Here is a 56,927-nt window from a genome sequence, read left to right on the forward strand (position 1 = left end):
ACCGTCGTGGAATCCGAATTCGGGCCCGACGACCTGACGTCCGCGTTTGCGAGCAAGCGGCGCGTCACGACGTCAGGGGCGACGTCGCAGGAACTCGCAACGGTCTACCGGGACGCGCTGGATTCCGGCGCGGACGGTGTCGTGTCGGTGCATCTGTCCCGTCAGCTCTCCGCCACGTGGGACGCGGCACGCCTCGCCGCGTCCGATGTCGACCCGGACCGGGTCCATGTCGTGGATTCCCGATCCACCGGAATGGGGCTCGGCTTCGCGGTGTTGGCCGCTGCCGAACGCGCCCTCGCCGGTGCCGGGCTCGCGGAGGTCGAGGCGAGCGCGGTGGCCACCGCCGAACGCACGACCACGATGTTCTCGGTGCCGACGTTGGATTACCTGCGTCGGGGCGGGCGCATCGGCACCGCCGCGGCCGTGCTCGGGACAGCACTGGCCATCAAACCGCTCCTGCACGTCCACGACGGCAAGATCGAAGCGCTCGAGAAGGTGCGCACGACCGGACGCGCGATGTCGCGACTGTTGGAGATCTCGGTGCGGTCGGTCGGCTCGGAACCGGTGTCGATCGCAGTACATCACCTCGCCGCCCCGGAACGCGCCGAGCAACTCGGGGAGCAGATCCGGCGCCGGTTGCCGGACTGCCGGGACTGTGTGATCTCCGAGGTCGGAGCGGTCATCGGCGCCCACATCGGGCCGGGGGCGGTCGGTGTCGTCCTGCTTTCCGGTGGTTGGCGACCGGACGCGTGAGTCGCCGTGGCGAATAATCGGTGGGGCGACCGTCGCGGGGGCGCTAGTGTGTCGCGCATGGGTGCTTGTTTCTTCGTTGCCGTGAGGCTGCGCCGCGTCTGACGGCGGGCTGACTTCTTTCGGACAGCTTCAGCTTCGCCGTGTCGGGTCCTGTGCCGGTGCGGCGATGCATGCCGCCCGGCTCCCTTCGAATGTCGCGGAGCTCACCCATGCCTGCCTCGATGCCGGGCGGTCGAGAAGAACTCGGCCAGAACTTCCTCGTTTCCTCCCGCGTGATCGGCACGATCGTTGATCTCGTGGCGCGCACGGCCGGTCCTGTCGTCGAACTCGGTGCCGGCGACGGCGCGGTCACGCTACCGTTGAGCAGGGGCGGACGCTCGGTCACCGCGGTCGAGATCGATCCGCGCCGCGTGCGACGCCTCCGGCGTACCGTCCCTGAGCACGTCGCGATCGTGCAGCAGGACATGCTGCGGTACCGCCCACCTCGACACCCGCACGTGCTCGTGGCGAACCTGCCGTTCCACCTGACCACCTCAGTGTTGCGCCGCGTGTTGGCCCAGGAGCACTGGACCGACGCGGTGCTGCTCGTGCAGTGGGAAGTCGCCCGTCGGCGAGCGGGAGTGGGCGGGGCGAGCCTGATGACCGCGAGCTGGTGGCCCTGGTACGAGTTCGCGGTGGTCACCCGCGTGCCTGCCGAAGCGTTTCGGCCGGTCCCGTCGGTCGACGGCGGCCTGCTCACGGTCACGCGCAGGAAGACGCCGCTGGTCGTGGACCGGGTGGGCTACCAACGGTTCGTCCGGGACGTGTTCACCGGTCGGGGTAGGGGTGTCTCCGAGGTCGTGACGAGAACCGGGTGGGTGTCACGACCGTCGATGCGGGCATGGATGGGAGCTCGTGGGCTGCGGTCGACGATGCTCCCGAAAGACCTCACCGCCGAGCACTGGGCGTCTCTGTGGGCACTCGCGACCGAAGATGCGTTATCGGTTCGTCACCTTCGGTTCGAACAGCATCCGGATTCGCACGTGAATTCACCCCGAAAGCGTGGACGTTCGCGCTGAACTGTCCACAGCATCGCGAGTTGTCCACAGATGACGAAATCGGTGCTGCGTCGCGAGATCGGACGTGGCTAGCGTCGACGTCATGTCTCCGACGACCGAATTTCCCACTGTGACGGCGAATTCACGTTCTCGAGGTGCGTCGCCGGACCCGCGGGTGGCGGAGGGTGATTCGCCGTACGAGCGTCTTCGTGCGTTGATGAAGGACCCACCGACACGGTCGGAATCCACGGCAGCGCCGACATCAGGACGCATGGCGCGCTGGGCCGAACGGTGGGTGCCGTCGTCACTCCGGGAGTCCAGAATGGACGTTGGCCGTACCGGTGCGGTGGGTCTGGTGCTCGCGGCACTGCTGATCGTGGGGTTCGTGGCCTTCGGGGTGTGGCGTGAACAGCCTCGTGCCGTTCCTCCACCACCGCCTCCACCGAGCCCGTCGCCTGTCGCCGCCGCCCCACCACCGGATCTCGTCGTCAGTGTGGTCGGCAAGGTCAACGAGCCCGGGCTCGTCACGGTCCGACCCGGCGAGCGGGTCGCCGACGTGCTGGAAGCGGCCGGTGGGGCGAAGGCAGGGACCGATGTCTCTGCCTTGAACCTCGCTCGGAAAGTGGCGGACGGTGAGCAGATCTACGTCGCGGTGCCAGTACCGCCCGGCGCGGCGGAACCACCGACGAGCCAGGGCAGCGATGCGAGCGAGGACGAGGACGTCATCGACCTCAACACCGCCGGCACCGGCGAGTTGGAAGAGTTGCCTGGAGTCGGAGAGGTGACGGCCGAGCGGATCGTGCAGTGGCGTGACGAGAACGGCCCGTTCACCTCCGTTGAGCAGTTACGGGAAGTCGACGGGATCGGGGAGGCGAGGTTCGGCCGATTACGTGATCTGGTCCGGGTATGACACCGGTGTCCACGGCGTCGTGGGTCAGCGGGCCCGGCCGCGAACGGATTCTCGACCTCAGGCTCGCTCCTGCCGCCGTCGCGGTGTGGGCGACCACGGTGGTGGGAGTCCACAGTGGTTCCGGACCGCTCGCGGTGGTCGCTTCGGTAGCGGCACTGGCAGCGGCGATCGTCGCGGTGACAGGACCGAAGCGGTGGAGGATCATCGGAACCACCGTGTTCGCCCTCGTGGCGGTCGCAGCCGCCGGATTGGGGATTCGCGCCCACTACGTCGAACAACACCCGTTGCACGAGGTCGCCCAGCGCGGTGGGGCCGCGACGGTTCACGTGGAGTTGTCCGACCGGCCGAGACAGCTGTCCGGCCCCTCGTACGGCGGCAGACGGCCCGGACAGACGGCGCTGGTGCGAGCGGATCTGCTGTCGCTGAGTAGCGGTGCACGAGATGTCCGGCTCGGCGGCGAGGTACTGCTACTCGTTCCGACCGAGCATTGGGGCGAGTTGATCATCGGGAACCGTGCGACGACGACCGCGAAGGTCCTCCCGTCGCGAAGTGGCGACACCGTGGTGGCAGTGCTGCGGGCGTCCGGCGCGCCACGCGAACTCGGCGAACCGACGGCGGTGCCCCGTGCGGCCGAGAACCTCCGTGCGGGACTGCGGCAAGCATCGGTCGCGGTACTCGGTGAGCGCGCAGCGGGACTTCTGCCCGGACTGGTCGTCGGCGACACGTCACTGATCCCGGCGCGCGTGGTCGAGGAGTTCCGGACCGCCGGACTGGCTCACCTCACGGCCGTCTCCGGAGCGAACCTCGCCATCGTGAGTGGAGCTGTTCTCCTGCTGCTGCGGGGAATTGGGGCGGGCCCGGTGCTCGCGGCGTTCGGCGCCGGTGTCGCGTTGGCCGGGTTCGTGGTTCTCGCCGGGCCGGAACCGAGCGTGCAGCGGGCGGCCGCTATGGGGGCGATCGCGCTGTACGCGCTCGCTGCCGGGCGCCCGCGCGCAGCACTGCCCGCGCTGTCGGCGGCCGTGATCGGCCTTCTGTTGTGGGAGCCGGAACTGGCCACTTCCGCTGGGTTCGCCCTGTCCGTTGCGGCCACGGCAGGACTTGTCGTCCTGGCGCCACAGTGGGCGGCGGCGTTGCACCGGCGCGGCGTGCCGATCGGGCTTGCCGAGGCGTTGGCGGTGCCGACGGCCGCGCACCTCGTGACCGCTCCGATCGTCGCGGCGATCTCCGGTGAGGTCAGCGCCGTCGCGATCATCGCCAACCTGCTGGTCGGCCCCGTCGTCGCACCGGCGACCGTTTTCGGCGTGATGGCGACTGTCGTCGCACCTGTGTGGGAAGGAGGCGCTCAGTTCCTGATCGTGCTCGCCATGCCCGAGCTGCAGTGGTTACTCGGGGTCGCGAGTACTGCGGCGAGCGTTCCGGGAGCGTCGTGGGAGTGGCCGTCCGGCGTCGGGGGCGGGCTCGCGTTGGCCGGTCTCGTGTTCGTGGCGGCAGTGATGCTGCGGTGGCCCCGGTTCCGGTGGACCGTGGTGGCGCTGGTCCTGGTGGCCGTGGTCGTGATGCTACCGGTGCGCACCATAGCACCGGGCTGGCCGCCCGCGGAGTGGAGCGTCGTCGCCTGCGACGTCGGCCAGGGTGACGGGCTGGTCCTCGCAACGGGCACGCCCGGTGAGGCCGTCGTCGTCGACACCGGTCCGGCCCCGGAACCGATGAGGGATTGTCTGCACCGGCTCGGCGTGAAGTCGGTGCCCTTGGTGGTGCTGACGCACTTGCACGCCGACCACGTGGGCGGGCTCAGCGGGGTCTTCGAGCACGCGGCGGTGGCGGCAGTCGGCGTCGGGCCGCTGCGCGAACCCCGCTGGGCGATGACCGAGGTCGACCGCGAGGTTGCCGCGACAGGCGCACACGTACTCGACCTCACAGCCGGACACCGGATGCGCTGGAACGCGTTGACGCTGGACGTGATCGGTCCGGTCGGTGCTGCGGCTCGGTCGGCTGGCGAGGAAGAAGCCAACGACTCCTCGCTCGTGCTCATGGCCACGACGCCCGCCGGCCGAATACTGCTGACCGGAGACGTCGAACTTCCCGCGCAGTCGAGCCTTCTGTCCTCCACAGTGGACCTGCGGGCCGATGTTCTCAAGGTTCCGCACCACGGATCTCGGTACACATCCCCGGATTTCCTCGAGGCGGTGGGAGCGCGGATCGGACTGGTCAGCGTCGGGGACGACAACAGCTACGGACACCCGAGCCCGATCGTGACCGGGGCGCTGACCCGGTCGGGAAGCCGCGTGCTGCGCACCGACCAGGAAGGAGACATCGCGATACTGCCCGGTCCGCGACACGTGAGCCGAGGTGATCCGATACGTGCCGAAGACTGACCGGACGACACCAGGGGCTCACCGTCCCGCGCCGCCCGGTCAGTGACGAGTCACTTGCCGAGCGCCTCGCTGACCGCGTCCGTCGTCGGCTTGACGGTGGCCTTCGGGCCGACGTGGTCCTGCACCGCGTCCAGAGTCTTGAGCCCATCGCCGGTGATCATGAGCACGGTCTCGGCGTCCGGGTCGAGCTGGCCGGTGTCGATGAGCTTCTTGGCGTTCGCCACCGTCACACCGCCCGCCGTCTCGGCGAAGATCCCCTCGGTGCGCGCCAACAGCCGGATGCCGTCGACGACCTCCTCGTCGGTCACGTCCTCGATCGCGCCGCCCGTGCGGCGCACGGTGTCGAGCACGTAGGGCCCGTCGGCGGGAGCGCCGATCGCCAGCGACCGGGCGATGGTGTCCGGGCGGACCGGCTGGATCATGTCGCGGCCGTTCTTGAACGCCTCCGCGACGGGGGAGCAGCCGTTCGCCTGCGCACCGAAGATCTTGTACGGGCTGCCCTCGACGAGGCCGGTCCGGGTGAGCTCGTTGAACCCCTTGTCGATCTTGGTGAGCTGGGAGCCGGAGGCGATCGGCACGACCACCTGCTCGGGCAGCCGCCAGCCCAGCTGTTCGGCCGTCTCGAACGCGAGCGTCTTCGAGCCCTCCGAATAGTACGGGCGCACGTTGACGTTCACGAATGCCCAGTCCTCGTGCTCTCCGGCGAGTTCGGTGGCGAGACGGTTGACGTCGTCGTAGTTGCCGTCGACCGCGAGCAGCGATCCGTCGTAGACCGCGCTCATGAGCACCTTCGCCCGCTCCAGGCTCGACGGGACCAGCACGACAGAGTCCCAGCCCGCGCGGGCGGCGGCAGCGGCGACGGCGTTTGCCAGGTTGCCGGTCGAAGGGCAGGCGAGGACCTTGAACCCGAACTCACGGGCCGCCGCCAGCGCGACCGCCACGACCCGGTCCTTGAAGGAGTGGGTGGGGTTGCCGGTGTCGTCCTTCAACCAGATCCGCTTGACGCCGAGCGCCTTCGCGAGGTTGTCGGCACGCACCAGCCTCGTACAGCCGGGGTCGGTGTTCGGGTGCTGCTCGACGTTCGACGGCACTGGCAGCAGGTGCTTGTAGCGCCAGATGGAGCGCGGGCCCGCCTCGATGTCCTCACGGCGAATCTTGCCGAAGTCGTAAGCGACTTCCAGCGGAGAGAAGTCCTCGAGCGAGACGAACTCCGGAGCCAGCGGCTGGCGGTGCCCTTCTTCCTTCGACACCAGTTCGACGGCCGGTCCGAGATCATAGGGCGCCGTCGTGGTCGTGGTCTGGGCGGCAGCGGTCATCGCGAGGTTCCTTTCCCTCATCTGTCCCGCGGACGGGTCGGACTTGGCACCTGCGTGGCCGGTCGACCTCGCGAAAGTGATCGCGACGGACCGACACCGGTTGCCGGGGCTTCAACGGGCCGTTCCCTCTGCCCCTCTGGATGAGCTTTTCTGCTGTGCCCGTGACGCTACGGGATGAGCGCGCGCTGATTCCACTGGGCTTCCAGCATCCGGGAGTGCACCGCGCTGTCACAGGCGCGTGGGAGCATCGGAGCATGAGCGCACCGTCCGTCGTTCCCGATCCAGTTCACCTGGTCGTGGGAGACGAGGAACTGCTGGTCGAGCGGGCAGTGTGGAATGCCGTCGGCGAGGCTCGTGCCGCGGACCCGGCCGCGGAACTGCGACGCGTGAAGGTGAGTGACCTCACCCCGCCGGAACTCGACGAAATGCTCAGCCCGTCGCTGTTCGCCGAGGGTCGGGTCGTCGCGCTCGACGCCGCGCAGGACGCGGGCAAGGAGATCGCAGAGGCAGTGCTCGCGCACGCGAAGCACCCGGCGGACGGAGTCGTTCTCGTCGTCGTCCACAGCGGTGGAGGACGCGGCAAGAACGCGAAGGAGCTACCCGACGCGCTCCGCACACTCGGCGCGCGGGTCACCGAGTGCAAGAAGATCACCAAACCGGCCGACCGGGAAGCGTTCGTGCGCTCCGAGGTCAAGCGCGCCGGTGGCCGTATCGACGCGGCCGGCGTGGCGGCGTTGCTCGAGACCGTCGGCTCCGACCTGCGGGAACTGTCGTCGTCGGCGTCCCAGCTGGTCGCCGACACCGGTGGCGCCGTCGACGCCGAAGCGGTCCGTCGCTATCACCGTGGTCGCGCCGAAGTGACCGGCTTCGTCGTCGCAGAGAAGGCCGCCACAGGCGACCGTGCGGGCGCGCTGGAGGCACTGCGCTGGGCGCTGCAGCTCGGGGTGCCGCACGTGTTGATCGCCGACGCACTCGCCGACTCGGTGCGCACCATCGGTCGGGTCGCAGCGCATGGCCGCGCAGACCCGTTCCGGCTGGCCAGTGAGCTGAGCATGCCGCCGTGGAAGGTGAAGAAAGCCCTGGCCCAGTCGCGCGGGTGGAACAGCGCCGCGATCGCGGACGCGTTGCAGCTCGTCGCGAGTGTCAACGCCGACGTCAAAGGCGTGGCGGCCGACGCCGACTACGCGTTGGAACGGACGGTGCTGCAACTCGTGGCGCTGCACGGCTCACAGCGCTGACCGTCCGGGCCAGACACACGAAGGCCCGGTCCGCTCGGACCGGGCCTTCGAACGATCACGCGGATCAGAGGCTGTTGGCGCGCTTGGCCATGGCCGACTTCTTGTTGGCGGCCTGGTTGGCGTGGATGACGCCCTTGCTGGCGGCCTTGTCGAGCGCGCGGCCTGCGGCGCGCTGCAGCTCGAAGGCCTTGTCCTTCTCGCCGGCGGCAGCGGCCTCGCGGAACTTGCGGATGGCGGTCTTCACAGCCGACTTGACCGACTGGTTGCGCTGCCGGTTCTGCTCGTTGGTCTTGATCCGCTTCATCTGGGACTTGATGTTGGCCACTGGGTGCCTCTCTTCCGGTTCGAAGGGTCGTGCCGCGCTGATGTGGCTCCGCGTCCCGGTTCCTGTGGTCCGCGGACTTCCTCCTGTGCGGAATGCCGCACGGCACGAGGCACGATGCTAGCAGCGAACAGAGGTTGTCCGAGGCGGTGGGGCGAGTGCGAGCTCGGCCACCGCCCCCGGGCAGGAGCTCGGGCGCGATCTAGGGTCCGGGTGTGCTCACCGCGTTGAACTGGCCCGGTTTCGCCGACGTGTCCCTCGCCGCGCTGCTCTTCCTTTGCGCCGCGGCGTTCTGCGCAGGCGCCGTCGACGCGATCGTCGGCGGCGGCGGTCTGGTCCAGCTTCCCGCGATGTTGTTGGTGTTGCCGGGCGGTGAGGCGATCTTCTCGCTGGCGACGAACAAGATCGCGTCGATCGCGGGGACGAGCGCGGCCGCGCGCACCTACGCGCGAAGGACGCCGATCGACTGGCACAGCGCATTGTCGATGGCCGCGGTGGCCCTGCTCGGGTCGTTGGGTGGCGCCGTGGTGGCCGACCGGCTCTCGTCACGGACGTTGAGCGTGATCGTGTTGGTCGCGCTGCTGGCCGTGGGCTACTACACGCTCCGCACACCGGACCTCGGCTCGATTCACACACCACGCTTCGGAAAGCGGCATCAGATCCTGGTCATGTGTGTCGGGGGTGTGGTGCTCGGCTTCTACGACGGCATCGCAGGCCCGGGCACCGGGTCGTTCCTCGTGTTCCTGCTCGTCGGGCTCGTCGGCTTCTCGTTCGTGGCCGCGTCCGGGACCTCGAAGGTCGTCAACGTCGCCACCAACGTGGGCGCGCTGGTGTTCTTCATCCCCGCGGGCAAGGTGCTGTGGGGGCTCGGACTGGCGATGGCCGTCTGCAACGTCGCGGGCAGTGTGCTGGGCGCCGCGACGGCGACGAAGCGCGGGTCACGCTGGATCCGCAAGGTGTTCCTGTTCGTCGTGGCCGCGCTGGTTGTCAGCCTCGCAGTCCGCCTCGTGGCCGGCTGAGTCGTCTATTCGGCGTCGTGGCGTGGCCGCCCACGTGACGGCGGGCCTTTCGCGTCCTTCGGAAGGCGTCCGGCGTCGGCGAGGGCGCGTCGGAGTACGAACTCCACCTGGGCGTTGGTGCTGCGCAACTCGTCGTTGGCCCACCTCACGAGAGCGTCGTGCGTGCTGGGGTCCAGGCGCAGCAGGACACTTTTGCGTGGCGCCACTACCGCCTCACTGGTAAAGCGAACCGGTGTTGACCACCGGTTGGGTCTGCTTGTCTCCGCAGAGGACGACGAGCAGGTTGCTCACCATCGTCGCCTTGCGTTCTTCGTCGAGGTCGACGACGTCCTTCTCGGCAAGTCGGGTCAACGCCAGGTCCACCATGCCGACCGCTCCCTCGACGATGCGCTGCCGTGCGGCCACGACCGCCCCCGCCTGCTGACGCTGCAGCATCGCCTGGGCGATCTCCGGCGCGTAGGCGAGGTGGGTGAGCCGGGACTCGATCACCTCCACGCCGGCCGCCTGCACGCGGGCGGCGATCTCGGCGGAGAGCTTGCCGGTGATCTCGTCGGCGTTCTCGCGTAGGGACAGGCCGCGCTGGCCCTGGTTGTCGTACGGGTAGCTGGTCGCGATGTGGCGCACCGCGGTCTCGGTCTGGGTCTCGACGAACTCCACGAAACTGTCGACCTCGAAGGACGCCTGCGCGGTGTCGGCGACCTGCCAGACCACGACCGAGGCGATCTCGATCGGATTGCCGTCGGCGTCGTTGACCTTCATCACGGCAGTCTCGTGGTTCCGGATCCGGGTGGAGATCTTCTCCTTCGTGCTCAGCGGGTTCACCCACTGCAAGCCGGTGGGGCGCAGGGTGCCGATGTAGCGGCCGAGGAACTGCAGGACCCGTGCCTCACCCGGCGCGACCGCGGCGAACCCCAGCATCAGCGTGACGGCGGCGAGCAGCGCGACGATCGCGGGCACGATCAGCGCCGGCCTCGCGAGTCCCGCGCCGATGATGAGTCCGCCGAGTCCGCACAGGAACAGCAGGAGTGTCAGCGCCAGCATCGGCATGCCCGAGACGTGTCGCGCCGGCCGCTCGCGGATACCGGGTTCCGGCATCGCGATGTCGGTCTGCGGTGTTCCGGTGCGAGTCGTGTCGGGCGGAGCGAGGTCGGTGGAATTCATCGGTGTGCCCTCGTGGTTACGCGGTTGATGTCATCAGCTTAGCAAAGTGATATCACTTTTTCGAATCTCGTGTCGTGCGCCAGGGCGTGAACCGGTAGAAGTCGGGTATGGAGGTGCTGCACAGCAGGTTGATCATCCGCCCGCGCGACCGGGAGCGATCGCTGGCGTTCTACCGGGATGTGCTGGGGCTCGCGATCCAGCGCGAGTTCCCCGGCGGCACCGTCTTCCACCTCGGGCAGGGTGCGCTGGAACTTTCCGGCGACGGCGGCGCCGGCCCGAGTCCCGACCAGGTGCTCTGGCTCCAGGTGCGCGATCTCGAGACGACGTTCGGGCAGCTGCGCGAACGGGTCACGGTGCTCACCGAGCCGGAACGGCGACCCTGGGGGCTCGACGAGGCCTGGATCACCGACCCCGACGGCGTGCGGATAGTGCTCGTCGAGATTCCCGCCGACCACCCCCTCCGTCGCGACCACCGCAGCCCCTGACCTCAGCGGTTGCGGTCGAGCGGGCCGAGCCGTCCGTCCCGGACGCGAGGGTCGGAAATCGGGCATGGGCGACGGCGCGCGGTGCGAGCATGGGACCATGGGGTGAACCCGTGCCCTCCGTCCCCAGCCGGGACACGCCGCGCCGGAGTCCCGACAACCCCGAGGAACACTTCTGTGAGCTTCGCCGACACGACCTTCACCTCACCGGAGCGGATCCGGAACTTCTGCATCATCGCGCACATCGACCACGGGAAGTCGACGTTGGCGGACCGGATGCTGCAGCTCACGGGCGTTCTCGGCGAGCGGGCGTACCGGGCGCAGTACCTCGACCGGATGGACATCGAGCGGGAACGCGGCATCACGATCAAGGCCCAGAACGTGCGCCTGCCGTGGGCGGTGGCCGACACCGACCACGTTCTGCACATGATCGACACTCCGGGGCACGTCGACTTCACCTACGAGGTGAGCCGGTCGCTCGCGGCGTGCGAGGGGGCGATCCTGCTGGTCGACGCGGCCCAGGGGATCGAGGCGCAGACGCTGGCGAACCTGTACCTGGCGATGGAGCACGACCTCGAGATCATCCCGGTACTGAACAAGATCGACCTGCCCGCAGCCGAACCGGACCGCTACGCCGCCGAGTTGGCACACATCATCGGCTGCGAACAGGACGAGGTACTACGCGTGTCGGCCAAGACCGGTGACGGTGTGGAGGCGGTTCTCGACGCCGTCGTCACGCAGGTGCCGTCCCCGGTCGGCGTGCACGACAGCCCGCCCCGTGCGATGATCTTCGACTCCGTCTACGACACCTATCGCGGCGTGGTCACCTACATCCGGGTCGTGGACGGCAAGATCACACCGCGCCAGCGCATCCGGATGATGTCCACGGGCGCCACCCACGAACTGCTCGAGGTCGGCATCATCTCGCCCGAACCGAAGCCGTGCGACGGGTTGGGTGTCGGCGAGGTCGGCTATCTCATCACCGGGGTGAAGGACGTCCGGCAGTCCAAGGTCGGCGACACCGTCACCGCGGAGCGCAAGGGAGCGGCCGAGCCGCTCGCCGGCTATCGGGAACCGCAGCCGATGGTGTACTCGGGTCTCTACCCGATCGACGGTTCCGAGTACCCGCTGTTGCGCGAGGCGCTGGACAAACTGCTGCTCAACGACGCGGCGTTGAGCTACGAGCCGGAGACCTCCGGTGCCCTCGGATTCGGGTTCCGCTGCGGGTTCCTGGGCCTGCTGCACCTGGAGATCACCCGAGCGCGGCTGGAGCGCGAGTTCGGCCTCAACCTCATCTCGACGGCGCCGAACGTGGTCTACGAGGTGACGCTGGAGGACGGCACCGAGCAGGAGGTCACCAACCCCTCCGACTGGCCCGAGGCCAAGACGAAGGAAGTTCGCGAGCCGATCGCGAAGTGCACCGTCATCGCGCCGTCGGAGTTCGTGGGCGCGATCATGGAACTGTGCCAGAGCAGGCGCGGCCAACTGTCCGGAATGGACTACCTGTCGGAGTCGCGGGTCGAGCTGCGCTACACCATGCCGCTCGGTGAGATCGTGTTCGACTTCTTCGACCACCTCAAGTCCCGCACCAAGGGCTACGCCTCGATGGACTACGAGGAAGCGGGCATGCAGTCCTCCGACCTGGTGAAGGTGGACATTCTCCTGCAGGGCGAGCCCGTCGACGCGTTCAGCGCGATCGTGCACAAGGATTCGGCGTACGGCTACGGCACGAAGATGACCTCGAAGCTGCGGGAGCTCATTCCACGGCAGCAGTTCGAGGTCCCGATTCAGGCGGCGGTCGGTTCCCGCATCATCGCCCGCGAGACGATCCGGGCGATCCGCAAGGACGTGCTCGCCAAGTGCTACGGCGGCGACATCAGCCGCAAGCGCAAGCTGCTGGAGAAGCAGAAGGAAGGCAAGAAGCGGATGAAGACCATCGGCCGTGTCGAGGTCCCGCAGGAAGCCTTCGTCGCCGCCCTGTCCACCGACGAGGCCACAAAGGACGACAAGAAGAAGTAGCGCGTAGCCGGCCGGCCACGCTGGTGCGGCCGGGTCCCGGCGACGGTTGCGATGCGTGAGCCTTTTTGGTGGTTATAGGCACCAAAAAGGCTCACGCCTGAATCTTTCCGCGAGGGGCGCGCCTCTTGTGGGAATGACCCTGTCTTTCACCGACGCCCGCACTCGGAGCGAGTGGGACCTTATCCGGCGCTCCCAACACGACATCGTGACGACGCGGCAACTCCGCGCGTTCGGCCTCAGCTGGAACGCGATTCGAGCGAAGCTGGACGGGCGCCGATGGCAACGAGTTCACCGCGGCGTGATCGCCCTGTTCACCGGACCACTGACGCGTCAAGCTCGCCTCAGTGCCGCGTTACTCTACGGCGGTGGCCGCTCGTGCCTGAGCCACGAGTCCGCGGCCGAGGCGTGGGGCTGGTTGCGCCAACGAGATGACGAACCCATCCACATCACCGTGCCGTACACACACTCGGTACGAGCTCAGCCCGGACTGGTGATACATCGAAGCCGCGCGTTCCAGCACGTGCTCGCTCCGCTGGTGCCACCGAGAACGAATCGTGAAGACACCGTTCTCGATCTCGCGACAGCTCAGCCCGACCGCGCCTCCGCGCAACGGAACTTGATGAATCGTGCTACCGCACACCGGGTTTCGGCCACCGCGTTGTTCGAGCTGATGCAAGCGCGACCCGCGTACCGATATCACGCCGCGTTGGAACGTGCGGTGCGTTTCCTCGCGGAGGGAACGACGTCCGTACTGGAGGTTCGCTACCTTCTCGATGTCGAGGCAGCCCATGGAATTCCCCAGGCACGGCGCCAAGTTCCGGTCCGTGCGGACGGGCGAAAGTTGCTCGAGGACTGCGATTACAGCCCCGTCGGGGTTCCCCTCATCGTTCGGCTGGACGGGCGTGCCTACCACGGTGACGTCGAGACGGCGTTCCGCGATCGGCGTCGGGACAACGCGGCGGAGCTGGCGGGGCGGCCACGACTCGTCTACGGCTGGAACGACGTTCGCCACGACCCCTGCGGTGTCGCGGCCGAGGTGCTGACGGTGCTGCGGCGTGACGGCTGGAACGGTCCCGCCCGGCCGTGCGATCAGTGCGGGGACGTGAGCAAGACGTGAGTCTCATCGGCGGCTGAGGCCATCGAACAGCTCAGCGGGCGTGAGCCTTTTTAGTTGCCATAGGCACCGAAAAGGCTCACGCATCGCCACCGGCGGCGGGATCGAGCTGCGCGAGCATGACTCGGCCGGTGTCAGTGGCTCGTCTTCCAGACGTAGGCGGCCGAGATGGGGAGGTTGCGGTGCTTCGCCCACTTGGGCTTCGCGGCGATCCAACGGTCGTCGATGACGCCTTCCCGCATTTCCTCCAGTGCCCACCCGGCCTCCAGAGCGGCCGTCACGTGGTCGCTGACGAGGTGAAGGTGCGTCGCGATGGTGAACGACTCGCCGCTGTCGTCGGTGAAGTGCGTGGGCATGCCGGTCGAGATGATGAACTGCGGGTGGTACGAGACGACGACGAAGCGCGCGTCCTGTGTCGCGAGCCGAGACGCTTCGGAGTAAAAGGCGCCGAGATCCGGGAGATGCTCGTCGACGAGCGAGGCGATCACAAGCTGATAGGTGTCGCCCTCGAGCCCGGTGGAGGTGGCCTCCCCTTCGACGAGCCGATCGTGGACACCGCGTTCCCGGGCGACGGTCAGCATCTCGGGCGTGAGGTCGACCCCGTCGACGTGCGGGACGCCGTGCTCGCGTAGCCACACGCCGGTGCGTCCGGTGCCGCAACCAAGGTCGGCCGCACGGTGGACCGCACTCCAGTCCGGTGCGGTGAGCGCGTCGAGTAGCGCGAGGTCCATCACGTCCTCGACTGTGTTCTCGTAGGTCGCCGCCCACCCGGCGTAGCCGGTGCGCACGTCGACGGTCGGGTAACCACGCGAGTCGAAATCCGAGAAGGTCAGCACACCGCACAGTCTGCCGCACCACTCCGACAACAGACACACCCTTTCCGCGTGCCGCATGATCGGCGGATGACCGAGGGGGCCCTGCCGGGGCCAGGCTGAGTCTACTCGGAGGCGTGAGTCTTTTTGGTTGCCATGGGCACCAAAAAGGCTCACGCATCGCCGCTGGCACCGGGACCGAGCTGCGCCCCACGGCACGGCCCGGCTCGGCGAGGTCAGGCTCGGCACGGCCCGGCTCGGCCGGGGTCAGGCGTCGTGGTCTTCGAGGAAGCGGTAGACGTCGGCCTCGTCCACGCCGGGGAAGGTGTCCGAGGGGAGTGCGGCGAGGACGTGGGAGTGCGCCCGCGCGGACGGCCACACCATGCCCTGCCAGCGGTTCGCGAGGTCGGCCGGCGGGCGTTGGCAGCACTCGCCGTTCGGGCACTTCGATTGCGAATGGTTCGTGGTGTCGCGTCCGCGGAACCACCGCGACTCGGTGTACGGGACGCCGAGGGTGATCGCGAAGTCGCGGCCGCGGCTGGGGTCGACGTGGGCGACACACCAGTGTGTCGCGCCGGGCTTGTCGGTGTACTGGTAGTAGGTCGAATACCGGTCGGGGGAGGCGAACACCTGCCTGCCCGCCCAGTGCCTGCACATCCGCTGGCCCTCGATGGCACCGCTGGCGTCGGTGGGAAAGACCAGCCCGTCGTTCTCGTAGGCCTTGTAGATGATGCCGGTCTCGTCGTTGCGGACGAAGTGACACACCAGGTCGAGGTATTGGGTGGCGAGGTTGGTGAACCGGTGTGCGGCCATCTCGTAGGACACCGAGTACACGTCCCGCAGGTCCTCGACCGCGAGGTCGCGGTCGGCCTTGGCTTTCTGCAGGAAGGGGACCGCGGTCTTCTCGGGCACCAGGACGGCGGCGGCGAAGTAGTTCGCCTCGACGCGCTGGCGCAGGAAGTCGGCGAAGTCGCGTGGCTGGCTGTGCCCGAGGGTGAGGTGCCCGAGGGTCTGCAGCAGGATCGTGCGCGGACTGTGCATGCCGAGGGACTCGCGCCGCAGGAAGATCCGTTGGTGGTGCATGTCGGTCACCGAGCGCACCGAGCGTGGCAGGTCGTTGACGAACCGCAGACCGTAGCCGAGGTGAGTCGCGATGGACTGGATCACGCCTTCGGACAGCGCCCCACCGTGGTAGCCGACCTTGTCGAGGATCTCGGCCGCGGCTTTCTCGATCTCGGGGAAGTAGTTGCCGTGCTCGCGCATGGTGTGGCGCAGCTGGGCGTTGGCCTTGCGCGCTTCTTCCGGGGTGGCGACCTGCTTGGTCTCGCGCCGCTTGAGCTCCTCGTAGAGACCGGCGACGTGTTCCAGTGCTTCGGTGGGCATCCGCTTGCCTGCCTTGAGCGGGGGCAGGCTCAGCCGCTGGTACAGCGGGTCGAGCTGGGCCTGTTCGACGGCGATCTCGAGCTCGGCGCGCCGGTTCGGCGGCTTCTTGGACATGAGGTCGTCGACGGTGCAGCCCAGGGCGTCGGCGAGTGACCGGAGTAACGACAACTTCGGCTCGCGATGGCCGTTCTCCAACAGAGAGAGCTGTGACGGCGCGCGACCGACACGTTCTCCCAGGTCGACGAGGGTGAGGCCGGCGGTCCTGCGGAGGTGCCGCAGCCGCTGGCCGAACACCAGAAGATCCTGATCGGTGGAAAAACTACGGTCTTCTTCGGCGGCGAAGTCCTGCATGAGCTTCACCGTAGCAGAAAGAAGTGGCAAATTTCCTCGAGAAACTTCTCGATTTTGCTTGTGCTGCCGTTCAACACTGGGTTCACCAAGGCAGCAAGAGACCCCGAAAGGTGACAACCATGAGCCAGCCCGGAACTCGTGAGCAGGCGCTCAAGGCCGCCGCCGACCTCAAGCAGGAGTGGGACACGGACCCGCGGTGGAAGGGCATCGAGCGGACGCACTCCGCCGAGGACGTCGTCCGGCTCCGGGGCTCGGTGCAGGAGGAGTACACCCTCGCGCGCAACGGCGCCGAGAAGCTGTGGAAGGGCCTGCACGAGAACGAGTACATCCACTCGCTCGGTGCGTTGACCGGCAACCAGGCCGTCCAGCAGGTCCGCGCGGGCCTGAAGGCCATCTACCTGTCCGGCTGGCAGGTCGCCGCCGACGCGAACCTCGCGGGCGAGACCTACCCGGACCAGAGCCTGTACCCGGCCAACTCGGTGCCCCAGGTCGTCCGCCGTATCAACAACGCGCTCAAGCGCGCCGACCAGATCGCCTGGTCGGAGGCGCTGGACCCGGAGACCGAGGCGACCTCCACGGACGAGATCGACTGGCTCGCCCCGATCGTCGCCGACGCCGAGGCCGGTTTCGGCGGTGTGCTCAACGCCTACGAGCTCATGCGCGGCATGATCTCGGCGGGTGCTGCCGGCGTGCACTGGGAGGACCAGCTGGCCTCCGAGAAGAAGTGCGGTCACCTGGGCGGCAAGGTCCTCATCCCGACCAGCCAGCACGTCAAGACGCTCAACGCCGCCCGGCTCGCCGCTGACGTCGCCGGCGTCCCGTCGCTCGTCGTTGCTCGCACGGACGCGCAGGCCGCGACGCTGCTCACCAGCGACGTCGACGAGCGCGACCAGAAGTTCCTCACCGGCGAGCGCACCGCCGAGGGCTTCTTCAAGGTCAACAACGGCATCGAGCCCTGCATCACCCGTGGTCTGGCCTACGCGCCGCACGCCGACCTGATCTGGATGGAGACCTCCAAGCCGGATCTGGAGGTGGCCAAGAAGTTCGCCGAGGCCATCAAGGCGAAGTACCCGGACCAGATGCTGGCCTACAACTGCTCGCCGTCGTTCAACTGGAAGGCGAACCTGGACGACAGCACCATCGCCAAGTTCCAGCGCGAGCTCGCCCACATGGGCTACAAGTTCCAGTTCATCACCCTCGCGGGCTTCCACTCGCTGAACTACGGCATGTTCGATCTGGCCAAGGGCTACGCGCAGGACGGCATGACCTCCTACGTGGACCTGCAGGAGCGCGAGTTCGCTGCGGAGAAGGACGGCTACACCGCCACGCGTCACCAGCGTGAGGCGGGCACCGGCTACTTCGACCTGATCAGCACCGCGATCGACCCGAACTCCTCGACCACCGCGCTCGAGGGTTCGACCGAGACCGCTCAGTTCCACTGAGCCCGGTAGCGACAACGAGATGTGAGTGGCCCGCCCGGCGGGCGGGCGCTCAGTAAGACGCACCAGCGGCCCTGTGGCGGGGTGTTCGGACAAACGCGATGGTGCGAAGTGGGCGGGAATCCCGGAGACGGGGTTCCCGCCCACTGTTTCGTCTGTGGAAGGGTGCGCAGGTTCGTGGCGGAACCGCACCTCGCGAAAAGGGCGCTGAGGTGGCGCTACCCGCCGCCGAGCAACACCTTCTGCACGGAGTTCCTACTCGCCGCCGCGGACGTCGTCCCAGCGTGCGGCGAGTTCCGCCCGGGAGCGGATGCCGAACTTCATGTAGATCCGGGTCAGGTGGTACTGCACTGTCTTGGTCGACAGGAACAGCTCGTCGGCGACTTCCCTGTTGCTGTGCCCGTTCGAGACGAGTTCGCCCACGGCGCGTTCCTGCGGGGTCAGCGAAAGGTGCGGCGACTCCTCCGCGACCCCCGACGACCCGGTGCGCACTCCGGCGGCCTTCAGCTCCCGGTCGCACCGCAGCACGTAGGTCTGGGCGCCGAGCCGGGCGTAGAGCTCGCGGGCGGTCGTCATCACCCCGTCCGCATCCCGTCGTTTCCCCGCCCGGCGCAGCGCCTGCCCGTAGGCGAAGTTGACCCGCGCTCGCTCGTAGGGCAGTGGGAGGTCTTCCAGCAGCCGCAACGAGTTCTCGAAGCTCTTCCGTGCCGCGTCCAGGTCGCCGCGCGCGGCGAGCAGCCTGCCTCGGGCGTAGCCGAGGCGCGCCTGCCCAGAGACCTGACCTCGCTCGGCGACGATCGACTCGTGGGTGTCGAGGAACTCCTCGGCGTCCTCGTAGCGGTTCTGCAGGACCAGCGCGTTGGCGTAGACGTCCGCCCACGGCCAGAACCCCGACTCGGTGATGGTGCCCGCCGCCCACGTCCGCGTCAGCGGCGCAAGCGCTTGCAACACCCCGGAATAGTCGGCGAGAGCCTCGTTGTAATGCGCCAGGCCGAGGCACGCGGGCACTCGCATGATCGCGTAGTCGTGCGGTCCCGCCGCCCCGGCCCGCAGGCTCCGCTGAGCTTCGTCCCAGTCACCGCGCAGCGCGTGCACCTGAGTGGCGGTCCAGTGGATGAGCGGAGTGATCAAGGCGTGGCCGGTGCGGTCGGCCAGGTTCAGTCCCCCGTGGACGGTCGCCAAGGCGGCGTCCCACTCGCCGCGAGCGAACTGAGCGCGGGCCAGCCACGCTCGTGCCCACAGCGAGATCCGCTCGGAGCCGCCGAGGAACCCGGTCGGGACCGCGGCCTGCAACTCGACGATGGCGTCGTCGACGCGATCGAGGGCGAGGTTCAGCCACCCGATCGCCATCCCGACGCGCTGTGCCTGCGCGCCCTGTGGTTTGCGCTCGGCGAGCACGCGGTAGCCGCTCATCGCCTCGACGGGGTGGCCGGAGCCGGCGATGCCGAGACCGCGGATCGCTTCGGCTTCCAGCGCGATCGTCGAGCCCGAACCGGCGAGTTCGACGGCGCGGTCGGACCAGCGCACCAGGCCGTCGCCGTTGAGCTCGGCGAGGCTGTGCAGCACGTAGCGTTGGCAGATCTGGGCCGCGACGTCCGGGTTCCGTTCGGGGACCACGAGGTCCCACGCCCGCGACAATCGGCTTACGGCCTCGGCTGAGCGACCGCGCACGATCGCCAGGTAGCCCAGAACCGCACCCTGCAACGGAGTTTCCCGCAGGCTCGCCACCTCTGCGGTGTACGTGGCGGCGCGCGAGATGTCGCCCGCGCCGACGAACGCGTCGACCCCGCGCAGGAGTCGTTCGTCCCGTCCCTGGTCCTCGGTGGACAGGCGACTGGCTTTGATGAGCAGTTCCGCGGTCACCGCCCACTCCCCGGCGGCGGAGCGTTCTCCTGCCAGGGCGTCGAGGCGGTCTGCCAGTGAGGGATCGGGAAGTAGCGTCGCCCCGATCTCGTGGTCCAGCCGCCGCACCGGATCGGTCACGATCGTGGCCGCCCGCCGATGCGCGGAGGTGCGTTCGGCCACGCCGAGCGACGCCACGACGGCAGCCTCCGTCATCGGGCCGGGGAGTGCGAGGAGTGCGGCTCCGCGTCGCGTCGTCTGGGTGAGCAGGCCGGTGGCCGTCGCTTGATCCGTCGCCGGCAACGGCTCGTCCAGCTCCGCGAGTGCGACCGCCTCCGCCAGGCTCGCGGGGCCGCCCAGGACGGCGACGGCCTTGACCAGCTGCCGTGCCGACTCGGAGCAGGACTCCATCCGCCGCGCGGTGTCCGCGCGCACGGCGGCGGTCGGGGGCAGTGCGGTGTCCGGCTCGGACCAAGTCTCCGCCGGGGTTTCGGTGAGCAGTGCGACGAGGTGCCCGGCGATCCCTCCGGTGTGCGCGCGGAGGTGTTCCGCACGGGGCGGAGCAAGGGTGACGCCGTGGTCGGCGGCCAGGTCGATCACGGCCGAGGAGGGCAGCGGCTCGATCGCGAGTGTGGTGTCGGCGGTCCTCGCGACGAGCTCGTCCATGCTCGGGTCGGAACCCGAATCCGGTCGTCCCGCGAACAGGAGGAGCATCCTCGAACGCGGGTGGTGCCGTGCGCACGACGAGAACGCGCGCACCGTGTCCGGGTCGCACCAGTGAGCGTCGTCGACGACGCACACGGCGACCTGCGACTCGGCCAGCGCGTCACCGGCGCGGAGCGGGTCCACCGTCGCCTCGGGCGGAAGCCGTCCGAGCAGCTGCTCCAACACCCCGAACGGCCGCTCGGTTTCCCAGGGCACAGCCCTGGCCCGCCGCACGGGCGTGTCGGTGAGTCCGGCAAGGAAATGCGTCAGCAGGGCCGTTTTGCCGACACCGGCAGGACCGGTCAGCTGCGCGACGGTGGCGCCGTCGGTCTCCGTCTCGTCCAGCAGACGGCGCAGCGTCGCGAGCTCCGTGACCCGGCCCACCAACCGATGCATCGGGTCACTGTATCCACGGTGTCCCCGTCAGCCCAGGTCGCCGCCTGCGACCGGCAGGACCGAACCGGTGATGTACGAGGCCTCGTCGGACGCCACGAACGTGATCGCGGCGGCCTGCTCGTCCAATGTTCCGTAACGCTTCTGGAACGTGGAATCCACGACTTGGTCGTAGGTCTGCTGGAACCAGCCTTCTTCCCGCTCGTCTCGGGCGGGCCCGCGCGGGATCCGCCGTTCCGGAGCCTCGGTGCCGCCGGGAGCTGTTCCCGCCACCCGGATCCCGTGCGGTGCCGCCTCCATCGCCAGCGCACTGGTGATGGCGTTGACCCCGCCCTTCGCCGCCGAGTACGGCACCCGGTGGATGCCGCGGGTGGCGTTCGAGGAGACGTTCACGATCGTGCCGCCGCCCGCTTCGATCATCGCGGGAAGCACCGCCCGGCTGCACCACAGGGTGGGCATCAGCGACCGGGTGATCTCGGCCTGGATCTCGTCGTCGCCGAACTCCTCGAACGGCTTGAACGCGATCGCACCGCCGACGTTGTTGATGAGCACGTCGATCCGGCCGAAACGTTCCAGCGTGTTCTCGACGGTCTTCGTCGCACCCGACCACGTCTCGAGGTCGGCGAGCACCGGAGCGGCCCGAGTGCCTGCGGCGCAGAGCAACGATGCCTCGTCCTCGATCATCTCGGCGCGGTCGACCAGGGCCACCGTGCCGCCCTCGGCGGCGACCCGGCGCGCCACGGCCTGCCCGATCCCTTGCGCCGCACCGGTGACCACGACGACCTTGCCCTCGAACCGGCCGGGGTAGTAGCGATCCGGCAGTACTTGGGCACGGGTGTCGTCCATGGCGCGCCGCATCGTCCGCTTGGAGCGCTCCGCGTGCTCGACGACCAGCGTGCGGGCCCGCTCGCGGTCGCCGGACTCGAAGGCCTCGACGATGTCCAGGTGGTCCTGGGCGACCGACGGGTCACACCAGGTGGCGTGGCGCAGGACCTCCTGCATGCGGCCCTTCACCCCGAGGTTCTGGTACGCCTGCAGCAGGTGATCGTTGCCGGTCAGGGTGAACAGGTAGTCGTGGAACGCCGCGTTCGTCTCGGTGTACGCGGCGGCGTCGGTGAACCGGTCCCCCTCGACGTACGGCACGGTCGACTCGGCGAGCAGCCGGTACCCCGCCAGGTCCTGCGAGGACAGCCTGCCGATGGTCAACTCCAGCGCGCCGAGTTCCAACGCTTCCCGCGCTTCGAAGATCGCGTCGGAATGGTGCACCGACGGGTGCTCCTCGCCGATGACGTACCCGCCCCCGTTGTGCTGCCCGGCAGCGCCGACCGCCACGGTCGGTGTGGAGGGTTGTGCCGGCGTGGAGGCCGGAACCGGAGTGGGGGACTGGGCGGGACGCCGAACCAACGGCTCGATCTCGGCATCGGGGAGGATCTGTTGGCCCGCGACGGATCGCGCCCCCGGAGCGGGCAGCAGGCCCTCTCCCGTGCCGACATCGGCGGTCGGGCCGTCGCCGCTGGCACGGGTGATCGGTTGACCGGCGATGGCGCGTGCGGTGGCGGCCTCGCGTTCGGTGGACGGCGCGCCGTTGGCCGCGTGCAGCGGCTGAACGTCCGCACGCGGTGAGACGACCTGCCCGGCGATCGATCTGGCTTGCGGCACCGGTGTCGGCACCTCCTCGGTCGGCACTGCGTCCGTTTCGTCGGTGGTCAGCGTCGCCGGGGTGTCCGGCACAGCGGGTTCGACGGGAGCGGGGTCTTCGGGAACAGCGGGTTCGGGTTCCGGCGGCGCCGGGACGGCTGCCACCTCGGGTTGCGGCTCGGCCGGAGCGGAGGCGTCCGCCTGGGCCGACGGAGCCCCCGAGTCGGCTGCGGTACCGGACAGCGCGAACTTCTCGTAGTAGAAGCCGACCGGTTCGATGCCCTCGGTGGAGAAGTGCTCCCGCACCGCCTCGACCATCGGCGGCGGACCGCACAGGTACACGTCCACGTCGCCGTCGTAGACCTGCTCTGCCCGCAGCAGGCTGGTCACGAATCCCTTGTTCGCGGCCGAGCTCTGCGGGTCGGCGACGCAGTGCTCCCACCCGACCGCGCCGATCTCGCTGGTGAGTCCGTCCACGGTGTCGAGTTCGACGAGGTCTTCGTCGGTGCTCACGCCGTAGAGGACGTGCACCGGCCGGGTGGTGTTGTCGGCGCGCAGCTTCCGCAGGATCGACATGATCGGCGCCAACCCGGTCCCGCCAGCGACCAGCAGCGCCGGACGCTCGGTCTCGCGCAGGAAGAAGCTGCCGTGCGGCCCGGTGAACGAGATCTCGTCGCCCACCCGGGCGCGCTCGGTCAGGTACGTCGACATCACCCCGCCGGGGCTCAACTTCACGAGGAACGTCAACGTGTGCTCGTCCGGCGCGTTGCTGAACGAGTACGAGCGGGACTCGTCGGTGCCCGGCACCGCGATGTTGACGTACTGGCCCGGCAGGTAGGCGAGTTCGTCGCGGTTCGGGATCTCGATCCCGACCGAGTACGTCGTCGACGACAGCCGGGTCACGTGCGCCAACGTCCCGGTGTAGGTGGTCGGCTGAGTCTTGGCGACCGCCGACGTGCTGGCGATCCGGAGCACGAGGTCCGACTTCGGCGTCATGCTGCACGGCAGGACGTACCCACGCTGCGCCTCGTCGTCGGCCAGCGCGTCGTCGATGTAGTCGCCGCCCCAGAAGTTCCCCGATTCGCAGAACGCCTTGCACGTTCCGCACGCACCGTCCCGGCAGTCCAACGGGATGTTGATCCGGGACCGGTACGAGGCGTCGGCGACCGTCTGGTCGTCCTCACAGGAAATGAAACGGGTGACGCCGTCCTCGAACGCGAGCGCCACTTGGTGCTGGCTCATGCTCCGGCTCCTCGCGGTCGCCTCAGAAGTGGTAGATGTCCACGACGTGGTGGATGTAGTCGTTCTTCAACACCACCGTCTTGCGGCGAATCAGCGGGGACTCGCCGGAGAAGTCGATCGTGTAGAAGGACGTGCCGTAGTAGGTGTCGACGGTCTTGTACCGGAAGTACATCGTGTGCCAGTTGAACCGGATGTCGACGAGATCACCGCGGCGTTCGATGACCTCCACGTTGTTGATGTTGTGGCTGGTCCGCGGTTCGGGGATCGAGGTGGCCGCCGAACGCTCCGTGCGGATCCGGAAGACCCGGTCCTCGAGGCCGCCCTTGTTGGGGTAGTAGATCAGTGAGATCTCGGTCTGCGGGTCCTCGGAGAGCAGGTCGTCGTCGCGCCACGACGGCATCCAGTAGACGACGTCGTCGGCGTAGCACTCGAGCCACTTCTCGAACTCACGGTCGTCGAGGTAGCGCGCTTCCCGGTAGAGGAACTGTTCGATGTCGTGCTGGGTGATCTCGGTTCCCGCCGGCGTCGCGGCGGTCCGCGGTGCCGTCGAGTTCGGGGTTTCGGAGTTCTGGGTCGCGGTCGTCACGGCAATGCTCCTCAGCGGGTGGGGTTCGTCTGCTCGGCTTCGTCCTTCTGCAGGGCGCTCTGCAGCGTGTCCTGCCAGTAGCCGTGCTGCACCGCGAACAGGCCCTCGTCCTCGTTCTTCTGGCCTGCGGAGATGACGCCGTGCATGCCGAGGGTCTCGGCGACCTCGTCCGGTCCGTTGAGCCAGTGCTCGGCGCCGCGGCTCATGTCGTTCCACGGTGCGGCGGTGGCCTGGAACGTCTGCTGGCAGGCGCGGAACTCCTCCAGGTCGTCCGGGGTGGCCATACCGGAGGCGTTGAAGAAGTCCTCGTACTGCCGGATGCGCCAGGCCCGCGACTGGGCGCTCTCACCCTTCGGCGCGATGCAGTAGATCGTGACCTCGGTCTTGTCCGGTGCGATCGGGCGGAAGTGGCGGATCTGGGTGGAGAACTGGTCCATCAGGTACACGTTCGGGTACAGGCAGAGGTTCCGGGAGCCCTTGACCATGAACTCGCCCTTGGCGTCGCCGAACTTCTCCTTGAGCGCGTCCAGGTTGTCCCACAGTGGACGATCCTGGGGGTTGCCCGCCCACGTCCACAGGCACAGGTGGCCGTTGGGGTAGGACCAGTAGCCGCCACCGGACTTGCCCCAGCTGCCCGCGTCGAGGGTCTTGGTCTGGTTCTTCGACTCGCCGGTGTCCCGTCGCGAGGTCGTCGCGGCGTAGTTCCAGTGCGTCGCGGTGACGTGGTAGCCGTCGGCACCGTTCTCGGCCTGGACCTTCCAGTTGCCGTCGAAGGTGTAGGTGGACGCGCCCTTGAGCACCTCCAGCCCGTCGGGGGACTGGTCCACGAGCATGTCGATGACCTTCGTGGTGTCGCCCAGGTGGTCGGCGAGGTCCTTGACGTCGGGGTTCAGGCTGCCGAACAGGAACCCGCGGTAGGAGTCGAACTTCGCGACCTTGGTGAGGTCGTGCGACCCGTCGTTGTCGAAGGTCTCCGGGTAGCCGGCGCCGTCCGGGTCCTTGACCTTGAGCAGCTTGCCGTCGTTGCGGTAGGTCCAGCCGTGGAACGGGCACGTCAGCGTCGTCCGGTTGTCGGTCTTGCGCCTGCAGACCATCGCGCCGCGGTGCGCGCAGGCGTTGATCATGCAGTGCAGCTGGCCCTGCTTGTCCCGGGTGATCACGATCGGCTGACGGCCGATGTAGGTGGTGAAGTAGTCGCCGGGATGGGCCACCTGGCTCTCGTGGGCGAGGTAGATCCAGTTGCCCTCGAAGATGTGCTTCATCTCCAGCTCGAAGAGTTCCTCGTCGGTGAAGATGGTGCGCTTGGCCTTGTGCACACCCGCGTCGGCGTCGTCGACCACGGCGTCGGACAGCACGGACGTCAGGTGCTGAAGCGTGTCGGTCATGTGTCCTCCCGGTTACGAGCGGCGGTCTGTCGAACGACTATGACGACACGTGTGCGCAGTCACATTGGGCAAATGCCTAGGACTGACCCAGGGGGTGATCCATCATTATGGTCGATCAATCATGCATGAATGAGACCTTGCGTTGCCCCAATACTCGTACATACCGTCAATGAATCGAAGCGGAACCGCGGCGGCGTCGAAGGGGGCGACATGGAGCTCAGGCACCTGCGCTACTTCGCCGCGGTCGCCGAGACCCGGCACTTCCGGCTCGCCGCCGAACGCCTGCACATCGCCCAGCCGGCGTTGTCGCACTCGATCCGGCAACTCGAACGCGAGCTCGGCGTCACCCTGCTCGCCCGTACGACGAGACAGGTCAGCCTCACCCCCGCGGGGGAACTGCTGTATCGGGACGCGCTGCGGGTCCTCGACTCGGTCGAAGACAGCGTCCGTGGAGTTCGCCGAATGGTGGACGGCCGCCAAGGCCTGATCCGGATCGGGTTCACCGGGACTGCCGCTTACAGCCAGTTGCCGATGATCGCGCGAGTGCTCAACGAGCAGCTACCGGAGGTGGCGCTGGAGATCCACGCGGACCTGCTCACCCCCGCCCAGGTGGAGTCGTTGTCCTCGGCCCGGCTGGATCTGGGTGTGCTGCGTCCGCCGGTGGAGGGCGAGGACCTGACGATGCGCACGATCACCAGCGAAGCCCTGGTGCTCGCGATGCCCGCCGACCATCGGCTCGTGGAACAGCCGGACGTGGTGATGGCGGACCTGCGCACCGAGGACTGGGTCCTCTACACGGACTCGCACTCGGCGATGAACGACGCCATGACGCGCGCGTGCCGCACGGCAGGCTTCGCGCCCCGGCACCGCCACACGGCGCCGTCCACCGGCGTGCTGCTCGCGTTGGTTTCCGCAGGTCTCGGCGTCACACTGGTGCCGGAGTCCGTCCGCAACGCCCCACCGAGCGGCGTGGTCTTCCGGAACCTGCCCGACGCCGATTCCATCGACCTGGCGCTGGCGTGGCGGCGCGACGACGACTCGCCGCTGGTCGCGCACGTGCTGAAGACACTCGAATCCAGTGGACTGTTCGACGAGAACCCGGAGACCGGCCGATGAAGATCATCCGGATCGAGGCGATCCCGTTCGCCATCCCGTACCGCAAGCCGTTGCGCTTCGCCAGTGGCGAGGTCGACACGGCGCAGCATGTGCTGGTGCGGGTCCACACCGACGACGGGATCGCCGGTGTCGCCGAGGCGCCGCCGCGACCGTTCACCTACGGCGAGACGCAGGACGGCGTGCTCGCGGCAGTCCGCCAGATCTTCGCCGACCAGCTGACGGGTCTCGAGCTCACCGACCGGGAGACGATGCGTGCCCGGATGGAGCGCACCGTCGGCAACCCGGCAGCGAAGTCGGCCCTCGACATGGCCGTCTGGGACGCGCTGGGCAAGACGTTGAACCTGCCGGTCAGCGAACTGCTGGGCGGCTACACGGACCGGATGCGGGTCAGCCACATGCTCGGGTTCGACGAGCCGTCGGTCATGGTCGACGAAGCGCAACGGATGCGGGACGAGCACGGCATCACCACGTTCAAGGTCAAGGTCGGCAGGCGGCCGCACACGCTCGACACCGCCGTGGTGCGGGCGTTGCGCGAGAACCTCGGCGACGAGGTCGAGCTCTACGTCGACGGCAACCGGGGCTGGAGTGCCTCCGAGTCGGCGCGGGCGCTGGACGAGATGCGGGACCTGGGACTGACGCTGGCCGAGGAACTCTGCCCCGCCGACGACGTGCTGGGCCGACGATGGCTCGTGGACCGGTGCGACATCCCGTTCGTCGCCGACGAATCCGCGGTCACGCCGGCCGAGGTGACTCGCGAAGTCCTCGGCGGCTCGGCGACCGCGGTGAGCATCAAGGTGGCCCGTACCGGTTTCACCGGTTCCCTGCGCGTGCATCACCTGTGCGAGGGCCTCGGCCTGGAGACCGTGATGGGCAACCAGATCGACGGCCAGCTCGGGTCGATGTGCACGGTCGTGTTCGGCTCCGCGTTCCGCCTGACCTCGCAACGGGCGGGGGAGCTGTCGAACTTCCTGGACATGGCCGACGACCTGCTCACCGAGCCGCTGCGGATCAGCGGCGGTGAGCTCACCATCCGGCCGGGCTCGGGTCTCGGTGTCGAGATCGACGAGGACAAGCTCACGCACTACCGGCTGGACGCCTGAAGAACCCGAACTTCGAAGGAGAATCGTCATGTCAGAGACCGTCACCGCCGCCGGCTCGGGCGCTTCGGCGACCGACCGGTTCCAGTCGGACAAGGCCGCAGCCGCGGCCGACACTCCGCCGGAACGGGTGGACATGCTGGCTCGCGAGGTGCTGGACGCAGTCCACCAGACGATTCGCAAGCACGAGGTCACCTACGACGAGTACAACGCCCTGAAGGCGTGGCTGATCAACGTCGGGCAGGACGGCGAGTGGCCGCTGTTCCTGGACGTGTGGGTCGAGCACGTCGTCGAGGACGTCGCGACCTCCGGCCGCGAAGGCAACAAGGGCAGCATCGAGGGCCCGTACTACGTGCCGGACGCGCCGGAGTACCAGGCCGAGGCCACGCTGCCGATGCGGGAGAACGAGCCGGGGACGCCGCTGTTGTTCCAGGGTCAGGTCCGTGCCGTCGACGGTACTCCGTTGTCCGGGGCGAAGGTCGAGATGTGGCAGGCCGACGACGAGGGGTACTACTCCCAGTTCGCGCCGAACATCCCGGAGTGGAACCTGCGCGGTGCGGTCGTCGCCGACGAGCAGGGCAACTTCAAGATCAACACGATTCAGCCCGCCCCGTACCAGATCCCGACGGACGGGTCGTGCGGGAAACTGATCGCCGCCGCCGGGTGGCACGCATGGCGGCCCGCCCACCTGCACCTGAAGGTCTCCGCGCCTGGGCACCAGAAGCTCACCGCGCAGCTGTACTTCCCCGGTGACCCGCACAACGACGACGACATCGCCTCCGCGGTCAAGCCGGAGTTGCTGCTCGACGTGCGACCCGCGGACAGCGGCAACGGAAACCAGGTCACCTACGACTTCGTCTTGGACGCCTCCTGATGCTTTTCCACGTGAAGATGGACGTACACCTGCCGCCGGACATGGACCCAGACGTCCGCGCCGACACCCTGGCCAGGGAGAAGGCGTACTCGCAGCAGCTGCAACGCGACGGCAAGTGGCCACACATCTGGCGGATCACCGGTCAGTACTCCAATGTCAGCATCTTCGACGTCGCGAGCAACGACGAGTTGCACCAGTTGGTGTCGAACCTGCCGTTGTTCCCGTACATGGACATCGCGGTGACCCCGCTCGCGACCCATCCCTCCGACGTCAAGGCAGGCTGAGGTGACGCTGACCAGACCGGAAATCGCGTGGACCGTGCTCGCAGACGGGCCCGCGGGCGCGGAGACCCTCGTGGTCGGCTCGTCGTTGGGAACCGCCGTCGAGCCGCTGTGGACCGCGTGCGCGAAGCGACTCGCGCAGCGGTACCGGGTCGTTGGCTGGGATCTGCCGGGACACGGTCGGAGCCCCATCGCCGACGGATCGTTCACCGTCGCGGACCTTGCCGAGGCCGTGCTCGCGGAGTGGCCGTCCGGACGCGCCCGGTACGCGGGCGTCTCGGTCGGCGGCGCCACGGGCCTCGAACTCGCCCTGCGTGCAGGCGGGGTCGCCGAGGCGGTGGCCGTGATGTGCTCCGGTGCGCAGATCGGTAGCGCGCAGAACTGGCAGGACCGGGCGGATTTCGTGCGCCGCGACGGAACCGCGGCGATGGTCGACGGTTCGCGCCAGCGGTGGTTCTCCCCGGAGTCGAGAACGCAGCTGCCCGGCGCCGTGACGGAACTGCTCGATTCGCTGGTCGCCGCGGACGACGACTCGTACGCCCGCGTGTGCGAGGCTCTGGCCACGTACGACGTACGTGACCGCCTCGGCGAGATCGACATTCCGGTGCTCGCCGTCGCCGGGGCCGACGACGCGGTCTGCCCGCCACAGCAGGCACACGACATCGTCGACGGAGTCCGAACCGGTCGTGCCGTCGTGATCAATCACGCCGCTCATCTGGCACCGGCCGAACAGCCGGATGCGGTCGCCGACCTGCTGCTGGCCTGGGGGATCGAGGAAGGAGACGAGACATGACCGGCGAGTCGTTCCTCTACGACGCCGTTCGCACACCGTTCGGGAAGTACGGTGGCGCGCTCGCCAAGACACGGCCCGACGACCTCGCGGCGCTGGTCGTGGGCGAGCAGGCCCGGCGGGTGCCGAACCTGCCACCGGAGGGCATCGACGAGGTGCTCCTCGGCAACGCCAACGGTGCGGGGGAGGAGAACCGCAACGTCGCCAGGATGGCGGTGCTGCTCTCCGGGCTGCCGGTGAGCGTGCCCGGCTCGGCGCTGAACCGGCTCTGCGGATCGAGCCTGGACGCCGCGATCCAGGCGTCCAGGCAGATCGAGACCGGCGACGCGGACGTCGTCGTCGCGGGCGGGGTGGAGTCGATGAGCCGCGCCCCGCTGGTCATGCCGAAGAGCGAGAAGCCGTTCCAGGCAGGAGACGTGACACTGTCGTCGACCACGCTGGGTTGGCGGCTGGTGAATCCGAAGATGGATCCGACGTGGACGGTGTCGCTGGGTGAGGCCACCGAGCAGCTTCGGGAGAAGTACGACATCGGCCGTGATCGGCAGGACGCGTTCGCCGAACGCTCGCATCGGCTCGCCGCGAAGGCGTGGGACGAAGGCTTCTACGACGACCTGACCGTGAGCGTGCCCGGCGCCGAGCTCTCCAGGGACGAGTCGATCCGCCCCGACACGACGGTGGAACGCCTCGCCGGCCTCAAGACCGTGTTCCGCGGCGACGGCACGGTCACGGCGGGCAACTCGTCGCCGCTGAACGACGGGGCCTCCGCCGCCCTGCTGGGGTCGGCGAACGCGGCCGAGCTGCTGGGGATCGACCCGGTGGCGCGGATCGCCGGCCGGGGCGCGTGGGCGAACGAGCCCCAGTACTTCGGCTACGCCCCGGTGGAGGCCGCGAACCGTGCTCTCACTCGGGCCGGGATCACCTGGAACGACGTCGACGTCGTCGAACTCAACGAAGCCTTCGCCGCGCAATCGCTGGCCTGCATCGACGCGTGGGAGGTGGATCCGGAGATCGTGAACCCGTACGGCGGCGCGATCGCGATCGGGCATCCGCTGGGCGCCTCCGGGACCCGCGTCCTCGGAACTCTCGCTCGCGGGTTGCAACGCTCCGGCGGACGCTACGGCGTCGCCGCGATCTGCATCGGCGTCGGCCAGGGGCTTGCCGTGGTGCTGGAGAACGTCTCGGGGAGGAAATCATGACCGCGCGGGTAGTGACCGACCCGGACGCCGCCGTCGCCGACATCGGCTCCGGTGCGACGGTGCTCATCGGCGGGTTCGGTGTCGCAGGGCAACCGGTGGAGCTGATCGAGGCGCTGGTTCGCAACGGCGCGGAGGCACTCACCGTCGCAAGCAACAACGCGGGCAACGGGGACGAGGGTCTGGCGGCGCTCGTCGGGCAGAAGCGCGTCCGCAGGATCGTCTGTTCGTTCCCGCGCCAGTCGGATTCCTGGTGTTTCGACGAGCGCTACCGCGCGGGTGACATCGAGCTGGACCTGGTACCGCAGGGCAACCTGGCCGAGCGGATTCGCGCGGGCGGTGCCGGGATCGGCGGCTTCTTCACCCCGGTCGGGTACGGGACCCAGCTGGCCGAGGGCAAGGAGACCCGGATCATCGACGGTGTCGGGCACGTGCTGGAAGAGCCCATCAAGGCTGACTTCGCGCTCATCAAGGCCGATACCGCCGACGAGGCGGGGAACCTGACCTTTCGCAAGACCGCGCGGAACTTCGGGCCGATCATGGCGACCGCCGCGCACCACACGATCGTGCAGGTCCGCGAGGTCGTGCCGATCGGTGCGATGGACCCGGAAGTGGTGGTCACGCCCGGAATCCACGTGTCCACCATCGTGCCCACGGAGGCGACGCAGCGATGAACGATCAGGTGTTGAGCAAGGAGCAGATCGCCGAGCGGGTCGCCAAGGACATTCCGCGGGGCGCGTTCGTCAACCTCGGCATCGGCCAGCCGACCAAGGTGTCCAACTACCTCGGCGCGGACAGCGACATCGTGCTGCACACCGAGAACGGGATGCTCGGCATGGGCGCGGAAGCCCACGGCGACGACATCGACCCGGATCTGATCAACGCCGGGAAGATCCCGGTCACCGAGCTGCCGGGTGCCGCGTACTTCCACCACGCCGACTCGTTCGCGATGATGCGCGGGGGACACCTGGACACCTGCGTGCTCGGTGCCTATCAGGTCTCCGCGAACGGTGACCTCGCGAACTGGCACACCGGTGAGCCGGACGCCATCCCGGCGGTCGGCGGCGCGATGGATCTGGCCATCGGCGCGAAGGAAACGCTGGTGATGATGAGCCTGCAGACCAAGGACGGGCGCTGCAAGCTCGTCGGTGAATGCACGTACCCGGTGACCGGAGTCGGGTGTGTCAGCCGGATCTACACCGAGCGCGCGGTCTTCGTCATCGAAAAGGACGGTGTCGCCGTCCGGGATCTGTTCGGCACCACCATGACGGAACTGGAGTCCATTGTGGGCGTACCGCTCCGGGACGCCACGTCGGAACGTGTGGCCTGAGCTCGTCAGGCCGCGGCGGGGCGGAGCAGCTCGCGTAGCTCCCGCACCGCCGTGCGGCCCGCTCGGTTGGCACCGACGGTGCTGGCCGAGGGGCCGTAGCCGACAAGGTGGATCCGAGGGTCGGCCTCCACCCGCGTGCCGTCCATGACGATCCCACCCTGGGAGTTGCGCAGGTGCAGCGGTGCCAAGTGATCGAGAGCGGCTCGCCATCCGGTGCACCACAGAATCACGTCGGCGCGCCACTCGCTTCCGTCGTCCCACGCGACGCCGTCCGGCGTGATCCGGTCGAACATCGGGTACCGGTCGAGCACGCCGCGTTCGCGCGCTTCGCGTAGCTGGGGAGTGAGCGGCAGGTCGGTCGCACTGACGATGCTCTCGGGTGGCAGTCCCTCCCGGACGCGTTCGTCCACCCGCGCCACGACCATGCGGCCGTAGTCGGAGGTGAACGGCTCGTCGCGGAACACCGGCGCGCGGCGGGTCACCCAGAGCGTCGCGGCGTACTCGGCGATCTCGGTCAGCAGCTGCACGGCAGACGTTCCGCCGCCGACGACGACCACCCGTTTCCCGGCCAGTTCCTGCGGACTCCGGTAGTCGGCGGTGTGCAGCTGGGTGCCGAGGAAATCCGAACCACCGGGATAGTGCGGCCGGAACGGACGGGTCCACGTACCGGTGGCGTTGATCACGGCGCGGGTGGACCACGTACCGGCGTCGGTTTCGACGACCAGGCCGCCGTCGTTGCCTTCGCGTACGGCGTTCACCGACACCGGGCGCTGCACGTCGAGTTCGAACTTTCGCTCGTAGGCGGCGAAGTAGGCGGGGATCGCGGTGTTGGCGCGTTCGTCGGGGGCCGGGGGGTCGAAGGCCATTCCCGGCAGGTCGAAGATCCCGTGCACCGTCTCCATGCGCAGCGTCGGCCACCGGTGTTGCCACGCGCCGCCGGGGGCCGGGTTCGCGTCGAGCACCGTGAAGTCGAAACCGGACCGGCGCAGGAAATGCGCACTCGACAGGCCGGCCTGGCCTGCTCCGATGACGACGACGTCGGTGTGCCTCACGCTCGCCACAACGCTCGTTCGGTGCGGGCGCTTCCCGTTCCCGACCGATCTCACACTCTCGCCGCACCACCTGTGGTGCGGGTCATTCTCCGCCTGCCGGGGTTCGGCTAACGTTTGCCCATGATCGTGGAACGCTTGCCGATCGTGGCGGCACCGATGGCCGGTGGTGCCTCGACTCCCGAACTCGTCGCGGCCGTCTCCGCCACCGGCGCGACCGGCTTCCTCGCCGCCGGGTATCTCTCCGAGGACGCGCTCTCGGAACAGATCGCCCGTACGAGGGAGCTGACAGTCGAGCCGTTCGGCGTGAATCTCTTCGTGCCTGGTGCCCGCAACCCGGCCGATCTCAGCGCCTACGTGGAGCGGGTGGGAGACGAGGCGCAGAGGTACGGCGTCGAACCGGGATCGCCGCACTGGGACGACGACGACTACCAGGCCAAGGTCGAACTCGTGCTCGCTGAGCGCGTGCCGATGGTCTCGTTCACCTTCGGCGCCCCGGAGAAGGCCACTGTCCAGCGGCTGCACGCGACGGGCACCGAGGTGATCGTCACGGTGACCACCCCGCAGGAGGCGCGAACGGCCGTCGACGTCGGTGCTGACGTGCTGTGTGTCCAGGGCAGCGACGCCGGAGGACACCGGTCGGTGTTCGAGGACGACGCCGACACCCCGGGCGGTGGCACCTTGCTCGGAACACTGTCCGCAGTGCGTCTTGTGGCCGCGACCGTCGACGTCCCGCTGATCGCCGCAGGAGGATTGGTCACGGGAGCCGACGTGGCGGCGGTCCTCTCGGCAGGGGCGGCAGCCGCCCAGTTCGGGACCGCGTTCCTGCTCGCCGACGAGGCGGGAACGGCGCCGACGCAGCGCGACGAACTGCTCGCCGGGACTCGTGACACGGCGCTGACCCGGGCGTTCAGCGGACGACCCGCACGCGGGCTGGTCAACCGCTTCCTCACTGAACAGTCCGAGCACGCCCCGGCTGCGTACCCGCAGCTGCACCACCTGACCCGACCGGTCCGAGGCGCCGCGGGCAAGGCGGGCGATCCGGAGGCGATGTCGCTGTGGGCCGGGCAAACCTACTCGCTGGCGCGGCCGTTGCCCGCGGCCGAGCTGGTCCGCACGTTGGCCGACGAGGCTCGCGCGGCCGTCGGCGACGCTCAGCGCCGTCTCGGAGGCTGAGTTATTCGCTCGTTCCCGGTGTGTGGTGGCTTGTAGGTTGCCCGCATGGGGCGTGTGGAATCGGTGAACATCGCAGTCGAACGCACCGGTGACTGGACCGGACGCATGGGCCGGACCGGCATCGACAAGCGGCCCAGCGGGGAGCCGATCGACCTGGCCGACCCAGATGCCGACTCCGGTTCCGGGGTTCTCGGCGACCTCGTCGTGGACACCCGGCATCACGGCGGTCGGGACCAGGCCGTCTACGCCTTCGACGTCGAAGACCTTCGGTACTGGTCGCGGCGGCTCGGCAAAGACCTGGCGCCGGGCAACGCGGGAGAGAACCTCACGGTGGCAGGCTGCGACGCGAGCAACGCGGTGATCGGCCAGCGCTGGCGTGTCGGTTCTGCGCTGCTGCGGGTGACCGCACCGCGCGTGCCGTGCCGCGTGTTCGCGGGGTATTGGGACATGCCCAACCTCGTCAAGATCTTCAGCGAGTACGGCCGCACCGGCTCCTACTTCGCCGTCGAGCAGGGCGGCGCCGTCGCGTCCGGGGACGCGGTGGAGGTTCTGTCGACCCCGGAGCACGGCGTGACCGTGGGCGAGGCGTTCGCTTTCGTCGGGCAGGGCCGCCGCGACCTGCTCGATCACCTCGAAACCGCGATGTCCGACCTGCCGGGTGAGTTGGCTCGCCGAGTGAGCGCCGCCCGCGGCAGCGAATCCCGGCCCGTGTAACCCGAGCGGACGCGTGAGCCTTTTTGGTTGCTATAGCCACCAAAAAGGCTCACGCGACCTGGTGGGCGCGGGCTTGCCCGACCGAGGACACTGGGTGGTGTGACACAGCGCACCCTGTTCCCGGGCGCCTGTGCCATGAATCATAGGAGTACCAAACGTTTGGCGTCCTAGTACCGAGTCGCTCGATCCGGCTCGGCAGGCGCGACATCGGCGAAGGGTGCGGTATGACCAAGGAGCTGGAGCACTTCATCGGCGGCCGGCGCGTGGCGGGAACGTCCGGCGCTCACGGTGACGTGTTCGATCCCAACACGGGTGCGGTGCAGGCCAGGGTGCCGCTCGCCTCCGCCGACGAGGTCGCGGCTGCCGTGGCCGACGCCGAGCAGGCGCAGCGTGACTGGGCGCAGCAGAACCCGCAGAAGCGTGCCCGCGTGCTCATGAAGTTTCTGGAGCTGGTCAACGGGGAAATGGACTCGCTCGCCCGGCTGTTGGCCAGCGAGCACGGCAAGACCGTGCCCGACGCCAAGGGCGACATTCAGCGCGGCCTCGAGGTCGTGGAGTTCGCCTGCGGCATTCCGCACCTGCTCAAGGGGGAGTACACCGAGAACGCGGGCACCGGCATCGACGTGTACTCGATGCGGCAGCCCCTCGGCGTGGTCGCCGGGATCACCCCGTTCAACTTCCCCGCGATGATCCCGCTGTGGAAGGCGGCCCCGGCGATCGCCTGCGGCAACTCCTTCGTCCTCAAGCCCTCCGAGCGCGACCCCTCCGTGCCGATGCGGCTGGCCGAGCTGTTCATCGAGGCCGGTCTGCCGCCGGGCGTGTTCAACGTCGTCAACGGCGACAAGACCGCGGTCGACGCGGTGCTCACCGACCCGCGCATCCAGGCGGTGGGCTTCGTCGGCTCGTCCGCGATCGCCGAGTACATCTACACCACGTGCGCCCAGTACGGAAAGCGTGCGCAGTGCTTTGGCGGCGCGAAGAACCACATGATCATCATGCCGGACGCGGACCTCGACCAGGCGGCCGACGCACTCATCGGTGCCGGCTACGGTTCGGCGGGCGAGCGCTGCATGGCGATCTCGGTGGCCGTTCCGGTGGGTGAGGCCACCGCCGACGCCCTCGTCGAGAAGCTCGTCAAGAAGGTCAACGACCTGCGGATCGGGACCAGCTACGACGAGGCTGCCGACTTCGGCCCGCTGGTGACCGCCGAGGCCCGCCAACGCGTCCTCGACTACATCGGCAAGGGCGTCGACGAAGGGGCGGAGCTGCTCGTCGACGGCCGCGAGTTCACGATGGCCGGGCACGAGGACGGCTTCTTCCTCGGCGGCTGCCTGTTCGACCGGGTCACCCCGGACATGACGATCTACCGGGAAGAGATCTTCGGTCCGGTGCTCTCGGTGGTGCGTGCCGCCGACTACGAGCAGGCACTGCGTCTGCCCAGCGAACACGAGTACGGCAACGGTGTCGCGATCTTCACGCGGGACGGGGACGCCGCGCGGGAGTTCACCTCTCGCGTCAACACCGGCATGGTCGGCGTCAACGTGCCGATCCCGGTCCCGATCGCGTACCACACGTTCGGCGGCTGGAAGCGGTCCGGATTCGGCGACCTCAACCAGCACGGGCCGGACTCGGTGAAGTTCTACACCGCCACCAAGACCGTCACCTCGCGCTGGCCGTCCGGCGTCAAGGAAGGCGCCAGCTTCACCATTCCGACGATGAACTGACCGCGCGTCGGGCGGGTACAAGGTGCCCGCCCTACGCGACGGTCACCGGATCGACCGGGCGTGTGGAGACCCCATCGGCCCGGCACAACCCCGAGCGATCCTCCGGGGGGAGGGAGACACCGTGTCCGTCGCAGCACCCGAAGTTCTCTCACCGTTCGCGCTCACCGAGGACCAGAGTGCGATCCGTGAGACCGCACTGGAGTTCGCCGCCGAACAGCTCGCGCCGCACGCCGTCGCGTGGGACCAGGACAAGCACTTCCCGGCCGACGTCCTCCGCGAGGCGGGCAAGCTCGGCATCGGGGGTATCTGCGTCGCCGAAGACGTCGGCGGCTCCGGGCTGAGCAGGTTCGAATCGAGCCTGATCTACGAGGCCCTGGCCACTGGGTGTCCCTCGATCGCGGCCTACATCTCGATCCACAACATGGTCGCGGGCATGATCGACAAGTTCGGCGACGACGCGCAGCGTGCGCGGTGGTTGCCGAGCCTGTGCTCGTTCGAGACCTTCGGCAGCTACTGCCTCACCGAACCCGACGCGGGCTCGGACGCGGGGTCGCTGCAGACCACCGCGGTGCGCGACGGTGACGACTACGTGCTGACCGGTGTCAAACAGTTCATCTCCGGGGGCGGGCACTCCGACATCTACGTCGTCATGGCGCGCACCGGGGAGCCCGGCGCCGGCGGCATCTCGACGTTCGTCGTCGAGGGACGGCCGGAGGGACTCTCCTTCGGGGCGAACGAGAAGAAGATGGGCTGGAACGCCCAACCCACCCGTCAGGTTCTGTTCGACGGGGTCCGGGTGCCCGCAGCCAACCGGCTCGGGGACGAGGGAATCGGCTTCAAGATCGCCATGACCGGTCTGGACGGGGGTCGGCTCGGGATCGGGTCCTGCTCGCTCGGCGGCGCGCAGGCCGCGCTGGACCAGAGCCTCGCCTACGTGCGGGAACGGACCCAGTTCGGGACGAGCCTGAGCACATTTCAGGCCGTGCAGTTCACGCTCGCCGACATGGCCACCGAACTGGAAGCGGCGCGCGGGATGCTCTGGCGCGCGGCATGGGCCCTGGACACGCGTGATCCGCAGGCCACGCAGCTGTGCGCGATGGCGAAGCGGTTCGCCACCGACACGGGTTTCCGCGTGGCCAACGAAGCACTTCAGATCCACGGAGGATACGGATACCTTGCCGAGTACGGACTGGAGAAGATCGTCCGTGACCTGCGGGTGCACCAGATCCTGGAGGGAACGAACGAGATCATGCGGCTGATCGTCGCGCGTGGTCTGCTCGGGGGCTGATCGCTACGCTCATGAGCGACCACGCCGGTGAGCACCACGTCTCCACCGGGAACGTTTCTGCACGACACGGGAGTCGCCCACGATGACCTCGGATTCCGCCACGGAACCGGAAGTTCTGATCAGCGAGCAGGGATCGCTGGCCCGGATCACCCTGAACCGCCCGAAAGCGCTGAACTCGCTCACTCTCGGCATGGTGCGCAGTATCACGGCCGCGTTGCACGACTGGCGCGAGGCCGAGCACATCACCACCGTGCTGATCGACGGGGCGGGAGAGAAAGGCCTGTGTGCCGGCGGCGACATCCGTGCCATCCACGACGCGGCGAAAGCCGGGGACAACGCGACCATCGAGGCGTTCTGGTCGGAGGAGTACCGGCTCAACGCGATGCTGCCGCGGTACCCGAAGCCGATCGTGGCGTTCATGGACGGCATCACCATGGGCGGCGGTGTCGGAATCTCCGCGCACGTCTCGCACCGGGTCGTCACCGAACGGACCAAGATCGGGATGCCGGAGGTGGGCATCGGGTTCCTCCCCGACGTCGGCGGCACGTATCTGCTCTCGCACACGGTGGGCAAGGTCGGCGCCCATATGGCGCTGACCGGTACGCCGGTCGGTGCCGGTGACGCGCTCTACGCCGGGCTGGCCGACCACTACATGCCGAGCGAGAAGCTGCCCGAGCTGGTGACGGCGCTTTCGTCCGGGCCGGTGGACGACGCCCTGGCGAAGCTCGTCGAGCCGGGGCCGGAGGCGCCGCTGAGCGCACACCGCGGCTGGATCGACGACGCTTATTCCGCGGACACCGTGGAGGGGCTCGTGCAGCGGCTCGATCAGACGCCGCACGACGAGGCTGTCGCAGCTGCCGAGACGATCCGAACGAAGTCACCGACCTCGCTGAAGGTGACGCTGCGGGCCCTGCGAGAGGCCCGCGCGTTCACGCTCGAAGAGGCGCTGAACCAGGAGTACCGGCTCGCGTTGCGCTGCGCGTGGATCGGCGACCTGGTCGAGGGGGTGCGCGCGACACTCGTGGACAAGGACCGCAACCCGCAGTGGTCGCCGGGTTCGCTGGACGAGGTCGACTCGACACGGGTGGACGCGTTCTTCGCGCCGCTCGGCGAAGGTGAACTCGGTCTGAGACCGCACACCTGACCGGCGAACACTCCGGACGACCGTCGCACCGGCACACACCGGACGTACTCACGCACGTCCGCTCCGACGAAGGGAAACACGACAATGGCTGTCATCGGCTTCATCGGATTGGGCCACATGGGTGGTCCGATGTCGGCGAACCTCGTGAAGTCCGGTCACACCGTGCAGGGTTTCGACCTGGCGCCCGCCGCGTTGGAGTCCGCGGCCGGCCAGGGCGTCACCGTGGTCGACTCGGTCGCCGCCGCCTGCCGCGACGCCGATGCGGTGATCACGATGCTGCCCAGCGGTAAGCATCTTCTCGACTGCTACGGCAGTGAGGACGGGGTGCTCGCGTCCGCCGCCGACGGAGCGTTGCTCGTCGACTCCTCGACCGTCGACGTCGCGGATGCCCGGAAGGCGCACGAACTCGCCGGCGAGGCCGGGTTCCGCTCCGTCGACGCCCCTGTCTCGGGCGGCACCGCCGGCGCGGTGGCCGGGACGCTGACGTTCATGGTCGGCGGCACCGAGGACGCGTTCCGGCTGGCGGAAACAGTGCTGGAGCCGATGGCCCGCAAGGTCATCCACTGCGGTGCAGGCGGCAACGGTCAGGTCACCAAGATGTGCAACAACCTCATCCTCGGCGCCTCGATGCTCGCCGTGAGCGAGGCGTTCGTCCTCGGCGAGAAGCTCGGCCTGTCCCACGAAGCGCTCTACGACGTCGCCTCCGTGTCCACCGGACAGTGCTGGTCGCTGACCACGAACTGCCCTGTTCCGGACATGGTGGAGACCAGCCGGGCCAACCACGACTACGAGCCAGGGTTCTCGTCCGCGCTGATGCTCAAGGACCTCCGGCTGGCCGAGTCTGCGGCGGAACAGAGCGGCACCGACACCGCCATCGGTCGTCTGGCCACCGAGCTGTACCAGCGGTTCAACGACGAGGGCGGCGGCGCCAAGGACTTCTCCGCGATCATCCACTCCGTCCGCGACCAGTCCTGAGCTCGTCAGGGGCGCGCGGCCGTGCCCCTGCTTCGACCCGGACTTCCGGGGTCTGACAGGCGGCGTACGCTGGCCCCTCGTGATGGACTCGTTGTTCGAGCTGTGGGACGGCTTCGAGCTGTGGCTCGTCCAGCTGCCGTATCCGCTGCTGGTGACGCTGGTGCTCGTGGTGCTGGTGCCCACGGCCTGGGCCGTGTCGAGGCTGCTCGACCACGGCGTCGACATCATCGCCGCCCGGCTCAGCCGTGAGCCGGGCGCCGACCCGCCGCTGCGCAGTGCGGATGTGCCGATCTCGGGCGCGACGGCCGACCGAGAGGCGTCCGAGTGACGTCGCGATTGCGCATCACGGTCGCGCTCGTCGGGATGATCGTGCTCGTGCTGGGCGGGTGGCTGGTCCGGGAGGCGACCGACGTGGCCGCGCCCGGCGACGCCTCGGGGCGAGTCCCCGGCGTCGAGTCGGGTCTGCCGGTGGAGCCGCTGTCCTCGCTACCCCCGGAGGCCGAGGACACCTGGCGTCTGGTGGAATCCGACGGCCCGTTCCCGTATCCCGACCGCGACGGAAGTGTGTTCGGCAATCGCGAGCAACTCTTGCCGGAGCGTCCGCGTGGTTACTACCAGGAGTACACGGTGCCCACCCCGGCCGAATCCGACCGAGGAGCGCGACGCCTCGTCACCGGTGACGGTGCCGAGGTGTACTACACCGCCGACCACTACGACTCGTTCGTGGTCGTCGACGCAGACAACTGAGGAACGCCGGACGGGTTGCTGGCGTGCAGCCCCGGCAACGGGCAATCTCGGAGTAGAAGGATGTTCGCAAGAAGGGAGACCGTCGTGAGCGACGGTGAGGTGTCTTCAGACGACGTCACGGCTCGGCAGGCGGCAGAGGACGTGGAACAGCGCGGCGCGACCGCGCACGTCCTCGACGGTTCGGATCTGGTGAACAAGCGCACCACACTCGACGGCATCGCCGCTGTGCTGTCGTTCCCGGAGTGGGCGGGTCGCAACCTCGACGCCCTCTATGACTGCTTGACGGACCTGTCCTGGCTGGACGAGGGCGAGCACGTGCTCATCTGGAGTGGGCACCGCAATCTCGCCGAGCACGACCCGAAGGCGTACCGGCGGATCAACGCGGTGCTCAAGGACGCCGAGCACAACCCGTGGTGCCGGCGCACCTTCACGTCGGTCCTGCCGCGCGACTGATCGATGGCGGGACGATTCCGCGCGGAACCGCCCCGCCCCGGCTCAGCCCTGCGGCACCCACGAGGGCTTGCGCTTCTCCCCGAACGCGCTGATACCTTCCTGGCCTTCCGAGCCTGCGAAGTGCTTCGCGGAGAGCTCGAGCATCGCGGCGAAGTCCTCGGACATCTCGGTCGGGCGTGGTTGGCGCAGCATCTCCTTGGTCGCGGCGAGTGCCGTCGGGCCACCCAACGCGAGCATGTCCGTGTAGCGCGCGGTCTCGGCGCCGAGCTGCTCGGCGGGGACGCTGGAGTTGAGCAGCCCGATCGTGACCGCACGGTCGGCGTCGAAGGTCTCGCCGGTGAGGAACAGTTCGTGCGCCGCGCGGGCGTGCAGGCGCGGCAGCACGGTCACCGAGATCACGGCGGGCACGACACCGATCCGGACCTCGCTGAAGGCGAAGGTGGCGGTGTCGGCGGCGACGGCGATGTCGCACGCGGAGACCAGGCCGATGCCGCCCGCCCGCGCGGGTCCGGCGAGGCAGGCGACGACCGGCTTGGGGCTCAACCACAACTGTTCGAGCAGCTCCGGAAGTTCTTGTACACCCTGGTCGCCGGAGCCGGCATCGCGGGATTCCTTGAGGTCCATGCCCGCACAGAAGACGGTGCCGGTATGCGTGAGGACGACGACTCGTACCGCGTCGTCCTCGAACGAGTGGGTGAGGTGGTCGCGCAGTTCGCGGCGGAGCTGCCGGGACAGCGCGTTGCGGTTGTGCGGCGAGTCGAGCGTGATGGTGGCGACGCCGTTGTCGACGGTCCGGTGCACGAGTTCTTCGGCCATGACCGGCACCGTATCCCCGCGTGAGTCTTTTTGGTGGCTATAGCAACCAAAAAGACTCACGCCGCCGGTGAGTCGCTCGCTCATGCGCGGTAATGCTTCGCCCAGTCCGGTGTCGCGTCGGCGGTGACTTCGTCGACCCGCAGGAAGTCCGTGGCGAGCTGCGTGGCGACCTCGCGGACTTCCAGCGCCTCGGTGAGCTCCTCGGGAACCGCATCGCAGCCGAGCGCCGCGCCGAGTACGGCACCGCAGACAGCGGCGGTGGCGGCACTGTTGCCGGAGTGCGTCGCTGCCAGCGCCACGCCTGCGGTGAAATCCTCCGGGTGCGAGAGTGCGGCGGCGAGCGCGATGCCCAGCGCCTCGGGCGCGGTCCATCCGGTGCCGAGCGAGGCGAGGGACTCAGGGGCTGCGGGACCGTCGCCGGTCGCTTCCAGCGCCGATCGCAACGCCTGCACGGTCGCCTCGGAGCCGTCACGGTTGTCCAGGTCCTCGACGACGGCCGCGACCGACTCTGCCACGGAGGCACCCGAATCGAGCCCGTGCACGATGCCCGCGAGGGCGCCTGCGGGCAGGTATCCGTTCGAGTGCCCGTGGGTGACCACGGCGATCTCCGCACCGGAGGTCACCGCGTGCTTCACGTCGGCCGCGTGGAACCCGACCGTCGCTCCGCGTGCTGTCGCGATCGGCCCGTCGCCCTCGTTCGGTGGCGCGGTCAGTGTGGGGACACTCTGCTGGCTGGCGAGTGCGGCCAGCGTGGTCTCGTCCGGGAACCGTTGTCCTTGCTCGACGATCGCGGCGGCGAGCGGGCCCGTTGGCAGCGGGGTCGGGCAGGGCACACCCTGCGCGGCGAGCCAGTGGTGCAGGGTGAACTGCACGAGCGACGGCGCGTGGGCCGCGGTCTCCCGGGTGCGGGATCGGAGCGCGGTCCGGATGAGTCCGTCGAGGACGAACAGCGACTGTTGGGTGATGGCCGTCGTGGCACCGGTGCGGCCGAACGCCTCGGTGTACGTACGCGGGCCGTCGGGTCGGTCTTCGCGGATGTCGTGCAGCGCCGTGAACATCCACGGGGCGCCGAGGGCATCCCCGACCGCGCCTCCGAGCACCGCGCCGGTCAGTCGCTGGTCCCGGCTCACCGAGGGCGTCTCGTCGGCCGGTTCGACGGCGGTTTCGGACTCCGTGGCATCGGCGTCCGGGGCCTCGGCCGACCTCCCGGCACTGTCCTCGGTGAGCTCGCCGAGCAGCTGAGTGGCGCGCTCGGGTCCGAACGCTTCCTCCAGGAGCTTGCGCAGATCCTGCGAGCGGTCGGCTGAGGTGTCGGCGTCCGCGTCGCGGAACCGCCGCAAGGCCGTGATCAGACGGAACTCTTCGTCGGAGATCTCGTCTTCGGATGACGCGTCCTGTGCTTCCACGGTCGCGGCCGCGTCGTCCGGTATCGCGGTCTCGTCCGCCTCCGGTTCCGGTGCTCCTTCGGTGCCGGCGGCCGTCTCGACACCGGACACCGGCGCTGCTTCGGCAACGGGGGACTCACGCCCCGCGTCGTCGTCCTCGTCGGCAGTCACCGCTGTCGCAGCGACTCCGGCTACGGCAACGGCCCCGAGTGCTGCGGCTCCGGTGTCCGTGGTCCCGGTGGCCTCCTCCACCTCGGCCGTTGATCGCACGAGTGCCGACGAGTCGCTGTCCTCCGTGGGATCGGCTGAGGTGCTGTCGTTCGCCGAGTCCGGTGTGGACTCCACGGCGTCAGGGCCGGAGGTCGCCGCAGCACTCTGCTCTTCGGTGTCCGCAGTGGACTCCTGCGGCTCGGTAGCGGGCGACGGGCCCGGATCGGTCGCCGTGATCGGTTCGAGCACGTCCGGGAACTCCACACCGGAGGCGTTGCGAACGGTGGCGTAGCGGTGTGCCCAGTTCGCATCCTGCGGCGGCTTGGGCGAGAACTCCAGCAGTGCGTCGCGCACGAGTTCCTCGATCACGTCCCGGTACTGCAGGTCCCGCAGCCACACGCCGGGCAATCCTGCCGCTCCGTGCAGGGCACCGGAGAGGACGCCGCACAGCGTTCCGGTCGCGGCGCTCGGTCCCGAGTGATTCACGGCGATCAGCACCGCCTGGCCGATGCCGGACGCGCCGGCCGTCGCGGCTACGGCGATCGCGAGAGCCTGAGACCCGGTCTCGCCGGTGCCCAAGGCGTCGGTCAGGTCCCGCGAGCTCGGCGCGCCGTTCTCCGCCAGCTCCAGGGCGCTCCGCAACGCGGCGTCGCACTCGTCGTGACCGGAGAACGTCACCAGTACGGTCCGCGCCGCACGCACCGCGTCGTCGAGCGGCTGACCACGAAGCAGGCCGTGCACGATCGCGGCCGCCGCCCCGGCCGCGAGGTGGTCGCCGGGATGGGGGCAGGTCAGCGCGGCATCACGCGAGGCGGTCTCGAAGACCTCGTGGAGGTCCTCCGACCACAACGCGACCACGCCCGCGCGCACCACTCCGTCCGGGCTCCGCAGGTCAGGGGGCGGGGATTCCGAGGCGGCGAAACGACGGGTGGCCGCGGTGATCGCGCACCCGGGGGCCTCGTCGCCGCTGAGTTCGGGCCGTTCCAGCAGCCAGCTGCCGGGTTCGGGATGCTGATCGGCGAGCGGTCCTGCCGCTTCGAGCCACGGCACCCCGCGCGAGTGCAACCAGCGCTGCAGCGCGAGTTGTTGCACGGGAAGCGGATTCTCCGTCGGCCACGACCGCACCGTCGCATGCGCGCGGACCAGACCGTCCAGCGCGAACAACATCACCTGCATGTCGGTCGAGAACATGCCCGACTGCTCGCGGTCGTACTCGGTGACGCCGGATTCGCCGCAGCGTTCCCGGATCTCGTCCAGGGGCAGGTGGGAGACCGGTGCGCCGAGTGCGTCGCCTGCCGCTGCCGCGAGCATCGACCCGAGCATGCGGGTGCGGAAGCGCGAATCGGTCGCCGGGGCGGCGTCGGCCGACTGCTCGGAGGACGTCACCGGCTCGCCAGCGTCGTCGGAACCGGCCTCTTGCACCGAGGCTGACGCCACGGGCTGAGTCGCGTCGGCCGGGGGAGTGCCGGGCGAGGCAGCCGGAGTCGGACGCGAGCCGTTCTGCGACTGGGGCGAGGTGGCCGCAGTCTTCACCAGATCCTCGCCCGGGATGCGTGCTTTGACCGGACTGGTCGGGTTGATCTGGACGTCGACACCGGTGAGCGTGTGGTCCGCGATCTGCCGCCCGGTGAGCTTCTGCCACGACGTCCACGTCTGCGGCAGGTAGGCGTCGGAGGTGAACACCTGGAGCTGGCGCCGACCCGACTCGTGCTCCACCGTCACGAGGCCGCTGCCCTGCGGCTGCGAGAACAACATCAGCTCGGCGTCCAGCAATGCGGCGAGCAGCGTCGGTCCCTGCGCGTATCCGGTCGTGGTGAGCTGCAGAGCGCGCTCGACGTCGTTGGTCGGGGTGGGCAGCCGCAGCGCCACCGGGGAGGGCCGATAGTTCGGATTCGGTGAGAAGTCGTCCGTCAGTTCGCCGCGCTCGTCGACCCGGTAGCCGCCGATGAACCCCCACGGCGGGACCTCCGCGTTGGGGTCGGTGAAGATCGGATCGACGACGTAGAGCCACGTGTTGGGTTGTTTCGCGGCCTGCTCGCGCATGGCCGGTGTGATCACCGGCCGACTTTGCTGCTGGGTGTTCATGCCCGCTCGTCCCCGACTTCGTCCGTGTGTCGTGATCGCGGCGCCGAAGGGAGAGCCCCGGCCGCGCCGGGGCGACCGCGGACTCTCCGCGCTCGCGTCAGAAGCACTCTCTCATGGCTCGATCGAGTGAAGACGGCGGTTCCGGCAAATCCGTGGGAGAGGCGTCTACCTGTGAGGCTCCTGAGGTGGACGACGGACCGGGCCGAACCGGATTCGCGCTGTTCGGGCCGGGGTTCGGTCGTACTCTGACAGCTCGCCGGACAGAGGGGAGTCGGCGATGCAGGGGTGGCACGCAGCGCGCTGGCATGCACCACCACGACGCGGTTTCGGCGGTGCGGGGGTGGTCGGTGTCGGCATGAGCTTGCTCGTGATCGCGGTGGTGCTCGGGATGGTCGGTGTCGACAGGCCGGCCCGGACCGCGGCGGTGGCTCCCGCGCCTGGGCCGCCACCCGTGGCGTCCGCGCAGGAGGCGACCGGCGCGGTCGAGGACTACGCGCGGAACCTCGACAACACCGACCTCGGGGTCGCGGTGCTGGACCGGCGTACGGGTCAGTTCGCGGGCAACGATCGTGCCGACGAGCAGTTCAACTCGGCGTCGGTGGTGAAGCCGATCGTCGCGATCGACATCCTGCAACGGCGCGCCCAAGGGATGCCTGTCTCGGAAGCGGACCTCGAGTTGATCCGGTCGGCATTGAAGACGAGTGACGACGAGGCGATGAACGACCTCTGGGACCGGATGGACGGTCCCGGCGCGGTGACTCGGGTGGCACAGCAGCTCCGCCTGCAGGACACGAGGCCGCCGCGCGATCCGATCTGGTGGGGCGACACGCAGGTGTCGGCGCGGGACATGGTGGCGGTGTTCCAGCATGTGCTCACCGGGATGCCCGCGCGAGACCGCGAATTCATCGTCTCGGCACTGCGGGAGGCGCCGCCCGTCGGCGACGGCGGCTTCGAGCAGAGCTACGGGCTCGCCTGGGACGGAGCGGAGCAGCCGGCGGTCAAGCAGGGATGGATGTGCTGCCGCGACGGGTACGTCACGCTGCACAGCACCGGAGTGCTCCGTGCCGACCACCGCTACGTCGTGGCACTGCTGTCGACCCAGCCGGGTCACGCAGGCTACGAGGAGGCGAAAGCGGTTCTCACCCGCGCCGCCCAGACCCTCACCGCGGAACTCCCCTGACGCCGAGGCGAACGGCACGTTCGCCCCGTCTGGTGGGGCGAGAGTGCCGTTCGCACCAGAGCACGCGGGTCAGGCGGGAGCGGCTCGTCGGCGCGGGGACCAGAGGCGTGAGTCTTTTTGGTTGCTATAGCCACCAAAAAGACTCACGCCTGGCGCTGGGTGGGGTGCGACGGGGCTACGGCAGCGCGGTAGCGGTCGGCGACGAGGTCCGCGACCTCCGGCGCAGCGCCCATCGGAGCGGCGACGGCCGGTTCCGTCGTGTGCTCGTGGAGCGCGGTGACGACGCGATCCGGCAAGAGTCCCGGTGCGAGGAACCAGGACGCCAGCGCGAATCGCCGCGCCCCCCGCGCCCGCAGCGCGGCGACGGCCGCCGGGACGTCCGGCGCGGCAGCCGCCGCGAACGCGGCGCTCGCGCCCGCCCAGGGCGCCCGGCCACCCCAGCGGCCCGCGACATCGGCGACGAGCCGGTTCGCCGGTTGATGCGAGGAACCGGCTCCGGCCAGCAGCACGCCCAGTGCCGGGTCGTCGAGGTCGACACCGGTCTCGGCGAGACGTCCCCACGCGGCGTCCTCCAGGCGCCCGTCCGGCCCGAGCACCGAGGCGACGTGGACGTGGAAGAACGGACGGTGCCGCCGAATCTCGGAGACGATGCCGGGCACGTCCACCCGGGCGTGGAAGGCGTGCCCGAGCAGCAGCGGTACCACCACGGCCTCGCGGTGACCTTCGCCGTGCACCGCGTCGAGCACGTCGTCCAAGCGCGGCGACGACAGGTCGAGGAAAGCCGTCCGCACGTCCAGATCCGCGTGTCGTGCGCGCACCAGGTCGGTGAGAGCGTGGATCGTCGCGGCAGACCGTGTGTCCCGGCTGCCGTGCGCGACGGCGATCAGAGGTGTGGTCACTGCGCTCCGGCCAGCGGTGCTCCGACGAGTCCTGCGGCCAGCGTGGTGCCGTCCGCGGGGTCGATCACCAGGAACGAACCGGTGCGCTTGCTGTCGGCGTAGTCGTCGACAGGCAACGGTTCGGCGGTGCGCAGCCCCACGGTGCCGATCTCGTTGAGTTCCAACGACTCCGGAGCGCCCACGGTGGACAGAGCTTGCTCGTCGAAACGGGTCGTCAGCTCGGTCACGAACGCCTGCACGGTGCGGCTGCCGTGCTTGACCAGCAGCTTCGCGCCGGGCTGCAACGGCTTCTCGGCCAGCCAGCACAAGGTGGCGTCGATCTCGTCGGAGACCCGAGGCGGGTTCTGCGCGGCTGCGATCACGTCCCCGCGTGCGATGTCGAAGTCGTCCTCCAACAGCACGGTCACCGAACGACCGGCCGCCGCGCGCGGGGTCGAGCCCTCCGGGGTGTCCACGCGAGACACCGTGCTGCGCAGGCCCGCGGGCAGCACCACGACCTCGTCCCCCTGGGAGACGACACCCGCCGCGACCTGGCCCGCGTAACCCCGGTAGTCCGGATCCTCGGCGGTGCGCGGACGGATCACGTACTGGACCGGCAGCCGGAACGGCGCGTCGTGCGGGTCCGGTGCGACCGGCACGTTCTCCAGATGTTCCAGCAGCGACGGGCCGGTGTACCAGGGAGTGCGCTCGGACCGCTCCACGACGTTGTCGCCGTGCAGGGCCGAGACCGGGATCGTCACGACCTTGTCGTCGGTGTATCCGAGCCGGTGCGCGTGCGCGGTGAATTCCTCGGCGATGTCGCGGTGCACGGACTCGTCGAAGTCCACCATGTCGATCTTGTTGACGGCCAGCACGAGTCGGGGCACGCCGAGCAGCGCCAGCACCGCCGCGTGCCTGCGTGTCTGCTCCAGCACACCCTTGCGCGCGTCGACCAGCAGGACCGCGAGTTGCGCCGTCGACGCACCGGTCACGGTGTTGCGCGTGTACTGGACGTGGCCCGGGGTGTCGGCGAGCACGAACGAGCGTTTCGGCGTCGCGAAGTACCGGTAGGCCACGTCGATCGTGATGCCCTGCTCGCGCTCCGCGCGCAGGCCGTCCACCAGCAGCGACAGGTCCGGCGTGTCGAGCCCGCGGTCTGCGCTGGCCCGGTGCACCGCGTCGAGCTGGTCGGCCAGCACCGACTTGGTGTCGTGCAGCAGGCGGCCCACCAGGGTCGACTTGCCGTCGTCCACGCTGCCCGCTGTCGCGAGCCGCAGCAGGTCGGTGTGCACCGGCAACGTCACCTCGGCCCCGCTGTCCGGGGCGGTCCGGGTGGTCGTGTCGACCGGAGTCGTCTCAGTCATCGAAGTCCTTCGTGTGTGTCCCGGTGGTCGGCGGCGTGCGTGACGCGGCCGATCAGAAGTAGCCCTCGCGCTTGCGGTCTTCCATGGCTGCCTCGGACATCCGGTCGTCGGCCCGCGTCGCGCCGCGCTCGGTGAGGCGGCTCGCGGCGACCTCGGCGATCACGTCGTCCACCGTGTACGCCTCGGACTCGACCGCGCCGGTGCAGGAGCCGTCGCCGACGGTGCGGTAGCGGACGGTCTTGGTGAGGACCTCCTCGTCCTCGCGAGGACCGCCCCACGGACCCGAGGTGAGCCACATGCCGTCCCGCGCGTGCACCTGCCGGGCGTGCGAGTAGTAGATCGAGGGCAGCTCGATCTTCTCGCGCTGGATGTAGCGCCAGACGTCGAGTTCGGTCCAGTTGGACAGGGGGAACACGCGGACGTGCTCACCCGGACGGTGCCTGCCGTTGTAGAGGTTCCAGAGCTCGGGGCGCTGGCGGCGCGGGTCCCACTGGCCGAAGGCGTTGCGGAGGCTGAAGATCCGCTCCTTGGCGCGGGCACGCTCCTCGTCGCGGCGGCCACCGCCGAAGACCGCGTCGTGCTTGCCTTTCTCGATGGCACCGAGCAGTGGCTGGGTCTGCAGCGGGTTGCGCAACCCGTCCGGGCGTTCCTCGAGGCGGCCGTCGTCGATCCAGTCCTGCACCTTCTCGACGTGCAACCGCAGCCCGTGCCGGTCGACGAGTTGGTCCCGGAAGTCGATGACCTCGTCGAAGTTGTGTCCGGTGTCGACGTGCAGCAGCGCGAACGGGACGGCCGCCGGGCGGAACGCCTTCAACGCGAGGTGCACGAGCACCGTCGAGTCCTTGCCGCCGGAGAACAGGATGACCGGGCGGTCGAACTCGCCTGCCACCTCGCGGAAGATGTGGATCGCCTCGGACTCCAACGCGTCCAGGTTGTCGACCTGGGGTGGCGCGTCACCCTCGGGTGCCCACTCCCCGGCGACGGGTGCGCCCGGCCGGCTCGCCTGTTCGGTGGTCATACGACGCTTCCTCCTCGCCGCCGGCGGTTCGCGCCGGCACACAGTCCGTCAGCCGTGCAGGCCGCATTCGGTCTTCGACGTTCCGGCCCAACGCCCACTGCGCGGGTCGTCTCCCGGCGCGGGCTTGGCCGTGCACGGCGCGCACCCGATGGACGGGTACCCGGCGGGTACCAGCGGGTTGACCAGCACACCGTGCTCGTCGATGTAGGTGTTCATGTCCTCGTCGCTCCACGCCGCGAGAGGGTTGATCTTCACAAGGCCGTTGCGATCGTCCCAGGTCACGACCGGAGTGTTCGCCCGCGTCGGTGCCTCGACCCGGCGCACGCCCGTCACCCACGCCTCGTATCCGGCGAGGGTGTTGCGCAGCGGTAACACCTTACGCAGGTGGCAGCAGCGCGCGGGATCGCGGTTGAACAGGTCCTTGCCCTCGGAGGCGTCCTGCTCGGCGACGGTCTGCTCGGGTGTCGCGTTCACGATGTTCACGCCGTGGACCGCGGCGACGGCGTCGCGTGTGCCGAGCGTTTCGGCGAAGTGGTAGCCGGTCTCGAGGAACAGCACGTCGACGCCGGGCTTGGCCTTCGACGCGAGGTCGACGAGTACCGCGTCCTGCATGTTCGACGCGACGATGAGGCTGTCGCCGAAGGTCTCGGCCGCCCACCGCAGCGACTCCTCGGCGGAAGCGTCCGCGAGCGGTCCTTCCGCCTCGGCGACGAGGGCGCGGAGCGTGTCGTCGTCGCGACGAGCAGGGAGGTCGGTTCCTGCGATGTCGGCCGTCATGTCGTCTCCTCGTCAGTTCGGGCTTGCCGGGCCGGGGTCGGCCTCCGTGCGACCCCTTTCCGTCAGCTCGTCCCGGGCTCCTGATGTTCCCGCCCGGTGTGCAATCCCACGAATCGGACGGCGAACACGCGGAGGCAGTCCTCGCACCGCCACGCCCCCTCGGGCTCGGGGAGCAGGTTCTCCTCCCCGCAGTACGGGCAGTAGAACGGTGCCATCCTGCCTTCACCGGGCGCGCTCATCGCAGCTGCTCGTCCTCGACGCGGTTGACCCATTGCGGGAACCGCTCACCCTGTTCCCGCTGGTCGAGGTAGCGGCGGACGAGGCGTTCGACGTAGTCGCCGAGCTCGGCGGTGGTGACCTTGTGCCCACGCACCTTACGGCCGAACCCGGCGTCGAGCCCGAGCCCGCCGCCGAGGTGCACCTGGAAGCCCTCGACCTGGTTGCCCTCGCCGTCCTGCACCATCTGGCCCTTGAGGCCGATGTCGGCGACCTGGGTGCGGGCGCAGGCGTTCGGGCAGCCGTTGAGGTTGACCGTGACAGGGTTCTCCACATCGCCCTGCACGTCGGCGAGGCGCTGGTCGAGCTCCTCGATGAGTCGGATGGCGCGTTCCTTGGTCTCCACGATCGCGAGCTTGCAGAACTCGAGACCGGTGCAGGCCATGACGCTGCGCTTGAACGGCGTCGGGTTCGCGTCCAGCCCGAGCGCCGACAGGTCGGAGACCAGGCTGTCCACGTCGGACCGGTCGACGTCGAGCACGAGCAGGTTCTGTTCGACGGTGAAGCGGGCCCTGGTGGACCCGACCCGCTCGGCGGCCTTGGCGGCCTCCACCAGCGTCGAGCCGCTCACCCGCCCTGCCGCGGACTTCGCGCCGACGTAGAACTTGCCGTCGACCTGCGGGTTCACCCCGAGATGGTCGCGTGGTCCTTCCGGCGTCTCCGGAGCGGGACCGTCCACGAGGGTGCGCTCGAGGTACTCGTTCTCCAGCACCTCCCGAAACTTCTCCGCGCCCCAGTCGGCGATCAGGAACTTGATCCGGGCGCGGTGCCGCAGCCGCCGGTAGCCGTAGTCGCGGAAGATCTGCACGACGCCGTGCCAGACGTCGGCGACCTCCTCGCGCGGGATCCACGCGCCGAGCCGCACCGCGAACTTCGGGTTGGTGGAGAGCCCGCCACCGACCCACAGGTCGAAGCCGGGGCCGTGTTCGGGGTGCTCGACGCCGACGAACGAGACGTCGTTGATCTCCGGGACCGTGTCCTGGCGCGGCGAACCGCTGATCGCGGTCTTGAACTTGCGCGGCAGGTTCGACAGCGACTTGTCGCCGATGAACCGTTCCGCGATCTCGTCGATCGCCGGGTTGGCGTCGATGATCTCGTCCGCTGCGATCCCGGCGACCGGGGAACCGAGAATGACGCGCGGGCAGTCGCCGCACGCCTCGGTGGTGTAGAGGCCGACGGCTTCCAGCTTCTCCCAGATCGCCGGGACGTCCTCGACCCGCACCCAGTGCAGCTGCACGTTCTGCCGGTCGGTGATGTCGGCGGTGTCGCGGGCGTAGGTCTGTGAGACCTCACCGATCACGCGGAGCTGCTCGGTGGTCAGCGCCCCGCTGTCCACCCGGATCCGCATCATGAAGTACGAGTCGTCGAGCTCCTCGGGCTCGATGGTGGCGGTCTTGCCGCCGGGGATGCCCTGGGCGCGCTGGGTGTAGAGACCCAGCCAGCGGAAGCGCCCCCGCAGGTCGCCGGGGTCGATGGAGTCGAAGCCCCGGTGGGCGTAGATGTTCTCGATGCGCTCCCGCACGTTGAGCGGGTTGTCGTCCCTCTTCGAACGCTCGTTGGGGTTGAGCGGCTCGCGGTAGCCGAGCGCCCACTGCCCTTCACCGCGCGTCTTACGCGTGCGTGCCGGAGCTTGCGTCGGGGAGGCCATACGGTGGTCGTCCTCTGCGTGACGTGGCGTGGTGGCGCCGCGCAACGTCCGCTTCGTCGCGGTTCCGGAGGTCGGCGCACACCCGGCGCCGACTGGACAGTTCGGATCGCGGGTGGGAACTAGCCCGTCATGCGGCACAGCGCGCTCGAGACCCGGCGCAGGTCCACGTAGCGCCGGGCGACCAGCAGCGTTGACGGGGTGGCGTTCACATCGCTCAGGGTGCCACGTGCTCACCGACCGAACCAAGACGATCCGCATCCTGGGACACTGGTGGGGTGCCTTCCCAGTTGCCCGACGGCGAGCCCGCTCCGAACGACGGCTCGCTGCCCGAATCCGCCCTGACCGGGCTCGGTCTGCGCCCGTTCGGGATCTACGTGCACGTGCCCTTCTGTGCCACCCGCTGCGGGTACTGCGACTTCAACACTTACACCGCCGATGAGCTGGGAAGTTCCGGCGGATTCGACTCGTGGCTGGAGGGTCTGCGAGCCGAACTCGATCTCGGCGCGCGAGTGCTGGCGGCCGGTCCGAGAGCGGTGCCGAAGGCGGAGACGGTGTTCGTCGGCGGAGGCACGCCGTCCCTGCTCGGGGCCGAGCGGCTCGGGGCGGTGCTCGACGCGATCCGCGCCTCGTTCGGACTCGCGAACGAGGCGGAAATCACGACGGAGTCCAACCCGGAGTCGACCTCGCCCGAGTTCTTCGCCGGCATTCGTGACGCCGGTTACACCCGGGTGTCGCTCGGGATGCAGTCGGCTGCCGAGCACGTGCTGCGCGTGCTCGATCGGCGACACACGCCCGGAAGGCCGGTCGAAGCGGCGACGGAAGCGCGCGCCGCGGGGTTCGAGCACGTCAACCTCGACCTGATCTACGGAACGCCGGGTGAGACCGACGACGACCTGCGCCGTTCGCTGGAGGCCGTGCGTGCGGGCGGTGTCGACCACGTCTCGGCGTACTCGCTGATCGTCGAGGACGGCACCCCGATGGCCCGCAAGGTGCGACGCGGCGACGTGCCGATGCCGGACCCGGACGTGCTCGCCGACCGCTACGAGATCCTCGACCGGACGCTGTCGGAGGCCGGTCTGCACTGGTACGAGGTCTCCAACTGGGCCTCGGACTCCGCTGCGGAATGCCGCCACAACCTCGGCTACTGGCGGGGTGGCGACTGGTGGGGCGCCGGTCCCGGCGCGCACAGCCACGTCGGCGGTGTGCGCTGGTGGAACGTCAAGCACCCTGCGCGCTACGCCACCGCCCTCGCCGGGGGCGAGTCGCCCGCGCACGCCCGCGAAGTCCTCGGCGTCGAGGACCGCCGAGTCGAGCGGGTGATGCTGGAACTCCGCCTGGCCGGGGGAGTCCCGGTCGACGTGCTCGACGAGTCCGGTGTGTTGGCCGCCAAGCAGGCCGTGACGGACGGTCTGCTCCGCGCCGAGGACCTGCGCGCCGGTCGCTGTGTGCTCACCGACCGCGGACGTCTCCTCGCCGACGCCGTGGTCCACGCCCTGTTGGCGTGAGGCCGCGCGGACTGAACCTACTGTCAGGCACGGTGTGCCGATGGTTCTCCCCGCTGTCCACGCAGACCGCCACGGAAAGCCCGACGCAGAAAAATCCGAGCATTCTTCTCAAGGTCGGTTCCGGCCAGGACAGGCCGTGGGCAGCCCCTGCGCTTCCGCGGCCTCCAGCAACCGCATGTCGTAGGTGACGAACGCGGTGAGGCCGGGCACAAGGACTGCTGACGCAGTGGCCAGGTGGATCGCATCGATACTCCGCAGACCGGCTTCCGGAAACGCGGCGGCGGTGGCACGCACGACCTCGTCGATCTCGTAACGAGCGATCCGCTGCATCAACGCGGGAACGGCACTGATCAAGCCGGGCTCGGTGCGCCGCAACGCTCGGGCGAGTTCGACCTCGCTCAGCACGGAGGAAACGAAGTCGACGCCCGCGCGTGCGTTGAGCCACTCGGTGAGCCTCGCGCTCTCCGGCTCGTGGCGGATGAGCTTCACCAACGCCGCTGTGTCCAGGTAGAGCATCAGTCGCGTTCGCCGTCCCGCATCGAACGCATCAGTTCGCCGGCTTCGTGATCGGTGCGTACCGGTCCCCGCGGGGCCGGAAAGGGTCCGCGGCGCGTAGCGGGGTGCATCCGACCGCTCGTCACCAGGTCGGACAGCGGGCCGGGCTCGACCGGAACGATGCGGCCGATGACGGTACCCCGTTCCGTGATGTCGATCTGTTCGCCTCGTTTGACCCTGGCGAGAATGCGCGACGTCTCCTGGTTGAGTGCGCGCACCGGTTCTTCTCTCATGCGGCCAAAGTACTACGGTGGCGTATTACGATCGACCCGTCGGCTGGGGGTGTTCCCTCGGCCCTCCGCCCGAAGTGAGGTGGCACCGGTGTGCGATGACCTCTGGCTTTCCTGTGGGACGCTTCGGCACCGTAAAATCGGGTACACGGGCCGGTATGTCCACCGCTGCGGCCGGAGGTCCGCGACGAGGAGGGAGACGTGGTGAACGCCGACGACCGTCGCTTCGACGTCCTGCGTGCGCTCGTGGCCGACTATGTCTCGACCAACGAGCCCGTCGGCTCGAAAGCGCTCGTCGAACGGCACAACCTCGGTGTCTCCAGCGCCACCGTGCGCAACGACATGGTCGCGCTGGAGGAGGAAGGGCTCATCGCGCAGCCGCACACCAGTGCCGGCCGGATCCCCACGGACGCCGGTTACCGGATGTTCGTCGACCGGCTGCACGAGATCAAACCGCTCACGTCGCCCGAACGCCGCGCGATCCACGCGTTCCTCGACGGGGCGCTCGACCTCGACGACGTGATGCGCCGCAGTGTGCGGTTGCTGGCGCAACTGACCCAACAGGTCGCCGTCATGCAGTACCCGACGCTGACCCGTTCCACGGTCCGGCACATCGAGGTCGTGCCGATCACCTCGGCGCGGCTCATGCTGGTGCTCATCACCGACACCGGCCGTGTCGACCAGCGCGTCGTCGATCTCGGGGACGTGATCACCGAGGACGACGTCGCCCGGGTGCGGACCGTGCTCAACAACTCGATGGCGGGCAAACGGCTCGCCGACGCCTCCGCGTCGGTCGCGGAACTGCCCGAGCAGGCGCCGAGTGAGCTGCGTGACACTTTGACGCGTGTCTCCAGCGTGCTCATCGAGTCGCTCGTCGAGCACCCCGAGGAACGTATGGTGCTGGGAGGCACCCCCAACCTCACTCGCAACGTCGCGGACTTCCCCAACTCGCTGCGACAGGTCCTCGAGGCACTCGAGGAGCAGGTGGTGGTGCTCAAACTCCTGGCGGCCGCGCGGGACTCGCGTACCGTCACCGTCCGCATCGGCGGCGAGAACGAGGCCGCCGAACTGGAGACGACGTCGGTGGTCTCCACCGGGTACGGATCGGAAGGAATGGTCCTGGGAGGATTGGGCGTGGTCGGCCCGACCCGGATGGACTATCCGGGCACGATGGCCTCGGTCCGCGCCGTGGCCGCGTATGTGGGGGACATCCTCGCGGGGCGGTGACCCACGACAGGACGGGACCCCGCGCGGGAATCCCGCCGAGACACTCGCACGATCGAGCAGAGGAAGTACGCACAGGTGGTCAAGGACTACTACGGGACCCTCGGGGTGGACAAGGACGCCAGCCCGGAGCAGATCAAGCGCGCCTACCGCAAGCTCGCCAGGGAACTGCACCCCGACGTGAACCCGGAGGACGGCGCCCAGGAGCGCTTCCGTGAGGTCACCACGGCATACGAGGTGCTCTCCGACCCGAAGAAGCGACAGGTCGTGGACCTCGGCGGTGATCCGCTCTCCAACGGTGGC

53 protein-coding genes and 1 riboswitch (2 of these 54 cut by a window edge) are annotated in these 56,927 nt (G+C 69.0%); of the genes, 31 read left to right on the top strand and 22 right to left on the bottom strand.

Annotation, left to right across the window (positions count from 1 at the left end; translation table 11 throughout):
- The 4 genes from GIY23_RS06510 to GIY23_RS06525 form a co-directional block, all read left to right on the top strand.
- A protein-coding gene (locus GIY23_RS06510; RefSeq protein ID WP_154075831.1) for a DegV family protein crosses the window boundary here: on the top strand, positions 1-753 show its 3' portion. The gene continues 108 nt to the left of window position 1, outside the view; the window shows 753 of its 861 coding nt (coding positions 109-861); its start codon lies off the left edge, out of view; the stop codon is at positions 751-753.
- 221 nt (positions 754-974) lie between these two features.
- Positions 975-1,811: a 23S ribosomal RNA methyltransferase Erm gene (erm, locus tag GIY23_RS06515; protein WP_407646866.1), complete on the top strand. Its 837-nt coding sequence runs from the start codon at positions 975-977 to the stop codon at positions 1,809-1,811.
- 301 nt (positions 1,812-2,112) lie between these two features.
- Entirely contained in the window at positions 2,113-2,700 is a 588-nt protein-coding gene (locus GIY23_RS06520; RefSeq protein ID WP_154075833.1) for a ComEA family DNA-binding protein, read from the top strand.
- Positions 2,697-5,075 carry a ComEC/Rec2 family competence protein gene (locus tag GIY23_RS06525; RefSeq protein ID WP_154075834.1) on the top strand — a complete coding sequence of 793 codons (2,379 nt, stop codon included), beginning with the start codon at positions 2,697-2,699 and terminating at the stop codon, positions 5,073-5,075. The genes GIY23_RS06520 and GIY23_RS06525 overlap by 4 nt, the downstream gene beginning before the upstream one ends.
- A 50-nt stretch (positions 5,076-5,125) precedes the next feature.
- Here GIY23_RS06525 and thrC read toward each other — a convergent pair whose 3' ends face one another.
- Complete coding sequence (thrC, locus tag GIY23_RS06530) at positions 5,126-6,391, bottom strand: threonine synthase (RefSeq protein WP_154075835.1); 1,266 nt, start codon at positions 6,389-6,391, stop codon at positions 5,126-5,128.
- Positions 6,392-6,405: 14 nt separating this feature from the next.
- Positions 6,406-6,538, bottom strand: a riboswitch (SAM riboswitch).
- Positions 6,539-6,645: 107 nt separating this feature from the next.
- Between thrC and holA the strand changes: the two genes are divergently transcribed.
- Entirely contained in the window at positions 6,646-7,629 is a 984-nt protein-coding gene (gene holA / locus GIY23_RS06535) for a DNA polymerase III subunit delta (protein ID WP_154075836.1), read from the top strand.
- A gap of 64 nt (positions 7,630-7,693) precedes the next feature.
- Here holA and rpsT read toward each other — a convergent pair whose 3' ends face one another.
- Complete coding sequence (gene rpsT, locus GIY23_RS06540) at positions 7,694-7,954, bottom strand: 30S ribosomal protein S20 (RefSeq protein ID WP_154075837.1); 261 nt, start codon at positions 7,952-7,954, stop codon at positions 7,694-7,696.
- 212 nt (positions 7,955-8,166) lie between these two features.
- Between rpsT and GIY23_RS06545 the strand changes: the two genes are divergently transcribed.
- Positions 8,167-8,970, top strand: a complete 804-nt coding sequence (locus tag GIY23_RS06545; RefSeq protein ID WP_154075838.1) for a TSUP family transporter — start codon at positions 8,167-8,169, stop codon at positions 8,968-8,970.
- 5 nt (positions 8,971-8,975) lie between these two features.
- Here the strand turns inward: GIY23_RS06545 and GIY23_RS22960 are convergent, their stop codons facing one another.
- Positions 8,976-9,176, bottom strand: coding sequence for a hypothetical protein (locus GIY23_RS22960; protein ID WP_154075839.1), 201 nt, complete (start codon positions 9,174-9,176; stop codon positions 8,976-8,978).
- A 7-nt stretch (positions 9,177-9,183) separates the two neighbouring features.
- The gene (locus GIY23_RS06555) at positions 9,184-10,131 is read right to left on the bottom strand and encodes an SPFH domain-containing protein (protein WP_154075840.1); all 948 of its coding nucleotides are present in this window, start codon (positions 10,129-10,131) and stop codon (positions 9,184-9,186) included.
- Between the two features lie 107 nt (positions 10,132-10,238).
- Between GIY23_RS06555 and GIY23_RS06560 the strand changes: the two genes are divergently transcribed.
- From GIY23_RS06560 to GIY23_RS06570, 3 genes are all read left to right on the top strand, one after another.
- Positions 10,239-10,616: a VOC family protein gene (locus tag GIY23_RS06560; RefSeq protein WP_154075841.1), complete on the top strand. Its 378-nt coding sequence runs from the start codon at positions 10,239-10,241 to the stop codon at positions 10,614-10,616.
- Positions 10,617-10,790: 174 nt separating this feature from the next.
- Positions 10,791-12,632, top strand: coding sequence for a translation elongation factor 4 (gene lepA / locus GIY23_RS06565; RefSeq protein WP_154075842.1), 1,842 nt, complete (start codon positions 10,791-10,793; stop codon positions 12,630-12,632).
- A gap of 133 nt (positions 12,633-12,765) precedes the next feature.
- Positions 12,766-13,749 carry a hypothetical protein gene (locus tag GIY23_RS06570; protein ID WP_154075843.1) on the top strand — a complete coding sequence of 328 codons (984 nt, stop codon included), beginning with the start codon at positions 12,766-12,768 and terminating at the stop codon, positions 13,747-13,749.
- A 131-nt stretch (positions 13,750-13,880) separates the two neighbouring features.
- Here the strand turns inward: GIY23_RS06570 and GIY23_RS06575 are convergent, their stop codons facing one another.
- Entirely contained in the window at positions 13,881-14,582 is a 702-nt protein-coding gene (locus GIY23_RS06575; protein ID WP_154075844.1) for a class I SAM-dependent DNA methyltransferase, read from the bottom strand.
- Between the two features lie 243 nt (positions 14,583-14,825).
- Positions 14,826-16,292: an XRE family transcriptional regulator gene (locus tag GIY23_RS06580; RefSeq protein ID WP_154075845.1), complete on the bottom strand. Its 1,467-nt coding sequence runs from the start codon at positions 16,290-16,292 to the stop codon at positions 14,826-14,828.
- A gap of 119 nt (positions 16,293-16,411) precedes the next feature.
- On the opposite strand from GIY23_RS06580, the gene aceA reads away from it, so the two are divergent.
- Entirely contained in the window at positions 16,412-17,734 is a 1,323-nt protein-coding gene (gene aceA / locus GIY23_RS06585; protein ID WP_154075846.1) for an isocitrate lyase, read from the top strand.
- Positions 17,735-17,986: 252 nt separating this feature from the next.
- On the opposite strand, the gene GIY23_RS06590 is transcribed toward aceA, so the two are convergent.
- From GIY23_RS06590 to benA, 4 genes are all read right to left on the bottom strand, one after another.
- Positions 17,987-20,674 (bottom strand): helix-turn-helix transcriptional regulator, encoded by a 2,688-nt coding sequence (locus GIY23_RS06590; RefSeq protein WP_154075847.1) that lies wholly within the window; start codon positions 20,672-20,674, stop codon positions 17,987-17,989.
- Between the two features lie 27 nt (positions 20,675-20,701).
- The gene (benC, locus tag GIY23_RS06595; protein WP_154075848.1) at positions 20,702-23,551 is read right to left on the bottom strand and encodes a benzoate 1,2-dioxygenase electron transfer component BenC; all 2,850 of its coding nucleotides are present in this window, start codon (positions 23,549-23,551) and stop codon (positions 20,702-20,704) included.
- Positions 23,552-23,573: 22 nt separating this feature from the next.
- A complete protein-coding gene (gene benB, locus GIY23_RS06600) occupies positions 23,574-24,059 on the bottom strand; it encodes a benzoate 1,2-dioxygenase small subunit (RefSeq protein ID WP_154078659.1) in 486 nt (161 codons plus the stop codon).
- Positions 24,060-24,148: 89 nt separating this feature from the next.
- Positions 24,149-25,522 carry a benzoate 1,2-dioxygenase large subunit gene (gene benA, locus GIY23_RS06605; protein WP_154075849.1) on the bottom strand — a complete coding sequence of 458 codons (1,374 nt, stop codon included), beginning with the start codon at positions 25,520-25,522 and terminating at the stop codon, positions 24,149-24,151.
- A gap of 210 nt (positions 25,523-25,732) precedes the next feature.
- Here benA and GIY23_RS06610 point away from each other — a divergent pair, with 210 nt between their 5' ends.
- From GIY23_RS06610 to GIY23_RS06645, 8 genes are read left to right on the top strand one after another with little or no spacing between them, the layout of a single operon-like run.
- Positions 25,733-26,638 (top strand): LysR substrate-binding domain-containing protein, encoded by a 906-nt coding sequence (locus tag GIY23_RS06610; protein WP_154075850.1) that lies wholly within the window; start codon positions 25,733-25,735, stop codon positions 26,636-26,638.
- On the top strand, positions 26,635-27,738 hold the full coding sequence (locus GIY23_RS06615; RefSeq protein ID WP_154075851.1) for a mandelate racemase/muconate lactonizing enzyme family protein: 1,104 nt from the start codon (positions 26,635-26,637) through the stop codon (positions 27,736-27,738). Before GIY23_RS06610 ends, GIY23_RS06615 begins: the two co-directional genes overlap by 4 nt.
- A gap of 28 nt (positions 27,739-27,766) precedes the next feature.
- Positions 27,767-28,609 carry a catechol 1,2-dioxygenase gene (gene catA / locus GIY23_RS06620; RefSeq protein WP_154075852.1) on the top strand — a complete coding sequence of 281 codons (843 nt, stop codon included), beginning with the start codon at positions 27,767-27,769 and terminating at the stop codon, positions 28,607-28,609.
- A complete protein-coding gene (gene catC, locus GIY23_RS06625) occupies positions 28,609-28,893 on the top strand; it encodes a muconolactone Delta-isomerase (protein WP_154075853.1) in 285 nt (94 codons plus the stop codon). The genes catA and catC overlap by 1 nt, the downstream gene beginning before the upstream one ends.
- A gap of 1 nt (position 28,894) precedes the next feature.
- The gene (locus tag GIY23_RS06630; protein WP_222850251.1) at positions 28,895-29,683 is read left to right on the top strand and encodes an alpha/beta fold hydrolase; all 789 of its coding nucleotides are present in this window, start codon (positions 28,895-28,897) and stop codon (positions 29,681-29,683) included.
- Positions 29,680-30,876 (top strand): thiolase family protein, encoded by a 1,197-nt coding sequence (locus tag GIY23_RS06635; protein ID WP_154075854.1) that lies wholly within the window; start codon positions 29,680-29,682, stop codon positions 30,874-30,876. Before GIY23_RS06630 ends, GIY23_RS06635 begins: the two co-directional genes overlap by 4 nt.
- A complete protein-coding gene (locus GIY23_RS06640) occupies positions 30,873-31,547 on the top strand; it encodes a 3-oxoacid CoA-transferase subunit A (protein WP_154075855.1) in 675 nt (224 codons plus the stop codon). Before GIY23_RS06635 ends, GIY23_RS06640 begins: the two co-directional genes overlap by 4 nt.
- Positions 31,544-32,203 (top strand): 3-oxoacid CoA-transferase subunit B, encoded by a 660-nt coding sequence (locus GIY23_RS06645; RefSeq protein WP_154075856.1) that lies wholly within the window; start codon positions 31,544-31,546, stop codon positions 32,201-32,203. Before GIY23_RS06640 ends, GIY23_RS06645 begins: the two co-directional genes overlap by 4 nt.
- A gap of 5 nt (positions 32,204-32,208) precedes the next feature.
- Here GIY23_RS06645 and GIY23_RS06650 read toward each other — a convergent pair whose 3' ends face one another.
- The gene (locus GIY23_RS06650; RefSeq protein WP_154075857.1) at positions 32,209-33,255 is read right to left on the bottom strand and encodes an FAD-dependent oxidoreductase; all 1,047 of its coding nucleotides are present in this window, start codon (positions 33,253-33,255) and stop codon (positions 32,209-32,211) included.
- A gap of 120 nt (positions 33,256-33,375) precedes the next feature.
- Here GIY23_RS06650 and GIY23_RS06655 point away from each other — a divergent pair, with 120 nt between their 5' ends.
- The 9 genes from GIY23_RS06655 (at position 33,376) to GIY23_RS06695 (ending at position 41,473) form a co-directional block, all read left to right on the top strand.
- A complete protein-coding gene (locus tag GIY23_RS06655; protein WP_154075858.1) occupies positions 33,376-34,428 on the top strand; it encodes an NAD(P)H-dependent flavin oxidoreductase in 1,053 nt (350 codons plus the stop codon).
- Between the two features lie 45 nt (positions 34,429-34,473).
- Positions 34,474-35,142: an MOSC domain-containing protein gene (locus tag GIY23_RS06660; RefSeq protein WP_228717578.1), complete on the top strand. Its 669-nt coding sequence runs from the start codon at positions 34,474-34,476 to the stop codon at positions 35,140-35,142.
- A gap of 224 nt (positions 35,143-35,366) precedes the next feature.
- Entirely contained in the window at positions 35,367-36,866 is a 1,500-nt protein-coding gene (locus GIY23_RS06665; protein ID WP_154075859.1) for a CoA-acylating methylmalonate-semialdehyde dehydrogenase, read from the top strand.
- A gap of 121 nt (positions 36,867-36,987) precedes the next feature.
- Complete coding sequence (locus GIY23_RS06670) at positions 36,988-38,154, top strand: acyl-CoA dehydrogenase family protein (RefSeq protein WP_154075860.1); 1,167 nt, start codon at positions 36,988-36,990, stop codon at positions 38,152-38,154.
- An 82-nt stretch (positions 38,155-38,236) separates the two neighbouring features.
- Entirely contained in the window at positions 38,237-39,298 is a 1,062-nt protein-coding gene (locus GIY23_RS06675; protein ID WP_154075861.1) for an enoyl-CoA hydratase/isomerase family protein, read from the top strand.
- Positions 39,299-39,382: 84 nt separating this feature from the next.
- A complete protein-coding gene (mmsB, locus tag GIY23_RS06680) occupies positions 39,383-40,273 on the top strand; it encodes a 3-hydroxyisobutyrate dehydrogenase (RefSeq protein WP_154075862.1) in 891 nt (296 codons plus the stop codon).
- A gap of 82 nt (positions 40,274-40,355) precedes the next feature.
- Entirely contained in the window at positions 40,356-40,601 is a 246-nt protein-coding gene (locus GIY23_RS06685; protein ID WP_154078662.1) for a hypothetical protein, read from the top strand.
- Positions 40,598-41,020 (top strand): ribonuclease domain-containing protein, encoded by a 423-nt coding sequence (locus GIY23_RS06690; protein WP_154075863.1) that lies wholly within the window; start codon positions 40,598-40,600, stop codon positions 41,018-41,020. The genes GIY23_RS06685 and GIY23_RS06690 overlap by 4 nt, the downstream gene beginning before the upstream one ends.
- 84 nt (positions 41,021-41,104) lie before the next feature.
- On the top strand, positions 41,105-41,473 hold the full coding sequence (locus tag GIY23_RS06695) for a barstar family protein (RefSeq protein WP_456061932.1): 369 nt from the start codon (positions 41,105-41,107) through the stop codon (positions 41,471-41,473).
- Positions 41,474-41,515: 42 nt separating this feature from the next.
- Here the strand turns inward: GIY23_RS06695 and GIY23_RS06700 are convergent, their stop codons facing one another.
- Positions 41,516-42,289: an enoyl-CoA hydratase-related protein gene (locus GIY23_RS06700; protein WP_154075865.1), complete on the bottom strand. Its 774-nt coding sequence runs from the start codon at positions 42,287-42,289 to the stop codon at positions 41,516-41,518.
- Between the two features lie 80 nt (positions 42,290-42,369).
- Positions 42,370-45,969: a type VII secretion system-associated protein gene (locus GIY23_RS06705; protein ID WP_154075866.1), complete on the bottom strand. Its 3,600-nt coding sequence runs from the start codon at positions 45,967-45,969 to the stop codon at positions 42,370-42,372.
- Between the two features lie 355 nt (positions 45,970-46,324).
- Between GIY23_RS06705 and GIY23_RS06710 the strand changes: the two genes are divergently transcribed.
- Positions 46,325-47,149, top strand: coding sequence for a serine hydrolase (locus tag GIY23_RS06710; RefSeq protein WP_154075867.1), 825 nt, complete (start codon positions 46,325-46,327; stop codon positions 47,147-47,149).
- A gap of 143 nt (positions 47,150-47,292) precedes the next feature.
- Here GIY23_RS06710 and GIY23_RS06715 read toward each other — a convergent pair whose 3' ends face one another.
- From GIY23_RS06715 to GIY23_RS23370, 7 genes are all read right to left on the bottom strand, one after another.
- Complete coding sequence (locus GIY23_RS06715) at positions 47,293-48,048, bottom strand: sirohydrochlorin chelatase (RefSeq protein WP_154075868.1); 756 nt, start codon at positions 48,046-48,048, stop codon at positions 47,293-47,295.
- Positions 48,045-49,391 (bottom strand): sulfate adenylyltransferase subunit 1, encoded by a 1,347-nt coding sequence (locus GIY23_RS06720; protein WP_154075869.1) that lies wholly within the window; start codon positions 49,389-49,391, stop codon positions 48,045-48,047. Before GIY23_RS06720 ends, GIY23_RS06715 begins: the two co-directional genes overlap by 4 nt.
- Positions 49,392-49,443: 52 nt before the next feature.
- Entirely contained in the window at positions 49,444-50,409 is a 966-nt protein-coding gene (cysD, locus tag GIY23_RS06725; RefSeq protein ID WP_154075870.1) for a sulfate adenylyltransferase subunit CysD, read from the bottom strand.
- A 48-nt stretch (positions 50,410-50,457) separates the two neighbouring features.
- Positions 50,458-51,186, bottom strand: coding sequence for a phosphoadenylyl-sulfate reductase (locus tag GIY23_RS06730; RefSeq protein WP_154075871.1), 729 nt, complete (start codon positions 51,184-51,186; stop codon positions 50,458-50,460).
- Positions 51,187-51,248: 62 nt separating this feature from the next.
- On the bottom strand, positions 51,249-51,425 hold the full coding sequence (locus tag GIY23_RS22625) for a hypothetical protein (protein WP_187352050.1): 177 nt from the start codon (positions 51,423-51,425) through the stop codon (positions 51,249-51,251).
- Entirely contained in the window at positions 51,422-53,110 is a 1,689-nt protein-coding gene (locus GIY23_RS06735) for a nitrite/sulfite reductase (protein ID WP_154075872.1), read from the bottom strand. The genes GIY23_RS22625 and GIY23_RS06735 overlap by 4 nt, the downstream gene beginning before the upstream one ends.
- 119 nt (positions 53,111-53,229) lie before the next feature.
- Complete coding sequence (locus GIY23_RS23370; RefSeq protein WP_407646834.1) at positions 53,230-53,319, bottom strand: putative leader peptide; 90 nt, start codon at positions 53,317-53,319, stop codon at positions 53,230-53,232.
- Between the two features lie 66 nt (positions 53,320-53,385).
- Between GIY23_RS23370 and hemW the strand changes: the two genes are divergently transcribed.
- A complete protein-coding gene (hemW, locus tag GIY23_RS06740) occupies positions 53,386-54,615 on the top strand; it encodes a radical SAM family heme chaperone HemW (RefSeq protein WP_154075873.1) in 1,230 nt (409 codons plus the stop codon).
- Positions 54,616-54,723: 108 nt separating this feature from the next.
- On the opposite strand, the gene GIY23_RS06745 is transcribed toward hemW, so the two are convergent.
- The gene (locus GIY23_RS06745) at positions 54,724-55,131 is read right to left on the bottom strand and encodes a type II toxin-antitoxin system VapC family toxin (protein ID WP_154075874.1); all 408 of its coding nucleotides are present in this window, start codon (positions 55,129-55,131) and stop codon (positions 54,724-54,726) included.
- Positions 55,131-55,403 carry a type II toxin-antitoxin system Phd/YefM family antitoxin gene (locus tag GIY23_RS06750; protein WP_154075875.1) on the bottom strand — a complete coding sequence of 91 codons (273 nt, stop codon included), beginning with the start codon at positions 55,401-55,403 and terminating at the stop codon, positions 55,131-55,133. The genes GIY23_RS06745 and GIY23_RS06750 overlap by 1 nt, the downstream gene beginning before the upstream one ends.
- 198 nt (positions 55,404-55,601) lie before the next feature.
- Between GIY23_RS06750 and hrcA the strand changes: the two genes are divergently transcribed.
- Both hrcA and dnaJ read left to right on the top strand, forming a co-directional pair.
- On the top strand, positions 55,602-56,627 hold the full coding sequence (gene hrcA, locus GIY23_RS06755) for a heat-inducible transcriptional repressor HrcA (RefSeq protein ID WP_187352051.1): 1,026 nt from the start codon (positions 55,602-55,604) through the stop codon (positions 56,625-56,627).
- Between the two features lie 75 nt (positions 56,628-56,702).
- On the top strand, positions 56,703-56,927 hold the start of the coding sequence (dnaJ, locus tag GIY23_RS06760) for a molecular chaperone DnaJ (RefSeq protein ID WP_154075876.1). It continues 954 nt past the right edge of the window; only the first 225 of its 1,179 coding nucleotides appear in the window; it begins with the start codon at positions 56,703-56,705; its stop codon lies beyond the right edge, outside the window.

The sequence above is a fragment of the Allosaccharopolyspora coralli genome (assembly GCF_009664835.1).
Lineage (GTDB): Bacteria > Actinomycetota > Actinomycetes > Mycobacteriales > Pseudonocardiaceae > Allosaccharopolyspora > Allosaccharopolyspora coralli.

What these genes read in the sequence shown, in the direction of transcription:
- erm (WP_407646866.1), top strand. Translation starts at nt 975, where the DNA reads ATGCCGGGCGGTCGAGAAGAACTCGGCCAGAACTTCCTCGTTTCCTCC.
- GIY23_RS06520 (WP_154075833.1), top strand. Translation starts at nt 2,113, where the DNA reads ATGGACGTTGGCCGTACCGGTGCGGTGGGTCTGGTGCTCGCGGCACTG.
- GIY23_RS06525 (WP_154075834.1), top strand. Translation starts at nt 2,697, where the DNA reads ATGACACCGGTGTCCACGGCGTCGTGGGTCAGCGGGCCCGGCCGCGAA.
- thrC (WP_154075835.1), bottom strand. Translation starts at nt 6,391, where the DNA reads ATGACCGCTGCCGCCCAGACCACGACCACGACGGCGCCCTATGATCTC.
- holA (WP_154075836.1), top strand. Translation starts at nt 6,646, where the DNA reads ATGAGCGCACCGTCCGTCGTTCCCGATCCAGTTCACCTGGTCGTGGGA.
- GIY23_RS06555 (WP_154075840.1), bottom strand. Translation starts at nt 10,131, where the DNA reads ATGAATTCCACCGACCTCGCTCCGCCCGACACGACTCGCACCGGAACA.
- GIY23_RS06560 (WP_154075841.1), top strand. Translation starts at nt 10,239, where the DNA reads ATGGAGGTGCTGCACAGCAGGTTGATCATCCGCCCGCGCGACCGGGAG.
- GIY23_RS06570 (WP_154075843.1), top strand. Translation starts at nt 12,766, where the DNA reads ATGACCCTGTCTTTCACCGACGCCCGCACTCGGAGCGAGTGGGACCTT.
- GIY23_RS06580 (WP_154075845.1), bottom strand. Translation starts at nt 16,292, where the DNA reads ATGCAGGACTTCGCCGCCGAAGAAGACCGTAGTTTTTCCACCGATCAG.
- aceA (WP_154075846.1), top strand. Translation starts at nt 16,412, where the DNA reads ATGAGCCAGCCCGGAACTCGTGAGCAGGCGCTCAAGGCCGCCGCCGAC.
- GIY23_RS06590 (WP_154075847.1), bottom strand. Translation starts at nt 20,674, where the DNA reads ATGCATCGGTTGGTGGGCCGGGTCACGGAGCTCGCGACGCTGCGCCGT.
- benC (WP_154075848.1), bottom strand. Translation starts at nt 23,551, where the DNA reads ATGAGCCAGCACCAAGTGGCGCTCGCGTTCGAGGACGGCGTCACCCGT.
- benA (WP_154075849.1), bottom strand. Translation starts at nt 25,522, where the DNA reads ATGACCGACACGCTTCAGCACCTGACGTCCGTGCTGTCCGACGCCGTG.
- GIY23_RS06610 (WP_154075850.1), top strand. Translation starts at nt 25,733, where the DNA reads ATGGAGCTCAGGCACCTGCGCTACTTCGCCGCGGTCGCCGAGACCCGG.
- GIY23_RS06615 (WP_154075851.1), top strand. Translation starts at nt 26,635, where the DNA reads ATGAAGATCATCCGGATCGAGGCGATCCCGTTCGCCATCCCGTACCGC.
- catA (WP_154075852.1), top strand. Translation starts at nt 27,767, where the DNA reads ATGTCAGAGACCGTCACCGCCGCCGGCTCGGGCGCTTCGGCGACCGAC.
- catC (WP_154075853.1), top strand. Translation starts at nt 28,609, where the DNA reads ATGCTTTTCCACGTGAAGATGGACGTACACCTGCCGCCGGACATGGAC.
- GIY23_RS06635 (WP_154075854.1), top strand. Translation starts at nt 29,680, where the DNA reads ATGACCGGCGAGTCGTTCCTCTACGACGCCGTTCGCACACCGTTCGGG.
- GIY23_RS06640 (WP_154075855.1), top strand. Translation starts at nt 30,873, where the DNA reads ATGACCGCGCGGGTAGTGACCGACCCGGACGCCGCCGTCGCCGACATC.
- GIY23_RS06645 (WP_154075856.1), top strand. Translation starts at nt 31,544, where the DNA reads ATGAACGATCAGGTGTTGAGCAAGGAGCAGATCGCCGAGCGGGTCGCC.
- GIY23_RS06655 (WP_154075858.1), top strand. Translation starts at nt 33,376, where the DNA reads ATGATCGTGGAACGCTTGCCGATCGTGGCGGCACCGATGGCCGGTGGT.
- GIY23_RS06660 (WP_228717578.1), top strand. Translation starts at nt 34,474, where the DNA reads ATGGGGCGTGTGGAATCGGTGAACATCGCAGTCGAACGCACCGGTGAC.
- GIY23_RS06665 (WP_154075859.1), top strand. Translation starts at nt 35,367, where the DNA reads ATGACCAAGGAGCTGGAGCACTTCATCGGCGGCCGGCGCGTGGCGGGA.
- GIY23_RS06675 (WP_154075861.1), top strand. Translation starts at nt 38,237, where the DNA reads ATGACCTCGGATTCCGCCACGGAACCGGAAGTTCTGATCAGCGAGCAG.
- mmsB (WP_154075862.1), top strand. Translation starts at nt 39,383, where the DNA reads ATGGCTGTCATCGGCTTCATCGGATTGGGCCACATGGGTGGTCCGATG.
- GIY23_RS06685 (WP_154078662.1), top strand. Translation starts at nt 40,356, where the DNA reads ATGGACTCGTTGTTCGAGCTGTGGGACGGCTTCGAGCTGTGGCTCGTC.
- GIY23_RS06700 (WP_154075865.1), bottom strand. Translation starts at nt 42,289, where the DNA reads ATGGCCGAAGAACTCGTGCACCGGACCGTCGACAACGGCGTCGCCACC.
- GIY23_RS06705 (WP_154075866.1), bottom strand. Translation starts at nt 45,969, where the DNA reads ATGAACACCCAGCAGCAAAGTCGGCCGGTGATCACACCGGCCATGCGC.
- GIY23_RS06710 (WP_154075867.1), top strand. Translation starts at nt 46,325, where the DNA reads ATGAGCTTGCTCGTGATCGCGGTGGTGCTCGGGATGGTCGGTGTCGAC.
- GIY23_RS06720 (WP_154075869.1), bottom strand. Translation starts at nt 49,391, where the DNA reads ATGACTGAGACGACTCCGGTCGACACGACCACCCGGACCGCCCCGGAC.
- cysD (WP_154075870.1), bottom strand. Translation starts at nt 50,409, where the DNA reads ATGACCACCGAACAGGCGAGCCGGCCGGGCGCACCCGTCGCCGGGGAG.
- GIY23_RS06730 (WP_154075871.1), bottom strand. Translation starts at nt 51,186, where the DNA reads ATGACGGCCGACATCGCAGGAACCGACCTCCCTGCTCGTCGCGACGAC.
- GIY23_RS22625 (WP_187352050.1), bottom strand. Translation starts at nt 51,425, where the DNA reads ATGAGCGCGCCCGGTGAAGGCAGGATGGCACCGTTCTACTGCCCGTAC.
- GIY23_RS06735 (WP_154075872.1), bottom strand. Translation starts at nt 53,110, where the DNA reads ATGGCCTCCCCGACGCAAGCTCCGGCACGCACGCGTAAGACGCGCGGT.
- GIY23_RS06745 (WP_154075874.1), bottom strand. Translation starts at nt 55,131, where the DNA reads ATGCTCTACCTGGACACAGCGGCGTTGGTGAAGCTCATCCGCCACGAG.
- GIY23_RS06750 (WP_154075875.1), bottom strand. Translation starts at nt 55,403, where the DNA reads ATGAGAGAAGAACCGGTGCGCGCACTCAACCAGGAGACGTCGCGCATT.